Here is a 57,671-nt window from a genome sequence, read left to right on the forward strand (position 1 = left end):
TCAGGCGGTGGTGCTGCATGCGGAGATGGAAGACGGTACGATCGTGACCGGGGAATCCAAGATTCCCGAAGTTCGGGGCAAAATCAAGCGGATTTTCCTCGAACCCGAGGAGGTCGAGCCGCTGCCGGAGGCGGTGGAGGCGATTCGGGAGGCCGATGCGATTCTGATCGGACCGGGCAGCTTGTACACCAGTATCATTCCGAACCTGCTCGTGCCCAAATTGGCGGAGGCCGTATTGGAAAACACCTCCGCGATCAAAATATTCATATGCAACGTCATGACCCAACCGGGCGAGACGGACAACTATACGGTCAGCGACCACTTGCAGGCGGTGTACAACCACGTCGGCAAGCATCTGTTCGACTACGTGATCGTCAATGACGGCGAAATTCCGGCGCAGGTTCAGGATTTTTACGCGGAGAAAGGCGCCAAGCCCGTTCAGGTGGACTGGGATAACGTGACCGGCCAGGGGTACAAGGTCATCGCCGATACGCTCGTGTTGTTCCGCAGATATTTGCGGCATGACGCCGATAAATTAAGCCATCATATCTATCAACTGGTGGATAACTGGATTTTACGAAAGAGGTGAGTCCCTTGTCCTTTGCGGCGCAAACCAAAAAAGAGCTGACCATGGTCGAGGCCTCGGACTGCTGCGAGCAGGCCGAATTATCCGCATTGATCCGGATGAACGGCTCGGTGCAGGTTTCGAACAAAAAGATCGTTTTGGATATCTCCACCGAAAACGCCGCGATCGCAAGGCGGATCTATTCCTTGCTGAAGAAGCATTTCCGAATTCACACGGAGCTGCTGGTCCGCAAAAAGATGCGCCTCAAGAAAAACAACGTCTACATTGTCCGCATTCCGGCCCGGGTCGAGGAAATCCTGAAGGAGCTAAAGATCGTCTCCGAAGGGTTTATTTTCAACCCTGGGATTAATCCGGCGCTCACCCGGAAAAACTGTTGTAAACGGGCTTATCTGCGCGGGGCGTTTATGGCCGGAGGTTCGGTCAATAATCCGGAGGGTTCGTCCTACCACCTGGAGATCGCCTCGATGTACGAGGAGCACTGCAAGTCGCTGGTCGATTTGGCGAATGAGTTTCATCTGAACGCACGTTGCATCGAGCGGAAAAAAGGGTTTATTTTTTATATCAAGGAAGGCGAAAAAATCATCGAGCTGCTCAGTATTATCGGCGCGCACCAGGCGCTGTTCAAATTCGAGGACGTGCGGATCATGCGCGACATGCGTAACTCCGTTAATCGCATCGTGAACTGCGAGACGGCCAATTTGAATAAAACGATCGGCGCCGCCGTTCGGCAGATCGACAACATCAAGCTGCTGCAGAAGGAAGTCGGATTGGAGAACTTGCCGGAGAAGCTGAGGGAGGTTGCCGAGGTTCGCTTGGCCCATCCCGATATGAACCTGAAAGAAGTGGGCGAATTGTTGAAAGGAACCGTCAGCAAATCGGGGGTGAACCACCGGTTGCGCAAGATCGATGAGCTTGCCGAAAAAATTCGCGGAAGCTAAACTGGTTTTGCTGCTAGTGTGTTACGCACTCCGTATGCTATAATGATAGAAATTATAATGTCTACGAATGTGACGATGTGGATTGAATTCGTATAGGGGGTAAGTTTTCATGGTCAAACACCCGGTTACCGTTCGTTTGAAGACGGGGCTGCACGCCCGGCCGGCTGCGCTTTTCGTACAGGAAGCGAATAAATATTCTTCCGAGATTTTCGTTGAGAAAGACGATAAAAAAGTCAATGCCAAGAGTATTATGGGGATTATGAGCCTCGCGATCAGCACCGGCACCGAAATTTACATAAGTGCGGAGGGTGCGGACGCTGAGCAGGCTGCAAACGCTTTAATCAATTTGGTCAGCAAAGAGGAACTGGAGAACCAGTAATTGCCGGTTTAGCCGTTCGGAACAAGGGGATGTTTCCGCTTTTTTATGCGGAATCATCCTTTTTTTGCGTTGAAGTTTCCCCGTGTTTGCCGGAGGTCGCTTATTTGCGTGAATTGCGGGTTAATTGCGGTGAAAATTTTGAAGTTGTCCATTAAAATAATAGTTGATCCATGAAATGGAAAAGGGAAATAAAGGAATGAGGGTGAGTCATTATCGAACGGCTGTTGGAGTGTAGAGAGGTTGTCAAAAAGTACGGGCATAAGCTTGCGTTAAATGGTCTGAGTTTAGAAGTGCAAACGGGACAAATTGTAGGCTTGCTTGGTCCCAATGGAGCAGGGAAAACAACCCTAATGAAACTAATTGTATCATTGCTGCGCGACTATCGTGGGAGTATTTACATTAATGGATTAAAACCCGGGGTGAAGACCAAGCAAATCGTTGCTTACTTACCCGATCGGGAATTTTTATACCCGTGGATGACCATAGATGAGTCGATTGTCTTTTTTAGTCATGCCTTTCAAGATTTTGATATGCAGAAAGCCTACCGTATGATTAGAAACTTAGGTCTCGATCCTAAAGACAAAATTCGTTCTCTATCAAAAGGGATGCAGGAGCGGCTTAGCATATCCCTTATATTCTCTCGAAACGCTCGCTTATATGTATTGGATGAGCCGCTTGCTGCCGTTGATCCCTCGACAAGGGAAAAAATTATGAAAATAATTATTGAGAACTTTGATCCTCGCAGCTCCATTATTGTAAGCACACATCTAATTAGTGAAGTAGAGTCGTTATTTACTCATATTGCAATTGTTAATGACGGGAAGGTTCTAGTTCAAGGGAAAGTCCAAGACTTAGTGGATACTTATAACAAGTCGGTAGAGGAGATATTTAAAGAAGCGGTAAGCTAAATATCCGCCTGTCCCAAAACAGGCGGATATTGTATTCAAAGGGGGAGAATGATGTGGCGATACGCAATCAATTTCGTATTGAATTTAGAAGACATTTTACAGTATTCTGCGTACTTACATCCATTAATTTGGCAGTCAGTTTGTTTTTTTCACTTAATTACAAGGGAAATATGGCGTTTAATGCTTTATTAATCAATATGGTAGTAGCAATCTTACTGCCGATTTATATTTTTGTGGACTACTACCAGGAATTTTTTGTGGGCAAGACAATTTTAAATCATATGCTTCCCATAAAAACATTTGATTTATTTATCGTAAAATCTCTAGTATTTTTAATCGGTAGCATGATGGTGTGGGCCGGCTCACTGGTTGAAGTCTTTTTTAATCCTCAAGGGCTTTATCAAACGCGGATCATTGAATCGAGCAGTATTTTTCTGGGGATCAGTTATCTCGTACTGTCAAAGCTTGCCGGAACAGTTTGCGGTTTAGCTATTATGGGATTCTCCATTGCTGCGAGTAAGCAAACTCATCGTCGATCTTATGGAAATCTGGTGATCGCTTTTATCATTTTGCTTTGCGTCGGTATTTTATTTTCATTTATTGTAAGTGAGACAGCTCATTGGAGCATAGGGACTTCAGCACTGCAATCTTTTAAGCAGTATGCGGGTCCCCTTACAATTAGTAATGTTTACGAGGAGTCTGTAGCCGATATCAACGTCACCATTCGGTGGATGTCTGTAGTTCGTAATATTGTGGTTGCAATTATTTCGGTGTTGCTGGCCAAGGTGTGTTTTAATTCACGTAAATACGAAATTTATGGGATATAGGCAATGGTTCTACATTTAATCAAGGTTGAGTTTAAGCTGCACGCCAAGGTTTTTGTAAGTCTCGCACTCTTTCAAGCTTTATTTGGATTGCTGTTTTCTTTACGTGGTCAGGATGAGATCTACTCAACATTAAATTTATTAATCAGTATGACGGTTGGAATTTACATTCCCTTATATATTTACCGGGATATGTACAACAGTTTTTTTATGGGTACGTCTGCCTTGAACCAAATGATCCCGATTCGTTCATCCACGATTTTTATGATAAAGAGCCTGACGTTAGCGACCTATGCGATAATGGTTTGGGTGGCAAGTTTAGTTGAGGTTTTTGTTAATGAAGGCGGAATGTACCGACTTAGAATGATTCATTCCGAGTCGCCTCGATTAGGCATTCTTTATATGATCGCAGGAAAGTTAAGCTCAGTTGTTTGTGAGGTCGGGTTAATTGGTCTGGGGATTATTGCTAGCACTTTTATTTTTCATAAAAAGATAGCCGTTGCTTTTCAATGGTTACTTCCCTTATGCGCATGTATTGCCTTGTTTGTCTGTATGCGATGGTACGTTCCTCATTTCAATGCGTGGATGATTGGAACGACATCAATTCAAAGTTATAAACAATATGCCGGTTTCCTTGCCGTAAATTTTGATGTCCCCGCTACTACGGATATCTCTAGCACGGTCCAGTGGGAGTCGCCGCTGATCAATAGCTTGGCTGCTATCGTCTGTTTCTGTATCGTGTTGCTTGTTTTGAGCCTTACTAAATATGAAGTGCATGGGGAACAGGAAAATGATTAAGCCTTGCCTCAAATTAGAAAAAAGCAGAAAACGAGTGGATACCGGGGTTATAGTCAGTTTGTTTAACTTTTGCCTTATTGAGGTCATAATACTGGCTTTGCTCTTCGGAGAAAAGCTTGCGATTGTGGATTATATCACCACGCTAGCCATTTTGTTTGGAGGGGCTGCTTTCTTATCGGTTCGAGCGTTATCGGATATGAAAGGCCGGAAGCAAAGCTTTTACATGGAGAGTTTCAGCTCAGCTATGGCTGGCGCTCGTTCGTTACACGATGTGGATACGATTCTTTTGAACGAAATCCGGCGTCTGCTTCCAGGGCATGAGGTAGCCATAGCTGAATTGAATTTAACCTCCAACCAGGTTCGGATTAGGGCAGGAGTAAATCATGATGAAGCTCTATCGGAATGGTTGGCTGTTGAAGTGCAAACGGATGAATTCATCGACTTAAAACAGAGAAGCTTATATAAAGTCTACTCTAGCCCTGTCAGATCCATTTTTTTAATTATAAATAAGCAAAAAAAGGCCTCGTATACTGCGCGAATTGTCCAAGAACAAATAAAAACGATGAGATCCTTGATTTCATTAGTGTATGAAAAACAATTTCTAGTGGACGGTTTAACGGGGGAAATCGAACATATCTTATCTAAAAATCCCGATGCCTCGCCTAAAATGATTCGTTTAATATTTGAGATTTCTGAGCAGGAAAGAAGAAAGCTGTCCCTGGATATTCATGATACGGCGCTCCAGGAGCAATTGTTATGGCATCGGCGTCTGCAGGAACTTTTATATGACAATAAACTTGATGATTCGGTCCAAGCTTCATTATCTGAAATCTCGGAAGGGATGCTGGATGTCATTTACCGACTTCGGGAGATCTGTGCCGACTTACGCCCACAACTGATTTGGGAACGGGGAATCAAGGGGGCCTTGAATGATTTATTTAAGAAAGTTCAACTACGGTCTGATTTTTTTATTGAATTTGACTCCTCTCAATTCGTCGACCATTTGAATCAAGAGGAAATATTGACTCTGTATCGGATTGTCCAGGAATTGTTGAATAATACATACAAGCACGCTAAAGCGTCTAAAGTGAACATTATTTTGTATAGCAAGGCCGGCAAGGTGATGTTGAAATATCAAGATGACGGAATTGGGTTTGAGCCGCTGTCCGGTTCAGACAAAAATTTAGGGATAGGGTTAGCGGGCATACAAGAACGTGTAAGAGGACTTGCGGGAAAATCCGATTTTTGGTCCAAACCTAATCAGGGAGTCCGATTCGAAATGTGTTTTGTGCCAAATGCATTGGAGACCCCGCTGGATGAAGGGGGGGCTTGAATTTGATTTCTGTGTTGATCGTCGATGACCATCCGGTTTTAGGGGCCGGAACCAAGCGATTGATCGAGCAAGAGAGCGATATGCACGCTGCCTTTGTTACGACAGGGCAGGAAGCATTGCAAGCAATGAAGAGACAAAAATATGATTTGCTTATATTTGATATGCATTTGAGCGATATGGATGGTTTACAGTTAGTGCGTCAGACGACTTTAGATGTGCCGATTCTTATTTACAGCGGTTATGATCTGGCTCCATATCTGAACCTGCTAATCCAAGCCGGAGTAGCGGGGATTATCAACAAAACCAGCTCTCCGCAACAATTGATCAGGAGTATTCGGGATGCGCTGGAAGGGGTATCTTCTATTCCAATCGCGTTGTTTAAGCAGATGAGTATTGATGAGAATGTCTCATCCCGGCAAGAAAAATGGGCGGATGTTATGTTGCTTAATGAAAAGGAGATTTCGATTCTGCAACACATATCTGAAGGAAAGAGCAATAAAGAATTGGCCGAACTATTGTACATCAGTCAAAGAACGGTGGAATATCAGTTGACGGGTATCTTTAATAAACTGAAAGTGCACTCGCGTGCGGAAGCCGTTGTTGCCGCTAAAAAATTCGGACTGATCTAAATGAAACCGCGAAATGGGCGGCTACTTTGACGATTTTTCACTCTACTGCAACATTTGTCCCCAGGGTGCGTTTAGTAGTTAAATCACTCAACAAAAACCGTTAATGGAGGTCATGAACATGAAAACATGGTTAAAACCTGTAGCGTCGGTGTTGGTTGCGGGGACATTGATCGCCGGGGGGACGTTTGTAAGCGGTGCCTTGAATGCTCCGGTCCCGGTCTATGCGGATGGCGAGATGCAGAAGAATGTGATTACCGTGGTGGGCAGCGGGGAGTTGTCCGTGAAGCCGGACGTGGCGTATCTGTCGATCGGCGTGGTGACGGAGGCCAAGACGGCGAAGGAAGCGCAAAGCGCCAATGCGACCAAGGTAGCTGCCCTGACCAAGCTGCTGAAGGAGACCTGGGGGATTGCCGACAAGGATATCCAAACCGGCCAATTCTACGTCCAACCGAATTATACGTATAACGAGAAGGACGGCCAGCAAATCAAGGGGTATTCCGCGCAGCATTCGCTGGAAGTGACTTACCGCGATTTGACGAAGGTTGGACAGCTGCTGGATGCGGCATCCGCAGCGGGCGCCAACCGGATCGACAATATCCGTTTCAGCACCGAGAATCCGGATCAGTACCAGGATCAAGTGATCCAAAAAGCGATGAATGACGCGAACAAGAAGGCGGCGTCGATCGCCAAAGCGGCGAACCGTCAAGTGGGCATCGTGCTTAGCATCAGCCAGGCCAGCGCCGGCACGCCGATTTTCACGCAGAACTATAAGATGATGGAAATGGCCGCGGCGGATTCCGCAGCGAGCACGCCGGTAGAACCGGGCGAAATCGACTTGCAAACGACGTTGACCGTGATGTATGAGCTGAAATAGGGGGAGCGCAGGACCCTCGGAAGTTGGGTTCTAGGCAAGTCATTATTTCATGGAAAGGTGATTTGAAATGCTGAATAAAAATGTAGTGTTTTTACTCACATTTACAGTTATTTTTTCCAGCATGTCATTTGCCTACGGGGATACATCTCAACTGCATATCGAGCCATCAATAATCAATAAGAGAGCTTTGAAAGAATCTGTGAAGTCTAATGTAGTTCAATTGGAGCAGATGCAACCAAGAGGGTTAAATGGGAATACACAGGAATTAAAGATTGAAAAAGAAGGAAAAATCCGATTGAATTTACAAGAGGAAATTTCCAAGTTGGATGACGTGAAGACGAAAATTCCGGTGCAAGTCTATTTGCCCCACGGTGATGAATTTGAAGAAAAATTTAGTGAAGAAATCAAATTGGCCTTTGGAAACGAAATGACCTTCGAGAAAGTGGGATACAACACGTTTGACTTGTTAGTTAGCATAGATCAACTGAGGATTCTTGAGTCCTTGTCTACTGTTGAAGATATTTTTGCTCAACCTAAAAGCGATGAAGAAGTTTATATATTATCCGACTCTCAAGAAGAAGTGATGCCGAATTTCTAGAGTAAGCCTTTTTTTGTCATGTCTCAATGAGCGTCTAAAAAAGCACCTCGATCGGCCTAATGCCGATCGAGGTGCTTTAGTTTGTTGTGCGATCTGCTTTAATCTTACTAACGAACTAGCTCCGTTTTTCCGGCCATGACCTCAATCAGGATCCAGGAGGCAAGTTTATATCCATACATAAAGGCTGCTTCGGCGTGCATGGAGTCGGCTTGAGAGCGTAAATCCAGCAATTCTTCGAGCTCTAGAAAGTCGTGTTCGGGCAGCTTGTCCCTCCACACTTTCATCGTCTCGGATATTTTGCGATTTAATGGGCGATATTCCGGGTTTTTTGAAACGATGAGCTCGTCCGGGTAAATACCGCCGCCAAAAAGTTCTTCCAAGATACTTTTCATATGCTCCATCCTTTCGTCTCTTACATTTGCAATTCCTTGAAAGGGGGGGCCGCACATGGTAGGATATTTATGCAGTCCGCCTTTTAGGTGATTGCGTGTGGGAAGTGGCGTGGTCTTGGTTAAGAGGGCGCCGCTTCCTTTTATTTTTTCACGTCCAACTGATGAATAGCTCGCCTAACCCCTTCTGAACGCTCAATATCGTTGTTTTTACAGTAATCATCCAGTTTTTCAAGCGTATCGTTGTCCATTCTGATAGTAATTTTGTTAGGCTTCGGGTTGTCGGTTGGACGCCCCATTTTCTTGTCGGCCAAATACTCACCTCCTACTTTTGCCGGACATAATTATTGTATATTTTTGTCGGACAAAAGTCAAAAGACATATCCAGGTTAGTTATAGGGAACGGTGGGAAAGTGCAACGCTTGAAGATGACGCTATTTGGCCCGAAACGGGGAACTTCAATTGTAGCGTTTACGAGTCGGCGATAACGCCCGTACAAGCACATTGGCAAGCGTTAGCGCATAAATGCCCGGACAGATCGGCCACCTAGCATCGCCTCGTTCGTCAGTGTAATGCCAAGATCCAACAAAAACTATTGTAACCCGCGCCAAAACAAGGTATAGTGAATATGCGAAAAAATGAATCGAAGAACCTGCTAAAGCCATACCAATGGATATGGCTTTTTTTTCTTATGAGGCATGGATTAATTTCAAGGAGTTGATGCAAAGATGATAGAACTGGCCGCGGTGAAAAAACACTTTGCCGGACAGGTCGCCTTGCATCCGCTATCGCTCATGATTAAGGAAGGGGAATTCCTCACCTTGCTGGGCCCAAGCGGCTGCGGCAAGACAACGATTTTGCGCATGATCGCCGGGTTCGAACAGCCGACCGCAGGGAAAATCCTGCTCGACGGACAAGACCTGACGCATTTGCCGCCGAATCGCCGGGATTTGAACCTTGTCTTTCAACATTATGCCTTGTTTCCTCACATGACGGTGGAAGAGAATGTCGCCTTCGGGCTTAAGATGAAAAAGATGCCGGCGAAGCAGCAGCAGGAGCGTGTGCGGGAAGCGGTCGAGATGACGCAGTTGACCGCGTTGACCAAGCGTTACCCGCATCAGCTGTCCGGCGGGCAGCAGCAGCGGGTCGCCATCGCGCGGGCCATCGCCAACAAGCCGCGGGTTTTGCTGCTGGACGAGCCGCTTGGCGCGCTGGACCTGCAGCTGCGCAAAAGCCTGCAGGCCGAGCTTAAGCAACTGCAGCGCAGTCTGGGTATCACGTTCGTCTACGTGACGCATGACCAGGAAGAAGCAATGATGATGTCCGACCGCATCGTCGTGATGAACAGCGGCCAGGTGGAGCAGATCGGCACGCCGCGGGAAATTTACGCACAGCCGGCTACGTTGTTTTCGGCTACCTTCGTCGGCGAGAACAACATCTTCTCGCGGGACGGGCGGCTGTTCGCCGTGCGGCCGGAGAAGCTGAAGGCGGTGCGTCCCGGCGAAGCCCCCGAAGCCAAGCGAAGCGGCGAACTGTTGGACGTGCTGTATCTCGGCGGCGTTCAGAAGCTGATCGTTCAGCTCGACAACGAACCGATGACCGTATCGGTCGTGCTGGACGTCAACGATGACTACACGTGGCAAATTGGGGAGCCGGTTGGGGTGGATTGGAAGCCGGAGGACGAGGTGGTTATCGGATCATGAAGAAATCTGGCTTGAGCATGCTGCCGGTGCTCCTGTGGTTATGCCTGTTCCTGGTCGTGCCGATGCTGATCGTCGTAGGCATCTCTTTTATGGGGCGCGACGAGCTTGGCAATGTGGTGCTGGACTTCAATCTGGATGCCTATGCGCTCTTTTTCGACCCGTTATATTTGGGGATTTATTGGGATACGATTCTGCTCTCGGTGCTGACGACCGCGTTGTGCCTGCTGCTCAGTTACCCGTTGGCCTACTATATTGCAAATGCCGGCCCGAGAATGCAAACCTGGGGCCTGGTGCTCATTACGGTGCCGTTCTGGATCAACTTCCTGATCCGCACCTATGCCTGGGTGTTGCTGCTGCGCACGCAAGGGATCGTTAACGAGCTCTTGCTCGGGATCGGACTGATCTCCGAGCCGCTGCAGATGCTGTACACCAAAGGCGCCGTGCTGCTCGGTATGGTCTATACGTTTATTCCGTTTATGGTGCTGCCGATTTATGTGGCGCTGGAGCAAATGGACAAGAAGCTGCTGGAAGCGGCCAGCGATCTGGGCGCGACGCGCTGGAGAGCGTTCTGGCACATTACGCTGCCGCAGACCAAGTCCGGGATCATGACCGGCTCGGTGCTGGTGTACGTTTCGACAACCGGTATGTTTGTCGTGACCGACATCCTCGGCGGGGCGAAGTCGGCCATGATCAGCAACATTATCCAGAGCCAGTTCCTTGGGGCCCGCAACTGGCCGTTCGGCTCGGCATTGTCCGTGATCTTCGTGATCACATCGCTGATTCTGATCGCGTTGTTTAATCGGGCGATGACATCCCGGTATCAAAAAGTGCGGGAGGTGCGTTCATGAAAACCAAAAGCCATCCGCTGCTCGGCGTGCATTCGCTCTTGATGATGATTTTTATTTACGTGCCCATTTTGTTTATCGTTGCTTACTCGTTTAACAGCTCCAGGCTGGCGGCGGATTGGAGCGGCTTTACGTTCGATTGGTACGTCTCCCTGTTCGATAACCGCCATGTGATGGAGGCGCTCGCCAATAGCTTGACCGTAGCGATTGTCTCGACGGTGATCTCTACGGTGCTCGGAACGCTGGCAGCGCTGGCGATGCGGAAGCTGGGACGCCGCTTGAAGTCGGGGATGGGCGGCCTGCTGTACTTGCCGATCATTATCCCGGATATCATCATGGGCTTATCCTTGCTGGTCTTGTTTAATCAATTGCATCTGCCGCTGGGTAAAATAACGATTATCATCGCCCATATTACGTTTAGCTTGTCTTACGTTTACGTCGTCGTGACTACCCGCCTTTCCGGCATGGGAGGGCAGTTGGAGGAGGCGGCGCAGGATTTGGGGGCGAGCTCGTGGCAAACCTTCCGCCATGTGACCTTGCCGCAGATTGCTCCGGGCATTATTTCCGGGGCGTTGATCGCGTTCACGCTGTCGCTGGACGACTTTATGGTCAGCTTCTTTGTCAGCGGCCCAAATTCGACAACGTTGCCGATTTATATCTACGGGCAGGTCAAACGGGGTATTTCCCCGGAAATTAACGCGCTTTGTACGATTCTGATTCTGGTGACGGTCACCTTGATTTTCCTGGCGCAATTTGTGCTGAATCGCGGCAAGGGGCAGAAGAAACAATCCGTGCTGCCGTTCTAGGATCATTCTTATATTCCGTATGACGAAACAGAAGGGAGATTGGGAATTGAACAAATTGATGTTTAAATGGACCGGCCTCGTGCTGGCAGGAATGATGGTTACCGGGCTGCTGTCCGGCTGCGGATCGTCGAAGGAGACGCTGAACATTTACAGTTGGGCCGACAATTTTGACGAGGAAGTGCTGGAGCAGTTCGAGCAAGAGTTTGACGTGAAAATCAATTACGACGTATTTGCGAACAATGAAGACTTGCTGGCCAAAATCAAAGCGGGCGGCGGCGGTTACGACCTGATCCAACCGTCCGATTACATGGTGGCGACGATGATCAAGCAGGATCTGCTGGCGCCGCTGGACATGAACAACATCCCGAACTTCGCCAATGTGTCCGACGCGTACAAGAACCCGTCCTACGACCCGGGAAACAAATACTCGATTGTATATACGTCCGGGGTGACGGGGATTGCCTACAACAAGAAATACGTCAAGGACGAGATCGACAGCTGGGAGGACCTGTGGAATCCCGAATACAAGGGCAAGGTCATTTTGCTTGACGATAACCGCGAAGTGATCGGCATGGCCTTGAAAAAAGCCGGCCATTCCAACAGCTCTACCGACGAAGGCGAAATCACGGCCGCTGTGGAGGACTTGAAGAATTTGCTGCCGAGCGTGCTGGCTTTTGATACCGACAACATCAAGCAGAAGATGATTCAGGAGGAAGGCTGGATCGCCACCGTCTGGTCGGGCGACGCTTCCTACATTGCGCAGGACAACCCGGACGTGGCTTACGTCGTTCCGAAGGAAGGCGGCACGATCTGGTCGGACAACTATGCGATTCCGAAGGATTCGAAGCATAAAGAGCTGGCCGAGAAATTCATCAACTTCATGCTCGAGCCGGAAGTGAGCGCGAAAAACTACGAGTCGATCGGCTACAGCGATCCGAATACGAAAGCGACGGAGTTCCACAGCGACGAATACCGGAACGACAAAATGATCAATCTGTCGGAGGACGAATTGTCCCGGACCGAATGGCTTGGCGACGTGGGCGACAAGCTGCAACTGTATGACCGCTTCTGGACCGAATTGAAGAGCGGACGGGAATAATTTCGGTTTGCTCCTGCGAAAGCGCCAGGCGCTTCCCGTTAGGGAAGGCGTGCTGGCGTTTTTGCGTACATGAATTGTTGCCACCGAGGTCATAATTTAGGTATGAACTTAAAGAGGGTGGCGATAACAAGTGAAGCGAAACGCGGTAAAAATGATGACTTCGCTGATGACCGCAGGCTTGATGATTTCCGGCGTGGCCGTCGTTCCGGCCGAAGCCGCGCCGCAGTCGCGGGTGGAGCTTAGCGGGGGGATGGATGCGGCGAGGCCGGTCCTTCGGCAGGAGCGGCAAGGCGTCAAGATTACGAACCATACGATCGAGAAGAAAATTCCCGAGGCGTCGATCAAGGTCGACTACCCGCAAATCAGCGGATTAAAGCATAAATCGGTGCAGAAGAAGATCAATAAGCTGCTCAAGGATAAAGCGGAGGCGTTTGTGGCGAGTGCGCTGAAAGAAGCGAAGGCGGGGCAGCCGACAACACCCAGCGGCAACCCTTACGAATATGTCGGCACCTACAAGGTGACGTACAACCGCGACGGGGTGCTGAGCCTGTATGTGGATCAGTACGCCTACACCGGCGGCGCGCATGGCATTACCGTGCGAGAGGGCCTGACGTTCCGGCTGGATAACGGCAAGCTGCTGACGCTGGATGAGTTGCTCCGGGCCAATCCGAACTACCGCAGCATCGTCGATCCGGAAATCGCCAAGAAGCTGCAGGAAACCGACGGGTATTTCGGCAACTTCAAGACGATTGGCCCGAATCCGTCGTACTATGTGCAAGGGGATGGCGTTACAATCTTTTTCCAGCTGTACGATTATGTGCCTTACGCGTTCGGGTTCCCCGAATTTCATTTTCCGTTTGCCAAGCTGCTGCCGCCGGGAACGAATCCGTTTGATTTCAAAACGCATTAAAAGTTTGAGGTGGGAAGAGGTATGACTTATGACTGTCCTGTTCGGCGGGGGGAGCTGCCGGGAGGGCAGTTTTTTATTTGGAGGTATGGGCGGGCGGGCCTCAAAGTTGCACTTTGTACAACAATCCTGCCGGATCCAGGGCGTGCAGGGCCGATTTGTTGTAAAAAGTGCAACAATATTGCAGCATCAGGTGCATTAAGCCCTAGAATGTTGTACGAAATACAACAATCTGTGCGATAAGGCCATCTCGGGCCAGAAATATTGCATGGAATACAACATTTAGCCTCTAATCCCTCCAATGTAGAAGCCAGAACCTGCAAGAGGCCCCGTCGTGCGTTAATCTTGCGGCGGGAAGCGGTGTCATAAATCTCCTTGCGTTTTGCCGTGAAACGGTTACAATAGGAAGCAACAGAATGATGTTAACGTTAACAATGAGAAATGAAATCCACCGGATCTAAATGAAGGGAGAACGAAAGACATGGCGAAGAAGTTTTTGGGGAAAAATTTCCTGCTGAACAGCGATACGGCGGAGGTGTTGTATCATCAATACGCGAAAAACCTGCCGATCATCGATTACCACTGTCATTTGAGTCCACAGGAAATCTACGAGAACAAGACGTTCCGCAATCTGACCGAGGCCTGGTTGGGCGGCGACCATTACAAATGGCGGGTGATGCGGGCTTGCGGCGTCGACGAGGAGCTGATCACCGGAGGGGCGGACGATTACGACAAATTCCTGGCTTGGGCCAAGGTCGTGCCGCAACTGCTCGGCAATCCGCTGTACCATTGGACACATCTGGAGTTGCAGCGGTTCTTCGGGATTCAAGAGCTGCTGAACGAGCAGAGCGCCCCAACCATTTGGGAAAAAGCCAACGCCAAGCTGCAGAACGAAGGGTTTGGCGCGCGAGACCTGATTACGAAGTCCAAAGTAACGGTGGTCTGCACGACCGACGATCCGGCGGACTCGCTGGAATACCATCTGAAGATCAAGGAGCTGGAGGGCTTCGAGACGGCCGTGCTGCCGAGCTTCCGCCCCGACAAGTTCCTGGAAATCAACCGCGACACGTTCAAGCCTTGGCTGGCGAAACTGGAGGCGGCTACGGGCAAACCGATCGCGAACTACGGCGCGCTATTGGACGCGTTGCGCGAACGGATCGACTTCTTCCATGAGATCGGCGGCCGCGTGTCCGACCATGCGCTCGATACGCTGGAATACCGTGAGACGACGCTGAAGGAAGTCGAGGCGATCTTCGCCAAAGCGCTGAGCAAGGGCTCCGTAACGCCGGTGGAAGAACGGAAATACAAATCGTTTACGATGCGATTCCTCGGCAAGGAATACGCGAAGCGCGGGTGGGCGATGCAGCTGCATATCCATGCGCTGCGGAACACGAATACGGCGATGTTCAAGAAGCTTGGTCCGGATACGGGCTACGACGCGATTAACGACGGGCCGCTCGCCGAAGCGTTGGCCGGGTTGCTTGACGCTCTGGAGCAGGATGGCGGGTTGCCGAAGACGATCCTCTATTCTCTGAACCCGAACGATTACTGGGCCCTCGCCAGCATTATGGGCAGCTTCCAGGGCGGCGGCGTGCCGGGCAAGATCCAATTTGGCACCGCCTGGTGGTTCAACGACAACAAGGAAGGGATGATCCAGCAAATGCGTACGCTGGCCAACTTCGGCGTGTTGTCTCAGTTCGTCGGGATGCTGACGGATTCGCGCAGCTTCCTGTCGTATACTCGGCACGAGTACTTCCGCCGCCTGCTGTGCGACGTGATCGGCGATTGGGTCGACCGCGGCGAGGCGCCGAAGGACTTCGAATTGCTGGGCCGCATCGTGACCGATATTTGCTATGGCAATGCGGAGCGGTATTTTGCTTTTCCGGAACGCTAGAAGGGATTGACGCTGCTTCATGTCCGCTACGATCAAAGACATCGCCCGGCTGGCGAATGTCTCGCATATGACGGTTTCCCGGGCGCTGAACAACAGTCCGCTCATCAAGGAGGAGACCAAACGCAAAATCCTGGAAATCGCCGAGCAACTGCATTACGTGCCGAATTACAACGCCAAGAGCCTGGTGCTGCAGCGCTCGCATACGATCGGATTGTTTTTTACGAGCATGGTCCAGGGGACGTCCTCCAGCTTCCTCGCGGAGGCGATCCGCGGCGTAGGTCAGGAGGTTGGCGTTCAGTATAACTTGTTTCTGCGGGGGATCGATGATTTCGAGGACTTTAGTTCGATTCACCGCCGGCGGTTCGACGGCATCCTACTGATGAGCCAAAGCGAACGCGATGACGCGTTTATCCGCCATGTGCGGGAGCAGGAGATTCCACTGGTCGTGCTGAACCGGAATGTGGGCGACCCCGGCATCGTCAATTTCGTGTCCAACGACCGGGAGGGGGCTTTCGAGCTGACCCGCTACCTGATCGACAAGGGCCATGAGCGCATCGGTCTGGTGGAAGGGATCCCCGGCTACAAATCGACGCAGGAGCGCAAGGAAGGGTATCTGCGGGCCATGGCGGCTGCCGGCCTGGAGATCGGAGAGAGCTGGATCGCGGAGGGCCGGTACGACGTGGTGAGCGGGTATCGGGCGATGGGCCGGCTGATGGCGTTGCCGGAGCGGCCAACCGCGGTGTTCTGCTGCAACGACGATATGGCGATCGGCGCGATGAAGGCGGCCGCGGAGGCGGGACTGGCCATCCCCGGGGACGTCTCGGTCGTCGGTTTCGACGATATCGGCTTCTCGCACTACACCAATCCGCCGCTTACGACGGTGCAGCGGCCCATTGAGCCGCTCAGTCGGATGGGCGCGCGCAAGATCCTCGAGCTGATCGAGGAGCCTGCGGCCGGCGGGGAGCTGGTGCTGCTGGACACTCAGATGGTGTGCCGCGAGTCGGCGGGGAGCTGCCCTAGGGCGCAGTGAAGGTGAGCTGCGGGTAGGCAGAAGCGCTGCCTGAACAGGGCGGTGAGTCGCGGGGCGCATTGCTTGCAGGAATTTAGGGCGCGACGCTACGAAGCGGGCAGCCGAGCAAGAAGTGATGATTGTTCGCCGACTTGCCCGCTAGGTCCAGGCCAAAAACCCGCCAGAAGAAGAAATTCTCTGGCGGGTTTTGTCATGGAATGGATGCGGGCGGCTCGCATTTTTAACCGGGACTAAACGACTTCCACCGGTATGAGCTTGAACTCGTTCACGTCGGCCAAGCCCCGGTTGGTAATCCGCAGCTCGGGAATGACCGCCAGGGCGATCAGCGAAAGCGTCATGAACGGTGCGTTCAGTGGGCAGCCGAGTTGCTTCCAGGCGGCCTCGAGCTCTTTCACCTGGGCGACGACCGTCTCCAGCGGCTGATCGGACATTAGGCCGGCGATAGCCATCGGCACGGCAGCCAGCACCTGTCCGTCCAGAACGGCGATCATGCCGCCGCCCAGCTTCGCCAGCTCGTTTGCGGCGAAGGCCATGTCCGCGGGATTCGTGCCCATGACGAGCAGGTTGTGGCTGTCATGCGCAACGGTGGAGGCCACGGCCCCCTGCTTCAGGCCAAACCCCCGCGCGAAGGCGAGAGACAACTCGCCGGAACCGCGGTGACGGTCGATGCAAGCCAGTGTGGCGATGTCCTGCTCGGCGGCCGGACGCACGACGCCTTCCCCGTCAACCGGAACGGTTGCCGTCCCCTTCGTCGTGCGGGCGCTGTTCTCGATCACGTCGATGACGTGGATCGTCGTCGTCGCCGCTTTGACGCTGGCGCTGCTGCGGAAGAGGAAATCGGCGGCGGTCAGCGGACGCGCCAGTTTTACTGAGGCACGCGCCTGCGGCGGATATGGGTACGCCGGGAACGGAACGCGAAGCTGCCCGTCGTCGTAGGCGACCTTGCCGTCGGTGATGACGGTCGACGGCTCCATCCGCCGCAGGTCGCCGATCAGCAGCAGGTCCGCGCATTTGCCCGGCGCGATGCCGCCCAAGTCGCCGTCGACCTTGAAGTACCGCGCCGTGTTGATTGTCCCCATCTGAATCGCGGTCACCTGGTCGACGCCCTCCTCGATGGCCCGGCGCACGACATGGTTCATGTGGCCTTGCTCGATCAGCGTTTGCGGATACACGTCGTCGGTGACCAGCAGGATGTTCGAAGGGTTAACCCGATCTTCGGTGACGACCTTGATCACTTCCTTGACGTCATGCCAGGCGGAGCCTTCGCGGATCATTAGGTGCATGCCGATGCGCAGCTTCGCGAGTCCCTGCTCCCGGGTCACCGTCTCGTGACAGGAGGTGACGCCCGAGGCGACGTACGCCTGGAGCATGCGTTCGTCATCACTCGGAAAATGCCCGGTTACGGTTTTCCCGGCTTCCATCGTCGCCTGGATCTCGCCGAGCATTTTCGGATCTCCGTGCACGACGCCGGGGAAGTTCATGACCTCGCCCAGCCCCTCGACGCCCTCCCAAGTCATCCCTTCGGCAATATCGCCGGTGTCCAGTGACGCTCCGGCATCCTCCAAATGATCGGTGGCCGGCACGCAGGAAGGAAATGTGGTGAAGACCTTAAGCGGCAGGCCCTGGCCTTCCTCATGCATCCAGCGCACGCCCTCCGCGCCGAACACATTGGCGATTTCGTGCGGGTCCATGAAGATGCCGGTCGTCCCTTTGGCCAGCGCCGCCTTGGCGAACTCGGCCACCGACAGCATGGTGCTCTCGACGTGCATGTGTCCGTCCAGGAGGCCAGGGACGATGTGGCGGCCTGCCGCATCGATCACGACGGTGTCCTCCCCGATCGTGTGCGCCGCGTCTCCCACGAAGGCGATTCGTCCTGCGGCAACGGCGACGTCCGTCTGCGGCAGCAGCTCTCCGGTATAGACATTGACCAAGACGCCGCCTTTCACGACCAAATCGGCCTTGGCCCTGCCCATGGCGACATCCGCCAATATGCGGCTTACTTCATACAGCTTCTTCCTTTCGGATTGTTTCATCTCCCGATTCGCTCCTTTAATGAGGTAGTAAGTCATCGATCAACCTAATCAAGTTTCAAGTCACGCCAAGTCACGCCAAGTTACCATAGTCACACCAAGTCACATCAAGTTACGTATAGCTATGTCAGGTTTCGCAAAGTCACATTAAGTCACTAAGTTACGACTGAGTCACACCAAGTCACGCCAAGTACCTTAAAGCTGTGCTAAGTCGTGCTAAGCTATACAGTGCTATACAGCAGTGTCATACAGAGCTATACAGTGTCATACAGAGCTATATAGAGCCGTACAAATCGCACGGAGTCGCAGAAAGTCACTAAAAGTCACTAAAAGTCACTAAAAGTCACTAAAAGTCACTAAAAGTCACTAAAAGTCACTAAAAGTCACTAAAAGTCACCCAAAGCCATGCCAAGTAACTCAATGCAGGATGCCTGCCCCATTTATCCAAGCCCATTCTAGTGCGCTAACGCTTGCCACGGAGCTTAATAAGGCCAAAATCATTGCGCACGGAGTCTAACGCTTGTCACAGAGCTTATTGTCCAATTTACAGCCGGAAACAGGTGCATTTATTGAAAATAGTGTCGCTCAGCGTCGTTAGAGTTCAGATACCGCTAAAAAAGCAGACTTAGTGCTTGTCATCAGCGTTAGAGCGGGCGGGTGCAGGCCTCGGGGGTTCCTGGCGGCGGCTCAGCAGGGTCAGCGACTCCCAATTCTCCTACCGCACCGGCGGCGGTCCACGTCTCCATTTCGCCTGGGCACCCGGCGGCGCCCAGCGACTCCAAGGGTCACCCGGCGGCGACAGCCCGGCTTCTCCCCTAAAAGGACTAGTATCGCCCGGGCGCGATCCGGCGTCTTCCCGGGTGGCCCAGCGGCTCCGGGGGAGACTGGGAGCTAGCTTCCCGGCGGCGCCTATACCTGGTTATTTTTAAAAATAACTATAACAAGAAAGGCCGCCCTTCGAACAGAACTTTCTGTTCAAAGCGCAGCCTTCCGTTCCAAGCCTTAGGCTTTGGCGGTTGGATTCACTTTCTCGATGACCTGGTCGACCAGGCCGTATTCCTTCGCTTCCGCCGCGCTCATGAAGTAGTCGCGGTCGGTGTCCTTCTCGATCCGGTCCAGCGGCTGGCCGGTCCGTTCGGCGAGGATTTGGTTCAGCTTGTCGCGCATTTTGAGGATGCGGCGGGCGCGGATTTCGATGTCCGTCGCTTGGCCTTCGGCTCCGCCGAGCGGCTGATGGATCATGATTTCGCTGTTCGGCAGCGCATAACGTTTGCCCGGCGCGCCGGCATTCAGCAGAAATGCGCCCATCGAAGCGGCCAGCCCGACGCAAATCGTGGAGACGTCCGCTTTTATGAACTGCATCGTATCATAAATCGCCATGCCGGCCGTAATGGAGCCGCCGGGGCTGTTAATGTAAAGGGAGATATCCTTCGTTGGATCTTCCGCGTCCAGAAAGAGCATCTGGGCAATGATGGAGTTGGCGACAACATCGTTCACCTGGGAGCCCAGGAAGATGATCCGGTCCTTGAGCAGACGGGAATAAATGTCGTAAGCGCGTTCGCCGCGGTTGCTTTGTTCAACGACCATAGGAATATAACTCACCGATAAAACCTCCTTAAATTTAGGGTGTTCATAAGAACGGCCCTTCTATTTGGTATGCTTGGCAATCATCGCTTCCATCCATCTAAGAATTGACGGAAACGAAGAAGATTAATCTCATCATAAACAATTTATTCGAGAAAGTCAAAGAAAGTCAAACTCAGGGGAATAAAAAAAGTCCAACAGACGTTCGTCAGGGACTTGTTCGTGTGTTTAGTATGGTTTTAGTATATAGATGGCGCGCCCGCGAGGAATCGAACCTCGATCTCAGGCTCCGGAGGCCTACGTCATATCCATTGGACCACGGGCGCAAATTTAGCGAACAAAAATTATTATATGACATTTCAAATTAAAACGCAAGACGCAAATCTAAAAGGTTTGCTGGGATTGGCTGGGTTCCCGAAGAAAGCGCCATTTATCGGAACATCCCAAAATAAGGATTGTCATGAAAGCGTTTCTATGGTAACTTGATGAATATATAAAAACGTTTTTATAGATAGGGTGTATCATGAGATGGGTAAAGTCACCATTAAGGATGTGGCCAAAGCGGCGGGGGTTTCGATCTCCACGGTTTCCAACGCACTAAACGATGTCGATGTACTGAATCCGGAGACCAAATCCCACGTGCTGAAGGTAGCCAAGCAGTTGAACTATGTGCCGAATTTGAACGGGAAGCAGTTGAAGTCGAAGAAGACGAATATGCTCGGTTTTTTCACGACCAGCTTATCGGGGCCTTATTTCTACATTTTGGTCGAATCGATGGCGCGGGAGAGCGAGCGGCTCGGATACGGGTTGAACGTGGTGGTTACGACCGACAAGCAAACCATCATCAGCAACATCATGGGCAGACGGGTGGACGGCGTCATCATCTACGAGGAGTTGCGGATCGACGACCGGGATATCGCGATGATGGAGAAAGACAAGATCAAGGCGGTATTTTTGGATCGGGTCATTCAGAAGGAAACGATGGGAACGGTCATTTTCAATTCGTATGCGTCCGCTTACGAAGCGACCAAATACCTGATCAGTCTGGGCCATAAGAAAATCGCGTACCTCTCCGGCGTGGATACGATGTACGACAGCGTGCAGCGGAAGGAAGGGTATCTTGCGGCCTTGCGGGAGCATCAACTGCCGGTGGACGAGGATTTCATTTTGCAGGGGTATTTTGAAGAAGAGAGCACGTATAACGCGGTTCGGGCTTATATTCACAAGCATCCGGGCAAAATGCCGGACGCGATTCTCGCCGGCAATGATTTGAGCGCGATCGGGTGCATTAAGGCGCTGCGGACTTACGGCCTCGAGGTGCCCAGAGACATCAGCGTCGTCGGTTTTGACGATATCGATATTGCCCAATATTTTACGCCGCCGCTTACCACGGTTCGGAACCAGATCGCCAGACAAGGGATCTTGGCCGTGAACCATTTGGTGAACATGATCAAGAAGCGGGAGCACGGAATGGTGCAGAAGCTGGACGGAGAACTGATCGTGCGGGGCTCGAGCCATGTCCGTTTAAGCCGGGATTAAGCGCCAGCGCGTTTGCAAGCGGTTTAAACGATCGGGGCTTTTCGGTTTGAAATAAAAACGTTTTTATCCGCGTGGGATAAAGAGAGGAGCGCAAAATGGCGAAGTCAGTTGCGGCGGCCAAGAAACCGATGGGAGCAAGAATCAAGCACTTCTTTATCGACTTCGGCAGGCAGTGGGAAATCCAGTCGATGATCTGGCCGGGGATCATTTTTATGATTGTTTTTTGCTACATCCCCATCTATGGATTAACGATCGCTTTCAAAAACTATACGGTCATCGATACGTTAAGCTCCGCCCCTTGGGTGGGACTGGACAACTTCAAGATTATCGCAAACGACAAATACTTCTGGGATTCCGTGGTGAATACGCTGGGGATCAGCTTTCTGAAACTGGCCATCGGCTTCGTCATCCCGATTATCCTGGCGATCATGATCTACGAGCTCAGCATGGGACGGTTCAAAAAAATCGTGCAGACCATTTCCTATCTGCCGCACTTCTTGTCCTGGATCGTGCTCGGCGGGATGCTGATCACCTGGTTCTCGACCACCGGCATGTTCAACCAGCTGCTGCTTGACCTGGGTCTGATCTCGAAGGCTCAGAACATCATGCTGGATCCGGGCAAATATTGGTGGATCGCCGTTTTGTCCGATGTCTGGAAAGAGGCGGGCTGGGGGACGATCCTGTATCTCGCCATCATGGCCAAGATCGATCCGACCTATTACGAGGCGGCCAAGATCGACGGGGCGAGCCGGCTCCGGCAAATTTGGAACATCACGTTACCGAACATGAAGATGATTATCAGCTTGAACCTGATCCTCACCGTAAGCGGCCTGCTCGGTTCCAACCTGGACCAGACCTTGGTGCTGATGAATTCCCAGAACCGGGAAAAAGCCGAGGTCATCAACTCTTACGTGTACCGGATGGGGATGACGCAAGGGGACTTCTCCTACGCGACCGCCGTCGGGCTCGGCGTCTCGATCGTATCGGTCATGTTGTTGGTGGTTGCCAATAAGGTGACCAGCAAACTCAACGATAATCAATCTGTCCTGTAAGGAAGGAGCAACAGCCATGAATCGAAAGGCGGTCAAACAGGATCTCGACAGCAGAATCTTCGATACGGTCAACGTCACGGTCCTGATTTTATTCACGATCCTCATTGTCATTCCGCTCTGGAACGTCATCGTTTCCTCCTTCAGTTCGGGGCGGTCGCTGGCGGAAGGCGGCTTCGTCTTCTGGCCCAAGGAATTCTCGTTGGAGAACTACCAGGCGGTGTTTCGGGACGATACGATTTGGCAGTCATTCCTGATCTCGGTCCTCAAAACGGTTATCGGCGTGGTCACCCACGTATTCTTCTGCGCGATGATCGGTTACGGGCTCAGCAAGAGCAACGTGCGCGGCCGCAAGCTGTACGTGACGATGGGCGTTATCACGATGTTTTTCTCGGGCGGTATGATTCCGACGTATTTGCTCATTAAATCGCTGGGCCTGCTCAACAGCTTCTGGGTGTATATCATCCCGGCCCTGTTCAGTTATTACGACGTCGTGATCCTGATGAACTTCTTCCGGAACGTGCCGGATTCCCTGGAGGAATCGGCCAAAATCGACGGTGCCGGCGACTGGAGAATCTTCCTGAAGATCTTTATCCCGTTGTCGATGCCGGCGATGGCTACCATCGCTTTGTTCAACGGCGTGAACCAGTGGAACGACTTCATGACGACGAAGCTGTACATCACGGATCAATACCTGTATCCGCTGCAAATGAAGCTGTACGAAATCATCGTTCAATCCCAGACCCAATCGATGCAGAACATCGCGGGTTCCGTCGTGATTGAAACGACGACCAAAGGAGTTCAACTTGCAACAATTGTGATTACGACTTTGCCGATTGTTGTGATTTATCCATTATTGCAAAGATACTTCATCTCGGGCATGATGCTGGGGGCGGTGAAGGAGTAACGAATCGGCCTAGCGATTTGGAACGGCTTATGCGAGTTGGACTATTTTTTAGTTTGCGCCTATAAAAAGGGAGGGTACATGTATGCTTAAGTTGAACAAGAGTCTTGCCAGAAAAGGAATGACGGCTTGCGCCGCCCTGCTGACCGCAGCACTGATCGTCACCGGTTGCGGCGGTTCCGGCGCCGGTTCGAAGGCCGCGAAAGAGGACGTATCCCTGGAGAACCGGTATACCCCGGATGCGAATACGCCGGCCTGGAAGCTGGATAAGAAGGAAGAGCCGACCCAACTCACCTGGTATGTCAACGCCGATTGGTGGAATACCGATTTCGGCAATGACGTAGTCACGAAGAAAATCAAAGAGGACTTGAACATCGACATCAAATTTGTTACGGGTGACGACACCAAGCTCAATACCTTTTTTGCCGGCAGCGACATGCCCGATTTGATCACAGTGTTCGATTCGAACTCGGCCGTTGTACAAAAGGCTTCATCCTGGGCTTTGCCGCTGAATGAGCTGGCGGAGAAATACGACCCTTATTTCAACAAAGCGGCTGCGCAAGATACGCTCAACTGGTTCAAGCAAGCTGACGGCAACACGTATGGTTACCCGAACTACTCCAACACGCAAGCCGATTATGACAGCGGTAACATTCCGGCTAAGACCGCCTTCGTGATCCGCAAGGACGTTTATGAAGCGCTTGGCAAGCCTAGCGTCGGAACGCCGGAGGAGTTCAAGAACGTGATGCAGCAGATCAAAACCCAGTTCCCGGATCTGATACCCTTCGGCTTTAACTCGATTGGCGAGGGCACGGGATCCCTGGGCGACGTGTTCCAGGACTTCCTTGGGGTGCCGCTGGAAACCGAAAACGGCGAATTTTACAACCGTAATTTGGACGAGGACTATTTGACTTGGCTGAAAACATTAAATGAAGTACACCAAGTCGGCAACATCAGTGACGACAGCTTTGCCGATGACGGCCCGGCTTTTGAAGAAAAGGTGAAATCCGGCAAATACGCCACGATGCTCCTTGACGGGACTCCGCAGCAAGGCGGCAACCTGCAAATTTTCGCAAACGCGCATCCGGACCAAGCTTATCTGGCGATCGACGGACCGCAAAGCACGGCGGGCAACACGCCAAAACTGAACCAATCCGGCATCACCGGCTGGATGATCAGCTTTATTACGAAACAATGCAAGGACCCGGCGAAGGCGATCCAAATCTTCACGTACCTGCTGGACGAAGAAGGCCAAATGCTGATGAACTACGGGATCGAAGGCGAAACGTACACAAAGAACGCAGATGGAACGGTTCAATTCACGCCGGAAGTGAAAGAACTGCAGCAAACGGATGCGGACAAATTCAAGAAAGAATACCGCATGGGCGAATTCATGTTCTTCGGCCATGACCGTCACAAAGCGCTGAGCGCCGACGCTTTTCCGGAATCCATTAAGCAAATGCAAGAGTGGGGCAAAGGCAAGCTGGTTCCGCACTTCATCCTTGAAAATATCAATCCGGACGCGGGATCTCCGGAGGCTCGCTCCTTGACGGCGATCAACACGACCTGGAACACCACGATGGTCAGCTTGATCCGCGCCAAGAACGGCGGGGAATTCGAGAGCACGCTGAACAACTATAAGAAATTTCTTGATGACAACGGTTGGGAACAAATCGTGCAAATCCGTACGGAGAAAATGAAAGCGAACAAAGAAAAGCTGGGAATCAAGTAAACCGGGCGTCACCTATAGATATGGAGGGAAACAACATGCATGAGATCGAAATTTATTATTCCTCAGGAGCATCCTCTCTTTTCGTCCGTCAATCGCAGGAGCAACTGCGGCCGCGGGATTCGGAAGCCTCGGAGGTCGCAGTCCGATTGGACGATTCCGTGAGCTATCAGGCGATGGACGGCTTTGGGGCTTCTTTTACCGATTCGGCCGCCTATCTGATCCACCAGGTGTTGACCGATGAGCAGCGCGCGTCCTTGATGAAGAAGCTGTTCGATCCGGAAGAGGGGATTGGCCTTTCGGTGCTTCGCAACCCGATGGGCGCTTCGGATTACGCCCGGTTCATCTACAGCTACGACGACTTGCCCGAAGGCGAGACCGATCCGGAGCTGCGGCGGTTTTCGATTCGCCATGACGAGGCCGACGTGATTCCGCTCTTGAAAGAGGCGTTGGCCTTAAATCCGTCCATCAAGCTGTTTGGCTCGCCCTGGAGCGCGCCGGGCTGGATGAAGACAAGCGGATCGATGATCGGCGGGGAACTGAAGAAGGAGTATTACGAAGCGTACGCGAACTACTTCGTCCGTTATATCGAGTCCTACGCCGAGCATGGCTTATCCATCTATGCGGTGACGCCGCAGAATGAACCGTTGTACGTGCCGGGACATTACCCGGGCATGCGGATGACGGCCGAGATGCAGATCGATTTTGTAAAAAACGATCTGAAACCGGCTTTTGCGAAGCGCGGTTTGTCCACCAAGATTTTGGCCTATGACCACAACTGGGACCGTCCCGATTATCCGCTGTCCGTATTGCAGGAAGCGGCGGAAGCGGTCGACGGCGTGGCGTGGCACTGGTATGGCGGACAGACATCGGCGCAAAGTCAAGTCAGACAGGCCTTCCCCGGCAAAGAGGTTCACTTCACCGAAGGCTCCGGCGGGGAATGGATTCCGGCCTTCGAACCGGCCTTCTCCAATGTCATGCGGACGGGGATCGAGATTTTGCGGAATCACAGCCAATCGCTCGTGCTCTGGAATATGGCGCTCGACGAGCAAAATGGGCCGACCGTCCCGGGCTTTGGCCGCAGCACGTGCCGCGGGATCGTGACGGTGAACCGGCAGACCCGCGAGTTCGAGTACACGCTGGATTACTATGCCCTGGCCCATTTCAGCAAAGTGATTCGCCCGCAGGCGGTACGGATCGCCGCCGAAGCCGATGCAGCTGCGATTCGCTCCGTGGCGTTCCGGAATACGGATGATTCGATTGCCGTCGTTTTGTTTAATGACGGGGAGGAAGCGAGAACGGTCGCGATGGAGCTGGCAGGGACGGAAGGAATCCGGTTCCGGCTCGGACCGAAGAGCGCGTTGTCCCTTCGTATCCCTAGCGCCTAAATCCCGCTTGCGCGGACAGATGATATGAAGAAGAAGCCCGCTCCTTTTGCGAGAGTAGACCGCGTTTTGCGTCTATTTCTCGCGAAAGGAGCGTTTTTTTGCGGCATATCAGGGGACGCCGAGAGGTTCATGTATAAGTGAAAAGGCAAAAGTAAATGATACGGACGTCAGGCTTGCAACCGAACTAAATATTGGTTAAAATATCAGTGGGACTTAAAAAGTTTACCCGGGACATTTTAAGGCCAAGGAGATGGAGAGAGAAGACGAAGCTTGCAGGAGTGGAAAGCATGCGAAACCTATTAGAGATTCAAAAGCAGCTTCTTCCTGATCTCATGGACATTCTCAAGAAAAGGTACACTATACTTCACCAGATCATGTTGTCTGATGTCATTGGCCGCAGAACCTTGGCAAATTCGCTGGACATGACGGAGCGTGTGTTGCGTGCCGAAACGGATCTTCTGAAGGCTCAGGGCCTGATAGAAATCGAGAATATAGGCATGAGAATCAGCGACGCGGGACGGGAATTGCTTGAGGAGATGGAGCCGGTCGTGAAAGAGTTGTTCGGCCTCTCCAACTTGGAGGAGACGATCCGTCAGCATTATGGGCTGCGAAAAGTCGTGATTGTGCCTGGAGACTGCGAAGTCTCGCCGCTGGTGAAGCGGGAGCTGGGGCGCGCAGGAGCCAAAGCGTTGCTGAGCGCGATGCGCGGGACCGATGTGGTCGCGGTGACGGGCGGCACGACATTGGCGGAAGTTGCGGATCAACTGAATCCGCCGCATAACGTCACGATGAAGCAAAGCTGGTTTGTTCCGGCTCGCGGAGGACTGGGCGAAAGCCTGGAAATCCAGGCGAACACGATTGCTTCCGGCATGGCCAAGCGAGTAGGGGCGGGTTATCGCCTGCTGCACGTACCGGATCTGCTAGGCAAAGAAGCCTACGAATCGCTCGTCAACGATCCGAACATTCAGGATATCGTGAACATGATCCGTAAGGCGCGTATCGTAGTGCACGGGATCGGAGACGCTATGGAGATGGCGCGGCGCCGTAAGCTGGAGCCGGGCATGGTCGAGGAAATTCGAAGGGAAGGCGCGCTCGCGGAATCATTTGGTTACTATTTTAATGAAGATGGCGTCGTCGTCCATAAGATGCTGACCTTAGGCCTTCGTCTCGAAGATATCAAGCAGACGGATACCGTCATCGGAATCGCGGGAGGCAAGAGCAAGGCGAGGGCGATTCATGCCGTATTGCGCTTCGGACACGAAGACATTCTGGTTACCGATGAGGCGGCCGCGAATGAGATCGTAAGCGAGCTTGGGATGCAGTCCGGGAAGTAAGTAAAGTTTACTCATGACGGGTTTTATCGGACCTGTCTTGAATAATAAAAAAACGAACACTGGGAGGAACTATTCAATGAGTGTAAAAGTAGGGATTAACGGTTTTGGACGTATTGGACGCCTGGCATTCCGCCGCATTCAAAACGTGGAAGGTATCGAAGTCGTAGCGATCAATGACCTGACAGATGCGAAAATGTTGGCTCATTTGTTGAAATATGATACAACTCAAGGCCGCTTCGACGGTGACGTTGAGGTGCATGACGGTTTCTTCAAAGTAAACGGCAAAGAAGTTAAAGTTATGGCTAACCGCAACCCTGAAGAATTGCCTTGGGGCGAGCTTGGCGTTGACATCGTTCTGGAGTGCACAGGCTTCTTCACAACGAAAGAGAAAGCTGAGCTTCACCTGAAGGGCGGCGCGAAGAAGGTTGTGATCTCCGCTCCGGCTACAGGCGACATGAAAACCGTTGTTTACAACGTAAACCATGAAATCCTCGACGGTACGGAGACGGTAATCTCCGGCGCATCCTGCACAACGAACTGCTTGGCTCCTATGGCTAAAGCGCTGAATGATAAATTCGGCATCGTGGAAGGCTTGATGACGACGATCCATGCTTACACCGGTGACCAAAACACGCTGGACGCTCCGCATGCGAAAGGCGACTTCCGTCGTGCTCGCGCAGCCGCAGCTAACATCGTTCCTAACACGACTGGCGCAGCGAAAGCGATCGGCCTGGTTATCCCTGAGCTGAAAGGCAAACTGGACGGCGCGGCTCAACGCGTACCTGTACCAACCGGTTCCTTGACTGAGCTTGTAACCGTTCTGGAGAAGACCGTTACGGTTGACGAAGTTAACGCTGCAATGAAAGCCGCTTCCGACCCGGAAACCTTCGGTTACACGGAAGACGAAATCGTATCTTCCGATATCGTAGGAATCACTTACGGTTCCCTGTTCGACGCAACTCAAACGAAAGTCATGACGGTTGGCGACAAGCAACTCGTGAAAACCGTATCCTGGTACGACAACGAAATGTCCTACACGGCTCAATTGGTTCGTACGCTGGAATACTTCGCGAAAAAAGTAAAATAATCAAGCAATTCCAATTAACGTTTCATCCAAAGAGGAGCAACCTATTCAGGACTCCTCTTTGGTTCTTGCATGAAATACGGCATTCACACACACCGTTTTTTATAAATAGAGATCAGTTTCATAGAGCTTAGGAGAGAAATCCGAATCAAAGCCGTAGATGCGCATTTTCCAGGTTGGAAGACCCCGCGCATACCGTTAGGAGGAACGTGGAGATGAACAAGAAAAGTGTACGTGATGTGGAAGTAACCGGCAAACGCGTGTTTGTCCGCGTAGATTTTAATGTACCGATGCAAGACGGCCAAATTACCGACGACACTCGAATCCGCGAAACGCTGCCGACGATCAAGTATTTGATCGAAAATGGCGCCAAAGTCATCCTCGCCAGCCACTTGGGGCGTCCGAAAGGCCAAGTCAACGAAGATATGCGTCTGACCTTGCCGGCGAAACGCTTGGGCGAACTGCTCGGCAAAGAAGTAGCCAAAGCGGACGAAGCTGTAGGCGATGCCGTAAAAGCCAAAGTCAATGCCTTGAACAACGGAGACGTACTGGTGCTCGAAAACGTGCGTTTCTACCCGGGCGAAGAGAAGAACGATCCGGAACTCGCGAAGCAATTCGCCGAACTGGCCGATCTGTTCGTTAACGATGCGTTTGGCGCCGCTCACCGCGCGCACGCTTCGACCGAAGGTATCGCTCATTTCCTGCCGGCCGTATCCGGCTTGCTGATGGAGAAAGAATTGTCCGTTCTCGGCAAAGCGCTGTCGAACCCGGATCGTCCTTTTACCGCAATTATCGGCGGGTCGAAGGTGAAAGACAAAATCGATGTCATCGACAACCTGCTGAACATCGCGGACAATGTGTTGATCGGCGGCGGCCTGGCTTACACCTTCTTCAAAGCCCAAGGTTACGAGATCGGCAAATCGCTGCTGGATGAAACCAAACTCGACGCTTCCCTTGGATTCATCGAGAAAGCGAAGAAGCTGGGCAAGAACTTCGTCCTTCCGGTCGACTGCATCGCAGCTGATGATTTCAGCGCAACGGCGAACCATAAAGCCGTGGATATCGACAGCATTCCTGCAGATTGGGAAGGCGTGGACATCGGGCCGAAAACCCGTGCGATGTATGCCGATATCATCAAGAACTCCAAACTGGTGGTTTGGAACGGGCCGATGGGCGTATTCGAAATCGATATTTTCGCGAACGGGACGAAAGAAGTGGCTGAGGCCTGCGCAACAACGAAAGGCTACACCATCATTGGCGGCGGCGATTCCGCAGCGGCGGCCGAGAAGTTCAACCTGGCTTCGCAAATGGATCACATCTCCACGGGCGGCGGCGCTTCCCTGGAATTCATGGAAGGCAAGGCGCTTCCGGGCGTCGTGGCATTGAACGACAAGTAAGCTTTGAATAACTCATTAGATCAAGGTTCATCTATGAAATAAAAGGAGTGGGCTCTATGAGAACACCAATTATTGCCGGAAACTGGAAGATGTTCAAAACCGTTTCCGAAGCCAAAGCCTTCTTCGAAGCCGTTAAAGGAAAAGCGGAGGTTGCCGGCGTAGAGAGCGTAATCTGTGCGCCGTTCACCAACCTTCCGGCTTTGGTGGAAGCAGCGAAGGGCACGTCGATCAAAATCGGCGCGCAAAATATGCATTTTGAAGACGAAGGAGCCTTCACCGGAGAAATCAGCGGCCGCATGCTGAAAGAGCTTGGCGTGGATTATGTCATCATCGGCCATTCCGAGCGCCGGGCGTATTTCGGCGAAACCGACGAAATCGTGAACAAGAAGATCCTGGCTGCCTTCAAACACGGGTTGACCCCGATCCCTTGCGTCGGCGAGAAGCTGGAAGAGCGCGAAGCCGGTCAAACGAAAGAAGTCGTGAAAGTGCAAACCGAAGCGGCTTTGAAAGGGTTGACCGCGGAGCAAGCGGCGCAAGTCGTGATTGCGTATGAACCGATCTGGGCGATCGGCACAGGCAAATCCTCCACGTCGCAAGACGCGAACGAAGTGATTTCCTACATCCGCAGCTTGGTGAAGGGCCTTTACGGCGACGATGTGGCCGCGAAGATCCGCATCCAATACGGCGGCAGCGTGAAACCGGAGAACGTGAAGGAGTACATGGGCCAAAGCGATATCGACGGCGCGCTCGTCGGCGGTGCCAGCCTGCAACCGGACTCTTACATCCAGCTCGTTGAGGGGGCGAAATAAATGACGGCTCCCAAACCAGTAGCTCTGATCATCATGGACGGGTTCGGACTTCGCGACAAAGTTGAAGGCAACGCGGTTGCCCAAGCGAACAAACCGAACTATGACCGTTATTTGAAGCAATACCCGAACACTACGTTGACCGCCAGCGGCGAAGCGGTTGGTTTGCCTGATGGGCAAATGGGGAACTCCGAAGTCGGTCACCTGAACATCGGCGCCGGCCGGATCGTATACCAGGATTTGACCCGGATCTCCAAATCGATTCGCGAAGGCGAATTCTTCTCGAACGAAACGCTGGTCAATGCGGTGCGCAGCGCCAAATCGAAAGGCAAGAAGCTGCATCTGTACGGCCTTTTGTCCGACGGCGGCGTGCATAGCCACATTGAGCATATGTTCGCTATGCTTGAACTGGCGAAGAAGGAAGAGATGCACGAAGTTTACGTGCATGCCTTCCTCGACGGCCGCGACGTGGCTCCGGACAGCGCAAAAGGCTTCCTGGAGCGGCTGATCGCCAAGATGAACGAGCTTGGCGTCGGCAAGATCGCCACCGTGCAAGGCCGCTACTACGCGATGGACCGCGACAAACGCTGGGATCGCGTGGAGAAATCGTACCGGGCCATGGTGTATGCGGAAGGACCGCAATATACCGACCCGATTCAAGCCGTCACGGAATCGTACGAGAAATCGGTGTTTGACGAATTCGTCATGCCGACCGTCATCGTCGATGGCCATGGCCAACCGATCGCGCAAGTGGAAAGCGGCGACTCCGTCGTCTTCTTGAACTTCCGTCCGGACCGTGCCATTCAGTTGTCCAACGTTTTCACCAACAAGGATTTCCAAGGCTTCGACCGCGGGCCGAAATTCCCGAAAGACCTGCACTTTGTCTGCCTGACGCTGTTTGCGGAAACGGTGGACGGGTACGTTGCGTACAAGCCGAAAGATCTCGACAATACGTTTGGTGAAGTATTGGTCCAACACGGGAAGAAGCAGCTGCGGATCGCCGAAACGGAAAAATACCCGCACGTCACGTTCTTCTTCAGCGGCGGCCGCGACGTGGAGCTTCCGGGCGAAAAACGCGTGTTGATCGCCTCGCCGAAGGTGGCGACCTATGACCTGAAGCCGGAAATGAGCGCCTATGAAGTCGCAGAAGCGTGCGTGAAGGAAATCGAGTCGGATCAACACGACGCGATCATCCTGAACTTCGCCAACCCGGATATGGTCGGACACTCCGGCATGATGGAGCCGACGATCAAAGCGGTTGAAGTCACGGACGAGTGCGTGGGCAAAGTTGTGGACGCCGTCAAAGCCAAAGGCGGAGTCGTCGTCATTATTGCCGACCACGGGAACGCCGATATGGAAATCGACGACCAAGGCCGTCCATTTACCGCGCATACGACGAATCCGGTGCCGTTCATCGTGACCGACGAGAACGTTGTGCTGCGTGAAAAAGGCATCCTCGCCGACGTAGCTCCGACACTGCTGGACCTGATGGGTCTGCCGCAGCCGCCGGAAATGACCGGCCAATCGATGATTGCCAGCCGCAAGGCGTAACATAAGAACCGAAATACCACTACAAAGGAGACTGTATTCTAATGACGATTATTTCTGACGTATACGCTCGCGAAGTCCTGGACTCCCGCGGGAACCCTACCGTTGAAGTTGAAGTTTATCTCGAATCCGGCGCGATGGGCCGCGCGATTGTTCCTTCCGGCGCTTCCACCGGCGCGCATGAAGCCGTAGAGCTTCGCGACGACGACAAATCCCGTTACCTCGGCAAAGGCGTATTGAACGCCGTGAAGAACGTAAACGAGATCATCGCTCCTGAAGTGATTGGCATGGACGCGCTGGACCAAGTCGGCATCGACAAAATGATGATCGAGCTGGACGGCACGCCAAACAAAGGCAAACTGGGCGCCAACGCGATCCTGGCCGTTTCGATGGCAGTTGCTCGTGCTGCCGCAGACGCTCTGGACCTGCCGTTGTACGCTTACCTGGGCGGATTTAACGCGAAGCAGCTTCCGGTTCCGATGATGAACATCGTGAACGGTGGCGCGCATGCCGACAACAACGTTGACGTGCAAGAATTCATGATCCTGCCTGTAGGCGCTCCTTCCTTCAAAGAAGCTCTTCGCACAGGCGCGGAAATTTTCCACAACCTGAAATCCGTTCTGAAAGCAAAAGGCCTGAACACGGCTGTAGGCGACGAAGGCGGCTTTGCTCCGAACTTCACTTCCAACGAAGACGCTTTGTCCTCGATTATGGAGGCGATCACGAAAGCCGGCTATACGCCAGGTAAAGACGTATTCTTGGGGATGGACGTCGCTTCCACCGAGTTCTACAAAGACGGCAAATACCATCTGGAAGGCGAAGGCAAATCCTTTACTTCCGCTGAGTTCGTAGACCTGCTTGCTTCTTGGGCAGACAAATATCCGATCATCACGATCGAAGACGGCTGCGCCGAAGACGACTGGGAAGGTTGGAAACTTCTGACCGAGAAACTGGGCAGCAAAATCCAACTCGTAGGTGACGACCTGTTCGTAACCAACACGGAACGTTTGTATAAAGGGATCAAAGATGGCATCGGCAACTCGATCCTGATCAAAGTAAACCAAATCGGTACGCTGACCGAAACGTTCGACGCCATCGAAATGGCCAAGCGCGCTGGCTACACCGCGGTTGTATCGCACCGTTCCGGCGAATCCGAAGACAGCACGATCGCCGATATCGCCGTGGCAACGAACGCCGGCCAAATCAAAACCGGTGCTCCTTCCCGTACGGACCGTATCGCGAAATACAACCAATTGCTTCGCATCGAAGACCAATTGGCCGACCTCGCTCAATACAACGGCTTGAGATCCTTCTACAACCTGAAGGAACATCGTTAAGAAGGACGGCCGATTCATACCGGCCTAACCCTAACAAGGCCCCCTGCGATTTACATGCAGGGGGCCTTGTTGGTGTAGTTGGGGCGGCACGTTCTTTGCGGCATAGCGAATAGGCGGCGGAATTTTCGCGAAGTAGCGGTAAAAAATCACTCTACTTACGGCGTTTCGGCGATTGGTGAAGAAATAAGGTGAAGAAGTAACGCTATTGCTTGGCGATTGGGGGAAATGCGGGCCTTGGGAGTCACTTAAGGTGATAGAATCACTCTATTACGCTCAAATTGGGCAAAGGTGAGGAAATAAGGTGAAGAAGTAACGCTATTGCTTGGCGATTGGGGGAAATGCGGGCAGTTGGAGTAACATAAGGTGATAAATTCCCTCTATTACGCTCAAATTGGGCAAAGGTGAGGAAATAAGGTGAAAAAGTAACGCTAATGCGCGGAGATTGGGGGAAATGCGGGCCTTGGGAGTAACTTAAGGTGATAGAATCCCTCTATTACGCTCAAATTGGGCAAAGGTGAGGAAATAAGGTGAAAAAGTAACGCTAATGCGCGGAGATTGGGGGAAATGCGGGCCTTGGGAGTAACATAAGGTGATAGAATCACTCTATTTCGTTCAAATTGGGCAATGGCGAGGAAATAGGGTGAAGAAGTAACGCTATTGCTTGCAGATTGGGGGAAATGCGGGCAGTTGGAGTAACATAAGGTGATAGAATCACTCTATTACGCTCAAATTGGGCAAAGGTGAGGGAATAAGGTGAAAAAGTAACGCTATTGCGCGGAGATTGGGGGAAATGTGGGCCTTGGGAGTAACTTAAGGTGATAGAATCCCTCTATTTCGCTCAAATTGGGCGAAGGTGAGGAAATAAGGTGAAAAAGTAACGCTAATGCGCGGAGATTGGGGGAAATGCGGGCAGTTGGAGTGACTTAAGGTGATAGAATCCCTCTATTTCGTTCAAATTGGACAAAGGTGAGGAAATAAGGTGAAAAAGTAACGTTATTGCGCGGAGATTGGGCGAAGGTGGAAGCCATGTCGTGCAATGCCAGGGTAACTAAGGAAGCTCAAAAAAAGAGGACGCCGGAAACTCCAGGCGTCCTTGAATGGTTTTGCTCATATTTTCACAAGTTAGTGTAGTTATCGTGACAAATCTCAGCATAAATAACGTGCGTTTACGCGCGCGGTCTTAAGCTTTAAACACCCGAATTTGTTCCTTCAACTCGTTCATCAACTGGTTCAGCGATTGAGCCGAAGCCTCGATGTCTTTGATGATCGCCGCCTGTTCCTCCGAGGAGCCGGCTACCGATTGCGCGCTAAGCGCCGAGTCCTTGGCGGTGTTCAGCATGTCGCCGACCGAAGCGGCGATTTCTTCGGTGCCTGCGGAGATTTGCTGCGTCGTTGCCGAGACGTCCTGAATTTGCGAAGAGACGTGATGGATCGACTCGCGAATCTGGCCGAACGATTGTCCGACGTTCTCCATCCGGTGGATGCCCTTGTTGATCTCCTCGATGCTGTTCTTTACCGAATCCGCCGCTTGAGAAGTGGAGCCCTGGATGAACTGGATCAATTCGACGATATGGGCGATCGATTGGCTGGTCTGCTCCGCAAGCTTCTTGACCTCGCCGGCGACGACGGCAAAGCCTCGTCCCTGCTCGCCGGCCCGCGCCGCCTCGATAGAAGCGTTCAGCGACAGCAGGGCCGTCTGGTTCGAGATCTCGGAAATGACGTTCACGATCTCTCCGATTTCGTTGGAATGCGTGGTCAATCGTTCGATATCGGTCGCGGTTTGATTCGCGGTCGACTGAATATGGGCCATTTGCTCGATGGCCGACTGAATTTGCACATAGCCGTTCTCCACCTCGCTGGCGGCCGCATCGGCCCGCTCGGAGACGCTGCCGGACGCTTCGGCGATCCGCTGGACGCCCACGGCCATCTCCTCGGTTGCCCGCGCCGATTGCTCCGCGCCCATCAACTGGGTTTCGGTGCCGCCGGCAACGCCTTGGATCGCGGTCGTAATCTCCGCGGTCGCTTCGGTCGATTGACGGGTGGCGTTCAGCAATTCGTCGGAAGCGCTCGCGACCTCGCCGATCGTATGATCAATCTGCTTCACCATCGTCGCCAGGGAGTCGATCATCAGGTTGATGTTGCCGCTCATCTGCCCGATTTCGTCCTTCGAGCTTACCTTCACCCGCTCGTTCAACTGCCCGTCGGCGACTTTCTTCATGACGGCGGAGACCGAGCGGATCGGCTTCACGATTTGGCGCGCCAGGAAAAAGGCGATCACGGAGACGAGGATGACGGTGGCAATCGCGATGGCGATGGATAAGTTCCGGGCGTTGTTCACTTCAGCGAAAATTTCGCTCGTCGGAACGGTAATCACCATCTTCCAACCGGTGCTTGGAACCGTGCCGAAGTATGTAATCACTTCTTTCCCCGACTCGTCGCGGTAAGTGATGTGCCCGTCTGGTTGGTCGAGGATCGTTTTGACGGTTTTTTTCAGCTCCGGGGTCTTGGCGTAATCCATGATGTTCTTGTTGAACCGTTCGGTATCCGGATAGCTGTAATATACGCCGGTATCAGAGATAACGTAGGCGTAACCGGTTTCGGCGATCTTGATTTTGCCGCTCAGTTGGGACAGCACATCCGGGGTTACGGAGAAGGCAACCCCGCCCAGGAACTGGCCGTTCTTGTCGTTTACGGGAACCATGGCGGCGATAAAGTACTTATCCAACTGCTCGAGATAACTCATCTCGGCGTAAGCGGTGGCATTGTTCTTCTTAGCCTCGATGAAATAAGGGCTCTGGGAAGAATCCGCGGTCATGCCGAGCATGTTCGTCAGCGTCCCGTTTTTGTCGATGATGCTGAAGCCTTCCGACTGTCCGTCGCTTTGCTCGAGTATGTTCAGAATCGGGAAGATCCGGTCCGGACGGAAGGTCTGGAATTCCGGCTCTTGCTGGATTAAATTCTCAACGGCTTTGGATTTGCCCGAGATCCATTCGTCGATTTTGGCGATGTTCAGATCCAGCGTGGTTTGGACCAATTTCTCGTTGTTTTGCGTAATGACGTTCCCGAAATAGCTGACGAAAAATAAGCTGGCGCCGAGGAGCGGGAGGAGAGAGGTCGCAAGAATAATGATCAACAGCTTCCGTTGAAAAGATCCGGACTTCCCTTGGGACTCGCGTTTCTCTTTCTTGAACTTGAACATAAATTACCCTCCTGAAGCTTGTGAAAATATGACTTAAGTTCATCGTATCACGAAAAAAAGGAGCCAATTGGCACAATAAAGAGAACTATGGAACACGATTTTCATCGTTTTATGGGGAATAATGACAAAATTCGTTGACTGTTGTAGGTCATTCGGTTTATATGAATCATAGTTGTTATTCCGGAACTGCTATGGTACAATAATAATGCTGTTTTTACATCGTAAATTTCGAGTTGTGGATAGATGAAGGATGTTCTCACTTAGGAGGTGGATTGAATGGATATTTTGCTGAAGGTATTGCTCGTTATTTTCTCGATCGGTTTGATCGCAGTCGTGTTGCTGCAGAAAGGGAAGAGCGCGGGTCTTTCCGGTGCCATCTCCGGGGGTGCTGAACATCTTTTCGGAAAAACGAAAGCGCGCGGCATGGAGCTCGTCCTGGAACGGGTTACGGTCGGATTGGCCGTCGGGTTCTTCGTATTGTCGATCGTGGTTGCTGTCGTCTTGGAATAGCCTTTAATTTCTAGTCAGAGCAAGCCCTCGTTTCCTTCGGGAGACGGGGGCTTTTTTTGCATCATTTCTGAAAACAAATTGTAACAATATTGAAAGGAATATAATAGCAATAAATGCTAGATTATGTAGTATTTTCGTGGTCGGTCAAAGGTAAAAATATTACAATTTTGGTACAGACAATGAGGGGAGGAAGGAAATTGTACAAGCTGGTGGAAACACTGGAGGAAGGAACCTTGTTTCACTCGATTTGGATGGAGGCCTGGATGGAAAAAGGCTATGAACCGGAATTTACCGACAACGTTTTAGGACGTTGCCTCGTTTACGACGCCGCGAGGGTGCCGGTAGGGACAGTAGAATTCAAACCGTACGTGCCGCGATCGGACGAGCCCTTGAGCAGGCTGGCGCCGTTCGATGATCACCCGGCCGTCCTGCTGTCGGGCCCGGGAGAAATCGCCGAGGTCGATAAGGTGGCGCTGTTGAAGCGGCATCGCGGTCGGAACCTGAACCGGTTGCTCGCAACGATCGTCTTATTTGCCCGGCAGAACGGGATTCGTCATTATGTCACCCTGCTTGAGCCCACGCTGTTCCGGGCGCTTCGCATCTCCTTCCACGTCCCGATGTCTCAGGTCGGGGAACGTCGATTCTACAAAGGAGACGACGTCGTACCGGCCATTATTCATGCGGCCGAGTTCTACGAGCATCAGGAACGTTACGCGTGGTATATGGATACGCTGGAATGTTCGAATCAAGAAACGGTTTTATCTACATAAATCCATGAAGCGAAAGGCTTGCCCGGGGGCAAGCCTTTTTCGTCCCGATGAATCGGCCGGAACTGGTTCCTTGACGGTGTCGGAGTCGGCCGGAACGGCGGCTTCTTGAATTTGAACGGCTTCTGCCTTCCGGGCGGCGGGTACCGGTGAAGGTTCCGTTAGGACACCGGAGCGGGCGACGGCAACGCGGCCCCCTTCGCTTCCTGCGCCGTCTCCCCCGCAGCGGTAGCCGACAGCGAGAGAATCAAGGCGTCAAGATCCTGATAGTGGCTAACGATCTCGTGGATTTTGCCGTCCTGGGCTTCGATTCCCGCTAAAATTTGCTGCGCCGCGCTCATGTTGTGCTCGGTGCTTTCGGCCAGCTCCATAATTTCCGCCATAATGCTGGCGTATCGATCCTGCATTTGCCGTACCGAACGGTCCGCCTCGCCGGATTGCTGATTGACCAGGCGGGCGCTGCCGGATACTTTATCCACGTAGCTTTGGGCTTCCTGCGCTTCTTCTTGCCCAGTATGGATCGCGGCGGAGCCCAGCGTGATCTGTTCGGCCACATTGTTGATTTGCCCGATCACGTCCGCCAGAATGTCGTTAATCCGTTCGGTGGCCTGCTGCGAGTTCTCCGCCAGCTTGCGAATCTCGGAGGAGACGACGGCAAATCCTTTGCCGTGTTCTCCGGCGTGGGCCGCTTCGATGGCGGCGTTCATCGCCAGCAGGTTCGTTTGCGCGGAGATGCCGTGAATCGTCTCGACGATTTGACTGATCTGCTCGTTCTGGTCGCGAAGCTGCTGCATTTGCGTGACCGTAACGGCTATGACTTGCTGCAAATGCTGAATATGGACGGATAAGGAATTCATTTTGGCTCCGACGGCTTCCGTATTCTGAAGCATATCCGCCGACAGCTCCTGAAGACGGGCGGTGATCTCGGCCGTGACCTCCACGGCTCCGCCTACCTCTTGCACGGATTGAGTCGTTTCCTGCAGCCCCAGCGTCTGCCGTTCCAGGGTTGAGGAGACGCTGCCGAAGGTCGTCGTAATCTCCTTGGAGATCGAGCCGGTGACGTTCACGTTCTCCCGCAACTGCGTGCTTAGGCGGCCCAGCACGTCCAGCGAGGCTTGCAAATTCGTCAGCAGCTCGTCGCTGCGGTGTTTGGCCTCGGCGGTATCCTGCTGCTTGGCCAATACGTCTTTTTGCAGGCGTTCGCTAAATCGGGCGGCAAATACCAAAGCCACCGTCGTGAATCCCAGGAACAGCAGCAGATAACTGAGCGACTCCCGGGGGAATAATTTATCATGGTAGAAGGGAATGTTGAAAAAATAAACCGTGATCCCCATACCCAACACGCCCGCGAAAAGAATCGGCTTATAATTCGAATATAACGTCATGATGCCGAGGGTCACGTAGACGAGCAGGTACGTGCTGACGATCGGATCGGGATCGTGGTAGATCAGCAGAAACGTCAGCAGCGAGGCAATTGCGGGAATGACGAACATGACGTAACGCGTGCCTTTGTTTGCGTAAGTCATGTAGGTCGCGATGGAGCAGCAAATTCCGCCGACGAGGATCAATGTAAACAGGACTTTGCGATCGACCTGGATCATGATGTCGGTCAGGACGCCGAGGGCGACCATTCCCCAGATGATTTTGACGAATAACTTATTGCGCCGTTGCAGAATGCTATTGTTCTCCATACCTTCTCCCTCTCCTAATTCGTGGAATTCTTCCTTTATATTGTCGGCATCGTTTTCGTGAAAATTAAGCTTCTTTCATGAAAACCATGCGATTTCACGGGAAACCCGGGCGAAAACGGATGCCAATCGCGAAATTCGTGTATACTAGGGGATAAACGGATGAGGAATATCGTGGAAATCCGGATTAAAATAATACCCCCGGCCTCGACAGGACAAGCCGGGTTTGAGGTGAAATCATTTGAAATTAATTACGGAAGCAGAGTTGCTCGCTTTTATGCGGGAAACCGCGTATAAACCGATGACGTATCAGGAGCTTGAGGAGCATTTCGGCATCACGGATGCCGGCGATTTCAAAGAGTTCCTGAAATTGCTGAACCGGCTGGAGCAGGAAGGACAAATAATCTTAACCCGCACTCATCGTTACGGCGTCCCGGAACGGATGGACTTGGTGCGCGGGCGCTTGCAGGCCCATCCCAAGGGATTTGCGTTTCTGATCCCGGAGGATCGCGACCATCCGGACGTGTACATCCATGCCAACGATTTGAAGAGCGCGATGAACGGCGATACGGTGCTGGTGCGCGTGAGCTCGAAAAGCGCGGGCGGCGGCAAGCTGGAAGGCGAGGTCGTGCGCATCGTGCACCGCGCCGTCACCCAGGTCGTCGGCGTCTTCCAGAACAATGAATCGTTTGGCTTCGTGATCCCGGACGACAAGCGGATCAACAAGGACTTATTCATCCCACAGGAAGGCTTTGGCGGGGCGGTTGACGGAGAGAAGGTCGTTGCCGAAATTGTGGAGTACCCGGAGGGGCGGTCTGCCGCCGTTGGCCGGGTGATCGAAATTCTGGGCCACAAGGACGACCCGGGCGTCGACATCCTGTCGATCATCCGCAAGCATCAGCTGCCGGAGGCGTTCCCGGACGAAGTCATGGCGGAAGCGCAGGAGGCGCCCGACATGATCGACGAGGCGGAGATTCTCAGCCAGGGGCGACGGGATTTGCGCGATAAGGTAATCGTCACGATCGACGGCGAGGACGCGAAGGATCTGGACGACGCCGTCAACGTGGAGCGCTTGCCGAACGGGAATATCAAGCTGGGCGTGCATATCGCCGATGTCGGCTATTACGTGCGGGAGAATTCCAAACTGGATGAGGAAGCCTATAACCGCGGTTGCAGCGTGTATTTGGTCGATCGCGTCATTCCGATGCTGCCGCACCGGCTGTCGAACGGGATTTGCTCGCTTAATCCGAAGGTGGACCGCTTCACGTTGTCCTGCGAAATGGAGTTCAACGAGCAGATGAAGGTGGTCAATCACGATATTTTCACCAGCGTGATTCGCACGAAGGAACGGATGACCTACACCAATGTACGCAAGATCTTGCAGGGAGAAGACCCGGAGGTGACGGAGCGTTACGCCGATCTGGTCGAGACGTTCCAACTGATGAAGGAGCTGGCGCTGAAGCTGCGGGCAAACCGCATGCGGCGCGGGGCGGTCGACTTCGATTTCGAGGAGTCGAAGGTGATTGTCGACGAGAGCGGCAAGCCGGTCGACATCGTGAAGCGCGAGCGTTCCATCGCCGAGCAGATTATTGAGGAATTCATGCTGGCGGCGAATGAAACGGTGGCGGAGCATTTTCACTGGCTGAAGGTGCCGTTCATTTATCGGATTCACGAAGACCCGGATCAGGAGAAGCTGATGAACTTCATGGCGTTCGTCGCCAACTTCGGGTATGCGGTCAAAGGCGGCAAAGGCAACAAAGTGCATCCGCGCGCGCTGCAGATGCTGTTGGAGGACATCCAAGGCACGAAGGAGCAGACGGTCATCAGCACGATGATGCTGCGCTCGATGAAGCAGGCGAAATACGACGCGGAAAGCACCGGGCACTTCGGGCTGGCGGCGGAGTTCTACACGCACTTCACGTCGCCGATCCGGCGTTATCCCGACCTGGTGATCCACCGGGTGATCCGCGAGGTGATCGAAAGCGGCGGGACGCTGAGCGAGGCGCGGATGGAATATCTGGCCAGCCGCATGCAGGATATCGCGCAGCAATCGTCCGAGCGGGAGCGCATTGCCGTGGAGGCGGAGCGCGATACGGAACAGCTCAAGAAAGCGGAGTTCATGCTGGACAAGGTCGGGGAGGAATTCCCCGGCATCATCAGCAGCGTAACGAGCTTCGGCATGTTCATCGAGCTGGACAACACGGTGGAAGGGCTGATCCGGCTTAGCGCGATGACGGATGATTATTATCATTTCCACGAGCAGCATATGGCGCTGATCGGGGAACGCACGTCGAAGATCTATCGGATCGGCGACGAGGTCAAGATCCGCGTGGCCCGCGTGAACATGGACGACCATACGATCGATTTCGAGATGGTCGACATGAAGCCGCGGCCGCGCGGCGAGTTCGCCGGCGGCGGGCGCGGGGCCTTTGACGGCGGCCGGGGCGGCGGTGGCCGCGGCGGCAAGCCGGGCAAAGGCGGCAGCAAAGCCGCCGGCAAAGGCAAGGGCGGCCGCGGCGCTGGCAAGCCCGGCCGGGCCGGAGCGGCGGCGGGCGCCGCCGGCGCCGAGGGCGAAGCCGCCGGGGCGGGCGCCCCCGGCGGGAAGCGCGCCAAGCGCGGCGGAGCTGCCAAAGGCAGCGGCGGCGTCGCGCTTGGCAGCGCCGAGGCCCGCGCGGACAGCGGCGCGGGCGAGGACGCGGGCGACGCGGCTGACGGCGCGCCCGCTTTTGGCTTCGGCTCCGGCAAGGGAGGCTATGCCTCCGGGACGGTCTCCGTCGCGCGCGATGCCGGTCGCGGATACCGCACCGGCGAGGGCAAGGGCCCGGGCTCGCGGCGGAAGAAGACGTCCGCGAGCGGGATCTTCGTCGGCGCCCGGGACGCGGGCGCCGGGGAGGCCGCCCCGAGCCGCAAGCGGGGCGGCGGCAAGGGCAAGAAGAAGTGAGCGAGCAACGAGCAGCATGAGAACAAGTCGATCCGGAGGGGATTTCCGGATCGGCTTTTTTTGTTTAGGCTTTAGCCAGTTGAGTACGCGAAGCGTGCGAAACAAAAAACCACCCGCTATGCGGGTGGAGGGAACGAGGGTTTGACCAACAAGACCATCCCGATAAAATTGAGATGTTCAGGCTCAATGAAAGGAATGGTCTTAGATGGCAAACAAGAACTACAGTCTTGCTCACACAAAGTGGATGTGCAAATACCATATTGTGTTCACCCCGAAGTATAGACGGAAAGAAATCTATAATCAAGTGAGGAAAGACTTGATCGAAATTTTCAAACGTCTATGTAAGTATAAAGGCGTGGAGATTCTAGAAGGTCATATGATGCCGGATCATGTACACATGTTGGTAGCCATTCCACCAAAGATATCCGTGTCATCTTTCATGGGATATCTGAAGGGAAAAAGTTCCCTCATGATCTTTGAGAAACATGCCCAATTAAAGTATAAATACGGGAACCGAAAATTTTGGGCGGAGGGATATTATGTGAGTACAGTGGGACTGAATGAAGCTACCGTAGCAAAGTATATTCGTGAACAAGAAGTACACGACCAGGCGATGGATAAGCTGAGTGTAAAAGAATATGAAGATCCGTTCAGCAGTAACGGTGGCAAGAAGAAGTAAACCAGTTTAACTGGTAAGTGAAGGTGACAAAATACACTGAGCCTGAACAATTTTATTGTCAGGCTAGCGTCTTTAGGCGCAGTTTGGCAACAGGGGGTTATACCCCAAGAGCAAACCACCCGTTGGACGGGTGGTTATGATTCGGTACGCAGTGGTTGTACCTGCCGGTGGTGAGAATAATTGCAGGCGTGCAGCTATTTTCACCGATTCTCGAGTTTTTCCGGGAATAGTTGCAAGAACGCAGTTATTCCCAAGAAAAAGGCCGATTTTCTCACTAGCCTTGCACCAAACCTGACATAAGAAAAATAATATTCTCACAAATTCCTAAATATTGAAGAAATTGATGGAATCACTCTGGAAATCCATAAAAAAACTCCTAATGTTGAAGGATAGGCATGTTACCCATTCCTCTCACAAAAGGAGCTCACCATGGGTAATGTACCAGATCAGACCGTCATTTGTAAATGCCTAGATTACATGGATTTATCCGACGATCATTTTCCGTTGTTTAATTATCGTCGCAAGTTCACTTTCGTCAAAGCGGTTAAGCTGTTGATCGAAGCCCAATTAAGCCAACGTAGCGATTTGGAGGCCATTAGCCTTCATCTCGATGCGAATCCGCAGTTACAACAAGATATTGGTCTTGTCCGCATCAGCGCTTCTCAGATTGACCGGACCTTAAACGCACTTCCATTAGTGGAACTGCAAGAGCTTTGGTTCCAATTGATCTCTAAGCAAAATCAGGTTTGTTCAGCGCAAAAAGAGGCTCATCTCGGAAAGCTGCGCATCATCGATTCGACGGTGTTGTCTCTTCCAGAGATGGCGGGTAAATGGGCTTATAATTCACAGACAAGCAATGGCATTAAGATTCATACGAGTGTCGTATTAGCCCGCCCAGGCCTCTGCTATTGCGATCAGATGGTCTGTTCCACTCGAGGCGTCGCAGACTCGGAAGTCGCGCTGGATCTCGTCGTCGATCCCAAGGCGATTCATGTGATGGACCGCGGTTACATTGTGTATAGCCAATTCAAGCATTGGTTAGAAAACAATATTCGCTTCGTCGCACGTATCCAGAAAAACAGCCGAACCGTTGTGAAGGAAGAACGCGATGTTTCCGAGTTCCCTTCGATCCTTCGCGATGCCGATGTCACCGTATCCTACACGGATAAAGAAACGAAAGAACAAGTGGAGGTTTCTTTGCGATTGGTGGAATACATCGATGACAAAGAACGTCTGTACCGGGTTCTGACAAACGTATGGGATCGAGCAGCTGTACAGATCAGTGACATCTATCGTGGGCGCTGGGCCATCGAGCTGTTTTTCAAATGGATGAAACAACATGTAAGTCTTGTTCATCTATACAGCTACAAGCCAGAGGCGGTGTGGAACCAAATCTATTTGGCGATGATTGCTCATGCCTTACTGCAGTTGATTCATCAAGAGTCCGCACCCCCTCAGCGCTTGTGGTCCTTTTTGAAGATGCTGCGAGCGTATATAACATCCTCATGGACTGCATTTGTGGAGCGATTGAACCGCAAGCCGACCAAGCATTCACTTGGTAGGCGTAAGAAAAAGAAGCTCGGTCGCCCTCGAAAGCATCCTAAGGTGCACAAGACCGTAAAATTGATCAAGAAATAGTTACACAAGGGCATATATACAATAATTGGTAACATGATCCTATGCTTACAGGGAGATCGACTTTTTGGCGATGAGCCTGGATAACTAACTGCAAAATATTTGATCTAGATACATTTCATGTATACTTTTGATTCTTAATCCAATCCATGTCAGCTTCTATGCAAGGCTAGTGCGATTTTCTCAAAATCGCAGAAAATAACGGTATATACGCAACTATTTAGCCAATTGAGATCAGGTTGTGAGGAAATAACGGCATCTACGCAGTTATTTCGATGATTCGTGCAAGGCAGATTCAGTTCAGGCTTGGCGAGTGCAGCCACTTTGTTCATCCTCTATAGTTTCGCTAGGGCAATACATCATCCAAGGCATTGCGCCTTGTGATCCCGTTCTTCGTGATCGTTAAAGTCGTGTCCCCTGCGCGATCCGCAGGGGGTTAGCTCCTTCGAACGGCGGTTCACTCCGCGACTTCACGTCTTCGACATAGACAAAAGAAAAATAAATCATATACTAAGTATATCTAATATAATCGGCGAGGATGGGGAGTGACCTGATTTGAAAAATCTGCCCTTATATAAACAGATTCAGGATGATATTAAGGAACGCATCCAATCCGGGGAACTGAGGCCGGGAGACCGGATCCCTTCGGAGAAGGAGCTGGCGGAGAAGTACCATGTCAGTCAAATCACGAGCAAAAACGCCTTGATCGGCCTGGCGGATGAAGGGATCCTCACGCGGCATCAAGGCAAGGGGACTTTCGTCAATGACGAGGTGTGGAGTTATTTGAACGCGTCCGGTGCCGCGCAACGCACGGATGCTTCCCGCAAGGGAACGATCGGTCTGATCATCCCTACGCTGCAAACCAAGGTGGAACAGCGGATCGTGGACAATATCGAACGTTTTGCCTGGGCGGCCGGCTATCAGCTGACGCTCAGTATATCCAGGGAATCGCAGCGTCACGAAAGCGAAGCGATCGAAGCGTTTAACCGCAACGGCGTGAAGGGAATGGTCATCTTTCCGACCGAGGAAGAAAATTATAACGAGGACATCCTGCGCCTGTCCATCGATAAATTTCCGTTGGTGCTGATCGACCGTTATTTGAAAGATATCCGGACCTACAGCGTCAGTGCGGATAACGAGAAGGGAACCTTCGACGCCGTCAGCTATTTGCTGGACCGGGGGCACCGGGAAATCGCCTTGATTTCTCCCGTGATCACGAATACCGTAACCGAAGACCGCGCGGCCGGCTTTGAACGGGCGTTCTATCAGAATCAACTGCCGATCAACAAAAACCAATGGTGCATCCTGAATATCGACGATATCCATAACGGCAACGGCGAGGATATAATCCATGAATTTTTTCGCTCGCATCCCGAGATTACGGCGGCGTTCGTCATGAATGCACGGCTCACCGACTATGCTTACCAAGCTTTGCAGCGATTGCATAAGACAATTCCGGAGCCATTTGCGCTTTTCGGATTCGATCGGCCGGAAAGTCCGGGCGTCCACTTCGTGCAGCAGGATATCGAAACCATGTGCAAGCATACCGTGGATTGTTTACTGGAGCAGCTCGAAGGCCGCTCGAATCCGCGTAGAGTCACGGTGCCCGTAGAATTAAAATTATAAAATATATTATATACTAAATTAAGTATACTAATATCTAAACGGATATACTAAAATCCGGATATAAAGCGGTTACAAAATAAGCAGATACGCGCCATTCCGTAATCGTGATTTCCCATCAAGACGAATTTAATAGGGAGGTTATGCACGTGAAAACCAATCGCTTGGCAGTCATCGCGGTGTTTTTGGTCATGTCCGTGTTGGTAGCGCTTACAGGGTGCGGCTCCGGCAACAATGCCAACTCGGCCAATGCCTCGAAGGAATCGGGAAGCCAGAATCAAACGGCTTCGAACGGGAAACAGGCCGCCTCGGACTCGGACGAGAAGGTGGAGATTTCTTTCATGGGTCACGGGGATCCGAACGAGAAGAAGATTTTTACCGCATTGATCCAATCCTTTGAAGACAAATACCCGAACGTGAAAGTCAACTACACGAGCGTGCCGCCTGCGGAATACAACCAGAAGCTGACGACGCTGGTGGCCTCCGGCAAAGCGCCGGATATCTTCTATCTATCCGGACCGGCCTTTTTCAAATATGCGGAAGCCGGCACGATTCTCAACATTCAAAGCTACTTGGATAGTACGGATCTGTTCAATCAAGACAATGTGTGGAAGCAAGCGCTCGACCGGTACCGGTACGACGGTACGAATCTGGGAACGGGCGACTTGTACGGGCTTCCCAAGGACGTTGGCCCATGGGCGATGGCCTATAACAAAGATCTCTTTGATGAAGCCGGGGCGGAATATCCGTCCGCCGAGCCGGGCGGATGGACTTGGGACGACTACCTGAAGGCGGCCCAAGCGGTCACGCAGGATACGAACGGCGACGGCAAGGTCGATATTTTCGGGGGAGCGGGCTTCCCTCTGGAAGCGGCGGTATGGGGCAACGGCGGACAATACATCGATTACGCGACGGGCAAAATTGCCGTGGACACGCCGGAGTTCGCCGAGGCGATGCAATTCATCGCGGATTTGAATCTGAAACATCATGTCAGCCCTTCCGCGGACGATGAGAAAGCGATGAACAGCTATTCGCGGTTCGTCGCCGGCAAGATCGGCATGTTCCCGCTGGGGCCTTGGGATCAGCCGGCCTTCTGGGATCTGCCTTTCGGTTGGGATATCGCGCCGTGGCCGGCAAGTCCGAATACGGGGAAGACGTCCACTTGGCTCGGATCGATGGGCTTTGCGCTTTCCGGCAAATCCAAACATCCGCAGGAAGCGTTTAACTTGGCGGCATTCTTGTCCCTGGATCCCGAGGGTCAGAAGCAGAACATGGAGATGGGCCAGGCCGTGCCGAACCTGATCGATATGGCGAAGAACGATTACTTAAACAACGGCAAGGCGCCGGAGCACAAGCAGGTCTTCCTTGACATCATCGATTACGGGCATCCGCCGGTCGAATACGGCTCGAAGGATACGCAATGGCTGGATACCTTCAACCAAGAGGCCAGCAAGGTGTGGACCGGCAAGCAGACGGCGGCGGAATGGGTGAAAGAAATGGCGCCTAAGCTGCAGGATCTATACGACAAAGGCAACAAGTAACGCGGGATAAACCGAACAAAGGAAGGTGGAAGCCGGGCGCGTACTGCTTTCACCTTCTCTTAATTCTTTCGCGGGAAGGAAGAAGAGTCATGACCAATAAAATCCCCGGTTTTCGGCGCAAGGAAATCATGTGGGCGTACGGCTTCGTCGCCATTCCGCTGCTGGGGTTCCTCATTTTCGGCCTTGCTCCGTTAATGGCCTCGGCCGTATTAAGCTTAACCCAGTGGGACATGGTTTCATCCCCCAAGTTTGTCGGATTGGCCAACTATGTGGACTTGTTTAAGGACGAGAAGGTGGTGAAGTCGCTGTTCAACACGGTGTTCATGCTGATCGGAATTCCCCTCGGCATGTTGCTTTCCCTTCTGTTGGCCATCCTTATGAACCAGAAGATGAAAGGCATCTCGGTATTTCGGACCATCTACTACATCCCGGTGATCTCGCCGATCATCGCGGTCTCCCTCTTGTGGCAATGGATCTTAAACCAAGATTACGGGCTGCTGAATCAGTTGTTATGGGATTGGTTCCATATCACCGGACCGAACTGGCTCGGCGATCCCCGTTGGATCAAGCCGTCCTTGATCTTGATGGGCCTCTGGGGCGGCATCGGGGGCAATATGGTGCTCTATCTGGCCGGGCTGCAATCGATCTCCAGCAGCTATTACGAGGCGGCCGAGGTGGACGGAGCCAACGGGTTTCAGAAATTCGTCAAAATCACGTTCCCGCTTCTCTCGAACATTCATTTCTATATCGTGGTCATGGGCGTTATCGGCACGTTCCAGGCGTTCAGCCAGATCTACGTCATGGCGGCGGACGGAGGCCCCGAATTCAGCGCGGCGACGGTGGTCTTTTACATTTACCAGCATGCATTCGAATACTTCAACATGGGTTACGCCAGCTCGTTGGCCTGGGTGCTTGGCATCATTATCTTCATCCTGACGCTGCTCCAATTCCGTTTGTCCAAACGTTGGATGTACAACGATTAGGAACGCGTTACCCGAGACTTTAGCATTGGAGGCGTGTTTATGCTGCTGAGACGTCGAATTGCCCTTGGCGTCAATGTCCTTATTTTATTGTTTGGCTCCATCCTCATGTTGGCTCCGCTGGCTTGGTCGCTATCAACCTCCCTCAAGGAGCAGAAGAACGTGTTCGATCTTCCGCCCAAATGGATTCCGGACCCCGTCACGTTCTCCAACTACCAAGGGGTTTGGAGCGAGGCCCCGATTCTTCACGGGTTTCTGAACAGCGCGACGATCGTGGTGTTCGTCTTAACGATCGGCTTACTCGTTTCTACGATGGCGGCATATGCGTTTGCCAAGGTGGATTTTCCGTTCAAAGAAACGATCTTTATGTGTTTGCTGGGAACGATGATGATTCCGTATTCGGTCACGATGATTCCGCAATTTATCGGGTTCTCCCATTTGGAGTGGGTGGATACGTTGCTTCCGTTAATCGTTCCCGGGCTGTTCGGCAACATTGTGGTGGTGTTCTTCCTGCGCCAATTCATGCAAGGTTCGATTCCGACGGAATTGATCGAGGCCGCGAAGCTGGACGGGAGCGGATTTCTTCGCACGTTTGCGCAAATTGCCCTGCCGATCGCCAAACCGGCGATTGCCGCTCAGGCCGCGCTGGGGTTCATGGGGATCTGGAACGATTTCCTCGGTCCCTTGATTTATCTGCACACGCCGGAGAAGCAGACCATCCAGGTCATGATTGCTTCCCTCCAATCGATGTATATGAGCCAATCCGATTATCCGTTGATTATGTCGGCTTCGGTAATCGCCATGGTTCCCGTCATCTTGGTGTTCTTCTTCTGCCAGAAGTATTTCGTCGAATCGCTCGCGATCAGCGGTTTGAAGGGATAGGGTGCGATTATGAATCACAAGCCGTCCGGGAGAAGGAAGAAGTTTACGCTGGCCGCCTTGTGCACGGCCGTCTTGTTGGCTCTTTTTCTAGGATCTTGCAGTTCGAACGAAGAGGTGAAGGTCAAATTGTATAGCGATCAGGATCCAACTTATCGGAACCCTTTTACGTTGCCCGAGGAATGGGAGGATTACGGAATCGGCGACCCCTATATTCTTCGCCATGACGGAAAGTATTATCTGTATTGCAGCACCAAGGACGGCCGGGCCGGGATCAAAGGCTGGAGCTCGGAGGACTTGATCCATTGGACACCCGAGGGCCTGGTGACCGAGGACCCGATTACGACAAGCGCTTATGCGCCCGAAGTGGTGTATTGGAACGGATTCTTCTATATGTACACTTCGCCCGCCGGTAACGGACACTACGTCTTACGAAGCGATCGCCCGACGGGGCCGTTTGAGGTGCAGACGGAGAATTTGGGACTAAGCATCGACGGCTCGGTCTTCATTGACGATGACGGCCAATGGTATTTCACGCATGCGGGAGACCGGGGCATCGTCATTCATCCGATGACGGATCCGTACACGATGGATATCGGATCTACGACCAACGCTTATCTGGGCGGGTGGACAGAAGGATCCACAATTATCAAACGCAACGGCACGTACTATCTGACCTACACCGGCAATCACGTATTCAGCAAAGGATACCGGGTAAACTACGCGGTCGCGCACGAGGACCCGACAGGCGATTATCGGGTGCCGGACAATAATCCGTTGATCATTCACACCTCCGGTTCGTTCGTTGGCTTGGGGCACAGCTCGAGCTTCGTCGGGCCGGATCTGGATTCCTATTATATGGTGTATCACAATTTGGTCGGCCGCTCCGCGGAAGGCCCGCCGGTGCGGCAGATGGATATCGATCGCCTCGTGTTTAACGGCGACCGGATGGAGGTGCTGGGGCCGACGAACAGCGAGCAGCCGGTTCCGAAACAGGCGGATTTCCAAAGCCGGTTGGATCAGCCGGACGCCAAGCAGGAGTGGGACGCGGAGACGATTCCGGGCGGTGAAAGCAGATGGTTAAGCAAGGCGGAGACGAACGCCGGATTTACCGCCGAATACAACCTGAGCCTAGTGCAACCGGTCGATGACGAACAGGCTTATGTGGAGGCGATTTTCTCGTATACCGATTCGGAAAATTACGGGTCGGCGCGTTTGCGGCCGGCGACGGGCGAATTCTCGGTGATGCAGGTCAGCGAAGGCGAAGCTCATCAGCTTGACAGCATCCGTTTGCCGGAAGATTTCGACTTTACGAAACTTCATACGGTGCGCGTGGAAAATGACGGTAGCGCGGTTCGCGTTTATTTTGACCAAATGCTGAAGTTCAACTTGCCGCTTGAAGCGGCCGTTGCGGGTCGAATCGGGTACACGGCGTTCCGTGCCGATCCTTCGTATTCCTACACGGCGTTCTCCAACGAGGTGAACGGGAGCAGCGATTTTGAAGTCTACAAACCGGTACCGGGCACTATGGAGGCGGTCCATTATTTGAAGGAGGCCGGGCGCGGCTTCAAGGTTAATTCGGCTGCCGACGCAGGGGAGTTCCGCAAGACGGATGGGGTGTCCATCGGCATGGCGGAGGACCGCAGTTATTTCGTGAAGCTGGAGCAGGAAGGGGATTGGCTGTCCTATAAGGTCAACGTGGCCAAGGCCGGAACCTACGGTTTGGCGATGCGCCTCTTGACCTCGAAGGAAGCGGCGACGGTGGAGGTGAGCTGCGGGAACGAGAAGCAGACGTTTCGAATCGCGCCCGATCAAGAGCCGGATTGGAAAACGATCAAGCTGGGAGCGATGGAGCTTCCGGAAGGCTATCCTACATTCAAGATTAAATTGCGCAAGGGTCAAGTGACCTTCAGAACGTTGGATCTCTATGCATCGGCGAAAGCGCCGAAATCGGGGGCGAATCTGTTGGAAGCGGTGGAAGCCGAGGATATTTACGGTGCCTTCGAAGCCATTGACGGCGGGTTTAGAGGAAGCGGGATCGCGGATGATCGCTTGTTCGTCGGTGAGGAAGCTTGGGATGACTACGCGTTGTCCGTGCAGGTCGGCATCCCGGAAAGCTTCACCGGGGAAGCCCAGGTTTTCGTCCGCACGACGAACGAATCCTACTTCGAGCATCAGGTCCAGGACTCGGCGATGGGTTACGCGATCAGCCTTACCGATGGGCAGCTGCAGTTGCTGAAGCTGAATTACGGATCGATTGCCGTGGGCAGCGGACGCGCCCCGATGGAACCCGGGCAGACCTATTCGCTGCGCGTCGTGATGGCCGGTTCCCGCATTCAAGTCTATTGGGATGGGGCGGATGAGCCGGTTATCGATTATACGGATCCCGAGCCTTATTTCCACGGACGGGTGGGCCTTCGAAGTATTGATTCGAAGTTAAGCTTCAGTGAGATGCAAGTGAGCGCTGTAAAGAGATAGATCCAGGAAAAGGAGTAGTAACATGACAACCCATATGTATATCAAAGATTATCCCCGCCCGCAATTCGTGCGGGAGCATTGGATCAATTTGAATGGGGAGTGGGACTTCCGCTTTGACGATGAGAATATCGGCGAGCGGGAGAACTGGTACGAGAATCTGCGGGCCGATCGAAAGATCCGGGTGCCGTTTACGTACGAAACCAAACGGAGCGGGATCGGAGAGGAAGCCTTTCATCCTCAGGTCTGGTACGAGAGGAAGCTGAATCTCCCGGCCGAAGCGGCGGGCAGGCGGGCGATTCTCCACTTTCAAGCCGTCGATTACCGGGCTAAATTGTGGGTCAACGGCGTTTACGTCGGGGAGCATCAAGGCGGCTACGCCGCGTTCTCTTTTGATATCACGCCGTACGTGACCTTCGGCGGCGACAATGTGCTGACGTTGAAGGCCGAAGACAGCGAGAGCTGCACGCAGCCCCGCGGGAAGCAACGCTGGCAGAGCGAAAGCTTCGAATGTTTTTACGTGCAAACCACGGGTATTTGGCAAACGGTATGGCTGGAATTCGTGGACGCCGCGCACCTGGACGCGGTGAAGATCACGCCCGACTTCGACCGCCGGTCCGTGGCTTTAGAATATCAGGTCGCGGGCGATTTGGAGGGCGGTCAGCTTGAATTGGAAACCGTCATCTCGTTGAAGGGGAGAACCGTGAAACGATTGCGACTGGCTATCGACCGGCCATGGCTGCGCGTGGATGCCGAATTGCTGCATGAAGCGGGAGGGCCCTGGAAATTCAGCGAGTGGTCGCCGCAACGTCCGAATTTGTACGATGTGGAGTTTATTTTGTACCAGGGGGACCGGGTGGTCGACCATGTGTTTTCCTATTTCGGAATGCGAAAGATTTCCATCGAAAACGGCAAGGTGCTGCTGAACAATATGCCGATCTACCAAAGATTGATCTTGGATCAGGGATATTGGCCGGATTCGCATTTGACGCCGCCTTCGGAGGAAGCCATCCTTGAGGATATCGACAAAATCATGGCGATGGGGTATAACGGCGTGCGCAAGCATATGAAGATCGAAGACGATCGGTTTTTGTACTGGTGCGACGTCAAAGGGCTGCTCGTCTGGTCGGAGATGGCGGCGACCTTCGAATTTAATGACCAGGCTGTCGAGGCGTTCACGAAAGAATGGGTGGAGATTGTCCGCCAGCAATACAATCACCCGAGTATCATCACCTGGGTTCCTTTTAACGAATCCTGGGGCGTGGCCAACATTTTGCACGACCGCAAGCAGCAGGAGTTTACCGAGGGGATTTATCACCTGACCAAAGCGATGGACCCTTACCGTCCGGTGATTACGAACGACGGGTGGGAGCACACGGTTTCGGACATTCTGACCCTGCATGATTACGAGGAATCGGGCAGCCGCTTCCTGGAGCGTTACAAGGACATGGAAGCCATCACCGGCAACCAAATTTCTTTTAACAATTGGAAATATGCCCTGGCGAACGGGCACGCTTATCGCGGCCAGCCGATCCTGATCTCGGAGTTCGGCGGGATCGCCTTCCAATCGGAGTCGGGCTGGGGATACGGCAACCAGGTGAACGGCGAAGAGGCGTTTCTTGAACGCTTCGAGAGCATCACGCAAGCGATCAAGTCGCTCGATTACGTCTGCGGCTACTGTTATACGCAAGTTACCGACGTGCAGCAGGAGGTTAACGGCCTGTTGACGGAGACTCGCGAGCCCAAGGTGCCGCTGGAGACGATCCGGCGGATTAATCTGGCTTAGCGAAAAAAATAGCCCCCGGAGTTTTCTCCGGGGGTTGGTCGTTTTTACGCATCGGCTAACGTGGGGACGGGCCCTTCCAGCTGCGCCAGGCGTTTCAGCAGTTTTTTCAGCATGACGGAGGCTTTGACCTGGAGGGGCAGGCTGTCGGCGACGCGCAGCTCGTAGGCCCCGCTCAAGATGGCCTGCTTCAGCTCGGCGACGGAATCGCAGGGGCGATGCAGCTCGTTATATACGCTGCCGTATTGCAGGCACTGATGGGTGTCGCTGCCGGCGGTTACCGGCTTACCCAGCTCGGCGGCGAAGCGTTCGACATTGGCGCGATTCACTTCGTTGCCGTATTCGTACATATCCTTGGCGTTCAGGTCAAAAGCGTCCAGCCGCCGCAGCTGCTCCGCCTCCAGATGATGGAGGGGGGTGGAGACGCGGAACGGATGCGCGCCGATTTTGAGCAGCGGGTAGCGTTCGGCTAACGACATCAGCTCGTCGAAGGGGATAAAGGAGCCTTTTTCCGTATAGTTGTCCAGCGCGTGGCGAACCTCCAGAATAGGCTCCTTGCGCCCGATCAGCAGAATATGGCCGGTTTCGCGGATATCCACCTCCATCCCGGGGAAGATCCGGAGGCCGTCGGCTTCGTAATATTCCCCATTGAAGGGGTACAGGCGGTCGAGGTTGTCGTAGACCTCATGGAAGTTGCGCGTATTAAAATGCTCCGTCAACGCGAGGGCATTCAGCCCGTTCGCCTTGGCTTCGGCAATCATTTCTTCGTAATAGGCCGGCGAGAAATCGGTGGCCTTGGATAATTTGGCGTGGGTGTGCAGGTCGATGCGCATCGAAACAACTCCTTGTCGGTTAGTTAAGTGTAGCGGAAGTCCAGAACAATAACGCCACATAAAGCGCCGATCCGCCCAGAAAAAGCACATCGCGCCGCTGCAGCTTCAAATGCGACAGCTTGAGCTTCTTGGCGGCGGCGTTCTTCATGCCGTACGAGAAGCCGCGCGTCTCCAGCGCTTCTACGGTGGTGCGGGAGCGTTTGGCCGTCGCCAACATCAACGGGAAAAAAGCGTACACCAGCAGCTTCAAATAATACGCGCCCAGCCGCCAGTAAAGGATGCCGTGCCGCTCGGGCGCTTTGCCGCGCAGCCGGTACGAGAGCAGGACGTTGCGGAACTCCTCGAACAATACCGGCAAAATGCGGTAGCCGTAGGACAAGCTAAACGAGAAGGCGGCAGGGACGCCGAGGGCGAGCAGGCCGTCGCTGATTTTTTCCGGATCCATGCCGGAGAATACGGTGATGCTGGCGAGCGAGACGATCGACAGCTTGAGCGTAAGCTTAAGCAACGGCAGGGCGGAAGAGATGTCTCCTCCGAAGAAAAGCGAGATGATAAACAGCCATCCCACTTGCCCGATTAGGCCGAGGCAGAGCACGATGATGATGAACGGCGTGACCCGGGACAACACGGTCGTGATGATGACGAACAGGCACATGCCGGCTAAGGCAACGTAGCTGTTAAGGAACCACGGGACGATGGCAAAAAACAGATACCAGATCAGCAGTCCCCGCGGATCCAGCCGGGAAAGCGAAGCATGGCCGCTGCCGTAGGCCGTGTTCATTAATTCGTGCTGGATGCGGTCGAGCGAGATTTTGTTAAACCAGTTGCGGACGAGCTGCATGCGGGTGGGTCTCCTTTCCGGTGAGGATGCGGTATAGGCGGTCGGCCAGCTCGGTCGGCGAACCGCAGGGCGGCTGGAGGCCGAGGGCGGCGGACAGCGCCATGCTTTGCGTCAGCGCCAGGCCGGCGCGGCGGATCAGCTCCGGGTTGGCGAAGACCTGTGCCGCCGTCCCGTCCGCCAGCACCCGGCCTTCGTGCATGACGATGACGCGCGTCGCCCAGCGATGGACGAGCTGCATGTCATGCGTGGCGATCAGCACCGTGCGGACGTGCTGGTTCAGCTCCCCCAGCGTGCCCAGCAGCTCTTCGCGGGTGGCCAGATCGAGATTGGCCGTCGGCTCGTCGAGCAGCATGATCGCGGGCCGGATCGCCGCCCCGATGGCGAGCGAGACGCGGCGTTGCTGGCCGCCGCTCAGGAGGCGCGCGTCGCGGTCCTGGAGCGGCTCCAGCCGGAAGCTGTGCAGCATGCGCTGAAGCGTATCGTCCGCGTCCGGGTAGCCGCGCCGTTTCAGGCAATACGCGATTTCTTTGCGGACGCTGTCTTCGATGAACATGTCCTCCGGGTTCTGGAAGACGAAAGCGACGTCCCGTGACAGCTGCTCCAAAGAGGTGTTGCGGGTATCCTGCTGGAGCACGGCGACGCTGCCGCCGGACGGCTTGGCAATCCCGGCAATCAGCTTCAGCAGCGACGACTTGCCCGCGCCGTTGTTGCCGATCAGCGCGATCCGTTCGCCTTTGTAGAGCGTCAGGTCGATGTCGTGCAGCACGGTTCGCTCCGCTTTGCGGATCGTGCGGTAGTTTAGGGTGGCCCCGTTGAACTGGATGACGGGGTTCCGTTGGTCGTCGTCAGGGTGATGCCCATCATCGACGGATAGGTCACCGGAGCTGGTCCATAGTGCAGGCGTTTCATCTGGTAGGGTTAGAAGCTGCTGCTTAAAATAAGGGATCGCGGCTTCGGTCGTGATCGGATAAGCTGTCCGCTGGGGTTGGTTCTCGTTGGAATTCCACCGTATCGAACCATTGGTGTCC

General features: G+C 53.1%; 48 protein-coding genes and 1 tRNA gene (2 of these 49 only partly in view). 39 read left to right on the forward strand and 10 right to left on the reverse strand.

From position 1 onward, the window contains the following. The 10 genes from ACZF99_RS01005 to ACZF99_RS01050 all read left to right on the forward strand — a co-directional run. Positions 1-589, forward strand: the 3' portion of a protein-coding gene (locus ACZF99_RS01005; RefSeq protein ID WP_483612468.1) for a gluconeogenesis factor YvcK family protein. Its footprint begins 356 nt before the window's first position; 589 of the gene's 945 nt are visible here — the last part of the coding sequence; its start codon lies beyond the left edge, outside the window; it ends in the stop codon at positions 587-589. 5 nt (positions 590-594) lie between these two features. Then, positions 595-1,524, forward strand: a complete 930-nt coding sequence (gene whiA, locus ACZF99_RS01010; RefSeq protein WP_483608287.1) for a DNA-binding protein WhiA — start codon at positions 595-597, stop codon at positions 1,522-1,524. Between the two features lie 109 nt (positions 1,525-1,633). Then, positions 1,634-1,903 (forward strand): HPr family phosphocarrier protein, encoded by a 270-nt coding sequence (locus ACZF99_RS01015; RefSeq protein WP_009224994.1) that lies wholly within the window; start codon positions 1,634-1,636, stop codon positions 1,901-1,903. Between the two features lie 290 nt (positions 1,904-2,193). Next, positions 2,194-2,811, forward strand: a complete 618-nt coding sequence (locus ACZF99_RS01020) for an ABC transporter ATP-binding protein (protein ID WP_483608290.1) — start codon at positions 2,194-2,196, stop codon at positions 2,809-2,811. Between the two features lie 53 nt (positions 2,812-2,864). Then, entirely contained in the window at positions 2,865-3,638 is a 774-nt protein-coding gene (locus tag ACZF99_RS01025; RefSeq protein ID WP_483608292.1) for a hypothetical protein, read from the forward strand. Between the two features lie 3 nt (positions 3,639-3,641). Next, positions 3,642-4,433: a hypothetical protein gene (locus ACZF99_RS01030; RefSeq protein WP_483608294.1), complete on the forward strand. Its 792-nt coding sequence runs from the start codon at positions 3,642-3,644 to the stop codon at positions 4,431-4,433. After that, positions 4,426-5,766 (forward strand): sensor histidine kinase, encoded by a 1,341-nt coding sequence (locus tag ACZF99_RS01035; protein ID WP_483608296.1) that lies wholly within the window; start codon positions 4,426-4,428, stop codon positions 5,764-5,766. The genes ACZF99_RS01030 and ACZF99_RS01035 overlap by 8 nt, the downstream gene beginning before the upstream one ends. Positions 5,767-5,777: 11 nt before the next feature. Beyond that, positions 5,778-6,395: a response regulator gene (locus ACZF99_RS01040; RefSeq protein WP_483612470.1), complete on the forward strand. Its 618-nt coding sequence runs from the start codon at positions 5,778-5,780 to the stop codon at positions 6,393-6,395. Between the two features lie 118 nt (positions 6,396-6,513). Next, a complete protein-coding gene (locus ACZF99_RS01045) occupies positions 6,514-7,269 on the forward strand; it encodes an SIMPL domain-containing protein (protein WP_483608298.1) in 756 nt (251 codons plus the stop codon). 67 nt (positions 7,270-7,336) lie between these two features. Then, entirely contained in the window at positions 7,337-7,867 is a 531-nt protein-coding gene (locus tag ACZF99_RS01050; protein WP_483608300.1) for a hypothetical protein, read from the forward strand. Positions 7,868-7,974: 107 nt separating this feature from the next. Here ACZF99_RS01050 and ACZF99_RS01055 read toward each other — a convergent pair whose 3' ends face one another. Further along, a complete protein-coding gene (locus ACZF99_RS01055) occupies positions 7,975-8,259 on the reverse strand; it encodes a DUF6809 family protein (protein ID WP_483608302.1) in 285 nt (94 codons plus the stop codon). 140 nt (positions 8,260-8,399) lie between these two features. Continuing rightward, positions 8,400-8,570, reverse strand: coding sequence for an aCcr1 family cell cycle regulator (gene ccr1 / locus ACZF99_RS01060; RefSeq protein WP_483608304.1), 171 nt, complete (start codon positions 8,568-8,570; stop codon positions 8,400-8,402). 414 nt (positions 8,571-8,984) lie between these two features. On the opposite strand from ccr1, the gene ACZF99_RS01065 reads away from it, so the two are divergent. The 7 genes from ACZF99_RS01065 to ACZF99_RS01095 all read left to right on the forward strand — a co-directional run bounded on the left by ACZF99_RS01065 (position 8,985) and on the right by ACZF99_RS01095 (position 16,540). Next, on the forward strand, positions 8,985-9,959 hold the full coding sequence (locus tag ACZF99_RS01065) for an ABC transporter ATP-binding protein (protein ID WP_483608306.1): 975 nt from the start codon (positions 8,985-8,987) through the stop codon (positions 9,957-9,959). After that, the gene (locus ACZF99_RS01070; RefSeq protein WP_483608308.1) at positions 9,956-10,807 is read left to right on the forward strand and encodes an ABC transporter permease; all 852 of its coding nucleotides are present in this window, start codon (positions 9,956-9,958) and stop codon (positions 10,805-10,807) included. The genes ACZF99_RS01065 and ACZF99_RS01070 overlap by 4 nt, the downstream gene beginning before the upstream one ends. Next, positions 10,804-11,610: an ABC transporter permease gene (locus tag ACZF99_RS01075; RefSeq protein ID WP_483608310.1), complete on the forward strand. Its 807-nt coding sequence runs from the start codon at positions 10,804-10,806 to the stop codon at positions 11,608-11,610. Before ACZF99_RS01070 ends, ACZF99_RS01075 begins: the two co-directional genes overlap by 4 nt. 58 nt (positions 11,611-11,668) lie before the next feature. Beyond that, on the forward strand, positions 11,669-12,709 hold the full coding sequence (locus ACZF99_RS01080) for an ABC transporter substrate-binding protein (protein ID WP_483612472.1): 1,041 nt from the start codon (positions 11,669-11,671) through the stop codon (positions 12,707-12,709). Positions 12,710-12,839: 130 nt separating this feature from the next. Continuing rightward, positions 12,840-13,619 (forward strand): DUF3298 and DUF4163 domain-containing protein, encoded by a 780-nt coding sequence (locus ACZF99_RS01085; RefSeq protein ID WP_483608312.1) that lies wholly within the window; start codon positions 12,840-12,842, stop codon positions 13,617-13,619. A 478-nt stretch (positions 13,620-14,097) separates the two neighbouring features. Continuing rightward, a complete protein-coding gene (uxaC, locus tag ACZF99_RS01090) occupies positions 14,098-15,510 on the forward strand; it encodes a glucuronate isomerase (protein WP_483608314.1) in 1,413 nt (470 codons plus the stop codon). Positions 15,511-15,529: 19 nt separating this feature from the next. Further along, positions 15,530-16,540, forward strand: a complete 1,011-nt coding sequence (locus ACZF99_RS01095; RefSeq protein WP_483608316.1) for a LacI family DNA-binding transcriptional regulator — start codon at positions 15,530-15,532, stop codon at positions 16,538-16,540. A gap of 230 nt (positions 16,541-16,770) precedes the next feature. Here the strand turns inward: ACZF99_RS01095 and ade are convergent, their stop codons facing one another. From ade to ACZF99_RS01110, 3 genes are all read right to left on the reverse strand, one after another. Beyond that, on the reverse strand, positions 16,771-18,573 hold the full coding sequence (gene ade, locus ACZF99_RS01100; RefSeq protein WP_483608318.1) for an adenine deaminase: 1,803 nt from the start codon (positions 18,571-18,573) through the stop codon (positions 16,771-16,773). A gap of 999 nt (positions 18,574-19,572) precedes the next feature. Beyond that, complete coding sequence (gene clpP, locus ACZF99_RS01105) at positions 19,573-20,172, reverse strand: ATP-dependent Clp endopeptidase proteolytic subunit ClpP (RefSeq protein WP_068784490.1); 600 nt, start codon at positions 20,170-20,172, stop codon at positions 19,573-19,575. A 233-nt stretch (positions 20,173-20,405) separates the two neighbouring features. Next, a tRNA-Arg gene (locus ACZF99_RS01110) sits at positions 20,406-20,480 on the reverse strand. Positions 20,481-20,682: 202 nt separating this feature from the next. Here ACZF99_RS01110 and ACZF99_RS01115 point away from each other — a divergent pair. From ACZF99_RS01115 to eno, 11 genes are all read left to right on the forward strand, one after another. Continuing rightward, a complete protein-coding gene (locus ACZF99_RS01115) occupies positions 20,683-21,693 on the forward strand; it encodes a LacI family DNA-binding transcriptional regulator (RefSeq protein WP_483608320.1) in 1,011 nt (336 codons plus the stop codon). 95 nt (positions 21,694-21,788) lie between these two features. After that, positions 21,789-22,745, forward strand: a complete 957-nt coding sequence (locus tag ACZF99_RS01120) for an ABC transporter permease (protein WP_483608322.1) — start codon at positions 21,789-21,791, stop codon at positions 22,743-22,745. Positions 22,746-22,761: 16 nt separating this feature from the next. Next, positions 22,762-23,649: a carbohydrate ABC transporter permease gene (locus ACZF99_RS01125; protein WP_483608324.1), complete on the forward strand. Its 888-nt coding sequence runs from the start codon at positions 22,762-22,764 to the stop codon at positions 23,647-23,649. A gap of 82 nt (positions 23,650-23,731) precedes the next feature. Beyond that, positions 23,732-25,378: a type 2 periplasmic-binding domain-containing protein gene (locus ACZF99_RS01130; protein ID WP_483608326.1), complete on the forward strand. Its 1,647-nt coding sequence runs from the start codon at positions 23,732-23,734 to the stop codon at positions 25,376-25,378. A 35-nt stretch (positions 25,379-25,413) separates the two neighbouring features. Further along, positions 25,414-26,763, forward strand: coding sequence for a glycoside hydrolase family 30 protein (locus tag ACZF99_RS01135; protein WP_483608328.1), 1,350 nt, complete (start codon positions 25,414-25,416; stop codon positions 26,761-26,763). A 287-nt stretch (positions 26,764-27,050) separates the two neighbouring features. Then, positions 27,051-28,097 (forward strand): sugar-binding transcriptional regulator, encoded by a 1,047-nt coding sequence (locus ACZF99_RS01140; RefSeq protein WP_483608330.1) that lies wholly within the window; start codon positions 27,051-27,053, stop codon positions 28,095-28,097. Between the two features lie 76 nt (positions 28,098-28,173). Beyond that, positions 28,174-29,184 (forward strand): type I glyceraldehyde-3-phosphate dehydrogenase, encoded by a 1,011-nt coding sequence (gene gap / locus ACZF99_RS01145; protein WP_483608332.1) that lies wholly within the window; start codon positions 28,174-28,176, stop codon positions 29,182-29,184. A gap of 212 nt (positions 29,185-29,396) precedes the next feature. Next, positions 29,397-30,578, forward strand: a complete 1,182-nt coding sequence (locus ACZF99_RS01150; RefSeq protein WP_483608334.1) for a phosphoglycerate kinase — start codon at positions 29,397-29,399, stop codon at positions 30,576-30,578. Positions 30,579-30,634: 56 nt separating this feature from the next. Further along, entirely contained in the window at positions 30,635-31,387 is a 753-nt protein-coding gene (tpiA, locus tag ACZF99_RS01155) for a triose-phosphate isomerase (RefSeq protein ID WP_178024332.1), read from the forward strand. Continuing rightward, positions 31,388-32,935, forward strand: coding sequence for a 2,3-bisphosphoglycerate-independent phosphoglycerate mutase (gpmI, locus tag ACZF99_RS01160; protein WP_483608336.1), 1,548 nt, complete (start codon positions 31,388-31,390; stop codon positions 32,933-32,935). It begins immediately after the preceding gene. Positions 32,936-32,976: 41 nt separating this feature from the next. Then, complete coding sequence (gene eno, locus ACZF99_RS01165) at positions 32,977-34,269, forward strand: phosphopyruvate hydratase (protein WP_483608338.1); 1,293 nt, start codon at positions 32,977-32,979, stop codon at positions 34,267-34,269. 1,180 nt (positions 34,270-35,449) lie between these two features. On the opposite strand, the gene ACZF99_RS01170 is transcribed toward eno, so the two are convergent. Next, positions 35,450-37,468 (reverse strand): methyl-accepting chemotaxis protein, encoded by a 2,019-nt coding sequence (locus ACZF99_RS01170; protein ID WP_483608340.1) that lies wholly within the window; start codon positions 37,466-37,468, stop codon positions 35,450-35,452. A gap of 276 nt (positions 37,469-37,744) precedes the next feature. On the opposite strand from ACZF99_RS01170, the gene secG reads away from it, so the two are divergent. Together secG and ACZF99_RS01180 are read left to right on the forward strand one after the other, a co-directional pair. Then, positions 37,745-37,978, forward strand: coding sequence for a preprotein translocase subunit SecG (secG, locus tag ACZF99_RS01175; protein ID WP_483608342.1), 234 nt, complete (start codon positions 37,745-37,747; stop codon positions 37,976-37,978). Between the two features lie 197 nt (positions 37,979-38,175). Then, complete coding sequence (locus tag ACZF99_RS01180) at positions 38,176-38,748, forward strand: hypothetical protein (RefSeq protein ID WP_483608344.1); 573 nt, start codon at positions 38,176-38,178, stop codon at positions 38,746-38,748. A gap of 158 nt (positions 38,749-38,906) precedes the next feature. Here the strand turns inward: ACZF99_RS01180 and ACZF99_RS01185 are convergent, their stop codons facing one another. Next, the gene (locus ACZF99_RS01185) at positions 38,907-40,436 is read right to left on the reverse strand and encodes a methyl-accepting chemotaxis protein (protein ID WP_483608345.1); all 1,530 of its coding nucleotides are present in this window, start codon (positions 40,434-40,436) and stop codon (positions 38,907-38,909) included. 274 nt (positions 40,437-40,710) lie between these two features. On the opposite strand from ACZF99_RS01185, the gene rnr reads away from it, so the two are divergent. From rnr to ACZF99_RS01230, 9 genes are all read left to right on the forward strand, one after another. After that, positions 40,711-43,374, forward strand: a complete 2,664-nt coding sequence (gene rnr / locus ACZF99_RS01190; RefSeq protein WP_483612474.1) for a ribonuclease R — start codon at positions 40,711-40,713, stop codon at positions 43,372-43,374. A 205-nt stretch (positions 43,375-43,579) separates the two neighbouring features. Further along, on the forward strand, positions 43,580-44,053 hold the full coding sequence (gene tnpA, locus ACZF99_RS01195) for an IS200/IS605 family transposase (protein ID WP_240268557.1): 474 nt from the start codon (positions 43,580-43,582) through the stop codon (positions 44,051-44,053). Positions 44,054-44,530: 477 nt separating this feature from the next. Further along, entirely contained in the window at positions 44,531-45,691 is a 1,161-nt protein-coding gene (locus ACZF99_RS01200; RefSeq protein ID WP_483608347.1) for an IS4 family transposase, read from the forward strand. Positions 45,692-46,243: 552 nt separating this feature from the next. Then, positions 46,244-47,314 (forward strand): GntR family transcriptional regulator, encoded by a 1,071-nt coding sequence (locus tag ACZF99_RS01205; protein ID WP_483608348.1) that lies wholly within the window; start codon positions 46,244-46,246, stop codon positions 47,312-47,314. A 140-nt stretch (positions 47,315-47,454) separates the two neighbouring features. After that, a complete protein-coding gene (locus ACZF99_RS01210; protein ID WP_483612476.1) occupies positions 47,455-48,852 on the forward strand; it encodes an ABC transporter substrate-binding protein in 1,398 nt (465 codons plus the stop codon). An 89-nt stretch (positions 48,853-48,941) separates the two neighbouring features. Continuing rightward, positions 48,942-49,835, forward strand: coding sequence for a carbohydrate ABC transporter permease (locus tag ACZF99_RS01215; RefSeq protein ID WP_483608350.1), 894 nt, complete (start codon positions 48,942-48,944; stop codon positions 49,833-49,835). 39 nt (positions 49,836-49,874) lie between these two features. Continuing rightward, on the forward strand, positions 49,875-50,714 hold the full coding sequence (locus ACZF99_RS01220; protein ID WP_483608352.1) for a carbohydrate ABC transporter permease: 840 nt from the start codon (positions 49,875-49,877) through the stop codon (positions 50,712-50,714). 9 nt (positions 50,715-50,723) lie between these two features. Next, positions 50,724-53,189 carry a family 43 glycosylhydrolase gene (locus tag ACZF99_RS01225; protein ID WP_483608354.1) on the forward strand — a complete coding sequence of 822 codons (2,466 nt, stop codon included), beginning with the start codon at positions 50,724-50,726 and terminating at the stop codon, positions 53,187-53,189. A gap of 22 nt (positions 53,190-53,211) precedes the next feature. Beyond that, on the forward strand, positions 53,212-54,972 hold the full coding sequence (locus ACZF99_RS01230) for a glycoside hydrolase family 2 protein (RefSeq protein WP_483608356.1): 1,761 nt from the start codon (positions 53,212-53,214) through the stop codon (positions 54,970-54,972). Positions 54,973-55,016: 44 nt separating this feature from the next. Here the strand turns inward: ACZF99_RS01230 and ACZF99_RS01235 are convergent, their stop codons facing one another. The 3 genes in view from ACZF99_RS01235 to ACZF99_RS01245 are tightly spaced (at most 19 nt apart) and all read right to left on the reverse strand, a layout consistent with a single transcriptional unit that may run on beyond the window. Further along, the gene (locus ACZF99_RS01235) at positions 55,017-55,802 is read right to left on the reverse strand and encodes a PHP-associated domain-containing protein (RefSeq protein WP_483608358.1); all 786 of its coding nucleotides are present in this window, start codon (positions 55,800-55,802) and stop codon (positions 55,017-55,019) included. Between the two features lie 19 nt (positions 55,803-55,821). After that, positions 55,822-56,643: an energy-coupling factor transporter transmembrane component T family protein gene (locus tag ACZF99_RS01240; protein WP_483608360.1), complete on the reverse strand. Its 822-nt coding sequence runs from the start codon at positions 56,641-56,643 to the stop codon at positions 55,822-55,824. Continuing rightward, positions 56,618-57,671, reverse strand: the 3' portion of a protein-coding gene (locus ACZF99_RS01245; RefSeq protein WP_483612478.1) for an ABC transporter ATP-binding protein. The gene runs 797 nt beyond the window's last position; only the last 1,054 of its 1,851 coding nucleotides appear in the window; its start codon lies off the right edge, out of view; the stop codon is at positions 56,618-56,620. Before ACZF99_RS01245 ends, ACZF99_RS01240 begins: the two co-directional genes overlap by 26 nt.

The organism is Paenibacillus sp. JL3B1040 (assembly GCF_057063165.1).

Coding starts and splice junctions, on each gene's coding strand:
- ACZF99_RS01015 (WP_009224994.1), top strand. CDS start 1,634: ATGGTCAAACACCCGGTTACCGTTCGTTTGAAGACGGGGCTGCACGCC.
- ACZF99_RS01030 (WP_483608294.1), top strand. CDS start 3,642: ATGGTTCTACATTTAATCAAGGTTGAGTTTAAGCTGCACGCCAAGGTT.
- ACZF99_RS01035 (WP_483608296.1), top strand. CDS start 4,426: ATGATTAAGCCTTGCCTCAAATTAGAAAAAAGCAGAAAACGAGTGGAT.
- ACZF99_RS01045 (WP_483608298.1), top strand. CDS start 6,514: ATGAAAACATGGTTAAAACCTGTAGCGTCGGTGTTGGTTGCGGGGACA.
- ACZF99_RS01050 (WP_483608300.1), top strand. CDS start 7,337: ATGCTGAATAAAAATGTAGTGTTTTTACTCACATTTACAGTTATTTTT.
- ACZF99_RS01055 (WP_483608302.1), bottom strand. CDS start 8,259: ATGAAAAGTATCTTGGAAGAACTTTTTGGCGGCGGTATTTACCCGGAC.
- ACZF99_RS01065 (WP_483608306.1), top strand. CDS start 8,985: ATGATAGAACTGGCCGCGGTGAAAAAACACTTTGCCGGACAGGTCGCC.
- ACZF99_RS01070 (WP_483608308.1), top strand. CDS start 9,956: ATGAAGAAATCTGGCTTGAGCATGCTGCCGGTGCTCCTGTGGTTATGC.
- ACZF99_RS01075 (WP_483608310.1), top strand. CDS start 10,804: ATGAAAACCAAAAGCCATCCGCTGCTCGGCGTGCATTCGCTCTTGATG.
- ACZF99_RS01080 (WP_483612472.1), top strand. CDS start 11,669: ATGTTTAAATGGACCGGCCTCGTGCTGGCAGGAATGATGGTTACCGGG.
- uxaC (WP_483608314.1), top strand. CDS start 14,098: ATGGCGAAGAAGTTTTTGGGGAAAAATTTCCTGCTGAACAGCGATACG.
- ACZF99_RS01095 (WP_483608316.1), top strand. CDS start 15,530: ATGTCCGCTACGATCAAAGACATCGCCCGGCTGGCGAATGTCTCGCAT.
- ade (WP_483608318.1), bottom strand. CDS start 18,573: ATGAAACAATCCGAAAGGAAGAAGCTGTATGAAGTAAGCCGCATATTG.
- ACZF99_RS01115 (WP_483608320.1), top strand. CDS start 20,683: ATGGGTAAAGTCACCATTAAGGATGTGGCCAAAGCGGCGGGGGTTTCG.
- ACZF99_RS01120 (WP_483608322.1), top strand. CDS start 21,789: ATGGCGAAGTCAGTTGCGGCGGCCAAGAAACCGATGGGAGCAAGAATC.
- ACZF99_RS01125 (WP_483608324.1), top strand. CDS start 22,762: ATGAATCGAAAGGCGGTCAAACAGGATCTCGACAGCAGAATCTTCGAT.
- ACZF99_RS01130 (WP_483608326.1), top strand. CDS start 23,732: ATGCTTAAGTTGAACAAGAGTCTTGCCAGAAAAGGAATGACGGCTTGC.
- ACZF99_RS01135 (WP_483608328.1), top strand. CDS start 25,414: ATGCATGAGATCGAAATTTATTATTCCTCAGGAGCATCCTCTCTTTTC.
- ACZF99_RS01140 (WP_483608330.1), top strand. CDS start 27,051: ATGCGAAACCTATTAGAGATTCAAAAGCAGCTTCTTCCTGATCTCATG.
- gap (WP_483608332.1), top strand. CDS start 28,174: ATGAGTGTAAAAGTAGGGATTAACGGTTTTGGACGTATTGGACGCCTG.
- ACZF99_RS01150 (WP_483608334.1), top strand. CDS start 29,397: ATGAACAAGAAAAGTGTACGTGATGTGGAAGTAACCGGCAAACGCGTG.
- tpiA (WP_178024332.1), top strand. CDS start 30,635: ATGAGAACACCAATTATTGCCGGAAACTGGAAGATGTTCAAAACCGTT.
- gpmI (WP_483608336.1), top strand. CDS start 31,388: ATGACGGCTCCCAAACCAGTAGCTCTGATCATCATGGACGGGTTCGGA.
- eno (WP_483608338.1), top strand. CDS start 32,977: ATGACGATTATTTCTGACGTATACGCTCGCGAAGTCCTGGACTCCCGC.
- ACZF99_RS01170 (WP_483608340.1), bottom strand. CDS start 37,468: ATGTTCAAGTTCAAGAAAGAGAAACGCGAGTCCCAAGGGAAGTCCGGA.
- secG (WP_483608342.1), top strand. CDS start 37,745: ATGGATATTTTGCTGAAGGTATTGCTCGTTATTTTCTCGATCGGTTTG.
- ACZF99_RS01185 (WP_483608345.1), bottom strand. CDS start 40,436: ATGGAGAACAATAGCATTCTGCAACGGCGCAATAAGTTATTCGTCAAA.
- rnr (WP_483612474.1), top strand. CDS start 40,711: ATGCGGGAAACCGCGTATAAACCGATGACGTATCAGGAGCTTGAGGAG.
- tnpA (WP_240268557.1), top strand. CDS start 43,580: ATGGCAAACAAGAACTACAGTCTTGCTCACACAAAGTGGATGTGCAAA.
- ACZF99_RS01200 (WP_483608347.1), top strand. CDS start 44,531: ATGGATTTATCCGACGATCATTTTCCGTTGTTTAATTATCGTCGCAAG.
- ACZF99_RS01210 (WP_483612476.1), top strand. CDS start 47,455: ATGCACGTGAAAACCAATCGCTTGGCAGTCATCGCGGTGTTTTTGGTC.
- ACZF99_RS01215 (WP_483608350.1), top strand. CDS start 48,942: ATGACCAATAAAATCCCCGGTTTTCGGCGCAAGGAAATCATGTGGGCG.
- ACZF99_RS01220 (WP_483608352.1), top strand. CDS start 49,875: ATGCTGCTGAGACGTCGAATTGCCCTTGGCGTCAATGTCCTTATTTTA.
- ACZF99_RS01225 (WP_483608354.1), top strand. CDS start 50,724: ATGAATCACAAGCCGTCCGGGAGAAGGAAGAAGTTTACGCTGGCCGCC.
- ACZF99_RS01230 (WP_483608356.1), top strand. CDS start 53,212: ATGACAACCCATATGTATATCAAAGATTATCCCCGCCCGCAATTCGTG.
- ACZF99_RS01235 (WP_483608358.1), bottom strand. CDS start 55,802: ATGCGCATCGACCTGCACACCCACGCCAAATTATCCAAGGCCACCGAT.
- ACZF99_RS01240 (WP_483608360.1), bottom strand. CDS start 56,643: ATGCAGCTCGTCCGCAACTGGTTTAACAAAATCTCGCTCGACCGCATC.